The organism is Streptomyces marokkonensis (assembly GCF_039539045.1).
In the GTDB taxonomy this organism is placed as follows: domain Bacteria; phylum Actinomycetota; class Actinomycetes; order Streptomycetales; family Streptomycetaceae; genus Streptomyces; species Streptomyces marokkonensis.
In genome coordinates this window covers 1-41674 of sequence record NZ_BAABCQ010000056.1, presented here as the reverse complement: position 1 = coordinate 41674, position 41674 = coordinate 1, and the positions used below count along the sequence as shown (strand labels likewise).

Annotated in this window: 34 protein-coding genes and 2 pseudogenes; 22 read left to right on the top strand and 14 right to left on the bottom strand. The window is 73.1% G+C overall.

The genetic code is table 11. The features are described 5' to 3' along the window. Window positions 1-156 precede the first annotated feature (156 nt). A pseudogene (locus tag ABEA26_RS16280) lies at window positions 157-393 on the top strand (hypothetical protein); the annotation flags it as partial. A 93-nt stretch (window positions 394-486) separates the two neighbouring features. On the opposite strand, the pseudogene ABEA26_RS16275 reads toward ABEA26_RS16280, so the two are convergent. Both ABEA26_RS16275 and ABEA26_RS16270 read right to left on the bottom strand, forming a co-directional pair. Next, a pseudogene (locus tag ABEA26_RS16275) lies at window positions 487-741 on the bottom strand (ATP-grasp domain-containing protein); the annotation flags it as partial. 25 nt (window positions 742-766) lie between these two features. Continuing rightward, window positions 767-1480 (bottom strand): FadR/GntR family transcriptional regulator, encoded by a 714-nt coding sequence (locus ABEA26_RS16270; protein WP_345593041.1) that lies wholly within the window; start codon window positions 1478-1480, stop codon window positions 767-769. 176 nt (window positions 1481-1656) lie between these two features. Between ABEA26_RS16270 and ABEA26_RS16265 the strand changes: the two genes are divergently transcribed. The 3 genes from ABEA26_RS16265 to ABEA26_RS16255 are packed head-to-tail and all read left to right on the top strand — an operon-like array spanning window position 1657 to window position 5923. Beyond that, complete coding sequence (locus ABEA26_RS16265) at window positions 1657-3048, top strand: SLC13 family permease (RefSeq protein ID WP_345593040.1); 1392 nt, start codon at window positions 1657-1659, stop codon at window positions 3046-3048. A gap of 51 nt (window positions 3049-3099) precedes the next feature. Next, a complete protein-coding gene (locus tag ABEA26_RS16260; RefSeq protein ID WP_345593039.1) occupies window positions 3100-4560 on the top strand; it encodes an acyl-CoA synthetase in 1461 nt (486 codons plus the stop codon). Further along, window positions 4553-5923, top strand: coding sequence for a carboxyl transferase domain-containing protein (locus tag ABEA26_RS16255; RefSeq protein WP_345593038.1), 1371 nt, complete (start codon window positions 4553-4555; stop codon window positions 5921-5923). Before ABEA26_RS16260 ends, ABEA26_RS16255 begins: the two co-directional genes overlap by 8 nt. A 230-nt stretch (window positions 5924-6153) precedes the next feature. Here ABEA26_RS16255 and ABEA26_RS16250 read toward each other — a convergent pair whose 3' ends face one another. Further along, window positions 6154-9831 carry a S8 family serine peptidase gene (locus ABEA26_RS16250; RefSeq protein WP_345593037.1) on the bottom strand — a complete coding sequence of 1226 codons (3678 nt, stop codon included), beginning with the start codon at window positions 9829-9831 and terminating at the stop codon, window positions 6154-6156. A 226-nt stretch (window positions 9832-10057) separates the two neighbouring features. Between ABEA26_RS16250 and ABEA26_RS16245 the strand changes: the two genes are divergently transcribed. The 8 genes from ABEA26_RS16245 (at window position 10058) to ABEA26_RS16210 (ending at window position 20937) form a co-directional block, all read left to right on the top strand. Further along, window positions 10058-10507, top strand: coding sequence for a CU044_2847 family protein (locus tag ABEA26_RS16245; RefSeq protein WP_345593036.1), 450 nt, complete (start codon window positions 10058-10060; stop codon window positions 10505-10507). Then, window positions 10504-12156 (top strand): VMAP-C domain-containing protein, encoded by a 1653-nt coding sequence (locus tag ABEA26_RS16240; RefSeq protein WP_345593035.1) that lies wholly within the window; start codon window positions 10504-10506, stop codon window positions 12154-12156. Before ABEA26_RS16245 ends, ABEA26_RS16240 begins: the two co-directional genes overlap by 4 nt. Window positions 12157-12211: 55 nt before the next feature. Beyond that, window positions 12212-13237 (top strand): AAA family ATPase, encoded by a 1026-nt coding sequence (locus ABEA26_RS16235; RefSeq protein ID WP_345593034.1) that lies wholly within the window; start codon window positions 12212-12214, stop codon window positions 13235-13237. Then, a complete protein-coding gene (locus ABEA26_RS16230; RefSeq protein ID WP_345593033.1) occupies window positions 13227-17939 on the top strand; it encodes an SAV_2336 N-terminal domain-related protein in 4713 nt (1570 codons plus the stop codon). Before ABEA26_RS16235 ends, ABEA26_RS16230 begins: the two co-directional genes overlap by 11 nt. Window positions 17940-18072: 133 nt before the next feature. Next, window positions 18073-19122, top strand: coding sequence for a rod shape-determining protein (locus tag ABEA26_RS16225; protein ID WP_345593032.1), 1050 nt, complete (start codon window positions 18073-18075; stop codon window positions 19120-19122). A gap of 71 nt (window positions 19123-19193) precedes the next feature. Continuing rightward, window positions 19194-19652, top strand: a complete 459-nt coding sequence (locus tag ABEA26_RS16220; protein WP_425587849.1) for a GAF domain-containing protein — start codon at window positions 19194-19196, stop codon at window positions 19650-19652. Between the two features lie 248 nt (window positions 19653-19900). Continuing rightward, complete coding sequence (locus ABEA26_RS16215; protein WP_345593030.1) at window positions 19901-20614, top strand: ANTAR domain-containing protein; 714 nt, start codon at window positions 19901-19903, stop codon at window positions 20612-20614. A gap of 158 nt (window positions 20615-20772) precedes the next feature. Next, window positions 20773-20937, top strand: a complete 165-nt coding sequence (locus tag ABEA26_RS16210) for a hypothetical protein (RefSeq protein ID WP_345593028.1) — start codon at window positions 20773-20775, stop codon at window positions 20935-20937. A gap of 213 nt (window positions 20938-21150) precedes the next feature. Here ABEA26_RS16210 and ABEA26_RS16205 read toward each other — a convergent pair whose 3' ends face one another. Further along, window positions 21151-21678 carry an SRPBCC family protein gene (locus ABEA26_RS16205; RefSeq protein ID WP_345593027.1) on the bottom strand — a complete coding sequence of 176 codons (528 nt, stop codon included), beginning with the start codon at window positions 21676-21678 and terminating at the stop codon, window positions 21151-21153. A gap of 138 nt (window positions 21679-21816) precedes the next feature. Between ABEA26_RS16205 and ABEA26_RS16200 the strand changes: the two genes are divergently transcribed. The 3 genes from ABEA26_RS16200 (at window position 21817) to ABEA26_RS16190 (ending at window position 24434) form a co-directional block, all read left to right on the top strand. Then, window positions 21817-22722: a helix-turn-helix domain-containing protein gene (locus ABEA26_RS16200; protein ID WP_345593025.1), complete on the top strand. Its 906-nt coding sequence runs from the start codon at window positions 21817-21819 to the stop codon at window positions 22720-22722. A gap of 105 nt (window positions 22723-22827) precedes the next feature. Beyond that, on the top strand, window positions 22828-23895 hold the full coding sequence (locus ABEA26_RS16195; RefSeq protein ID WP_345593023.1) for an SMP-30/gluconolactonase/LRE family protein: 1068 nt from the start codon (window positions 22828-22830) through the stop codon (window positions 23893-23895). 302 nt (window positions 23896-24197) lie between these two features. Then, window positions 24198-24434 (top strand): hypothetical protein, encoded by a 237-nt coding sequence (locus tag ABEA26_RS16190; protein WP_345593021.1) that lies wholly within the window; start codon window positions 24198-24200, stop codon window positions 24432-24434. A gap of 4 nt (window positions 24435-24438) precedes the next feature. Here ABEA26_RS16190 and ABEA26_RS16185 read toward each other — a convergent pair whose 3' ends face one another. Beyond that, complete coding sequence (locus tag ABEA26_RS16185) at window positions 24439-24570, bottom strand: hypothetical protein (RefSeq protein ID WP_345593020.1); 132 nt, start codon at window positions 24568-24570, stop codon at window positions 24439-24441. 488 nt (window positions 24571-25058) lie between these two features. Here ABEA26_RS16185 and ABEA26_RS16180 point away from each other — a divergent pair, with 488 nt between their 5' ends. Both ABEA26_RS16180 and groL read left to right on the top strand, forming a co-directional pair. Further along, window positions 25059-25262: a cold-shock protein gene (locus tag ABEA26_RS16180; RefSeq protein WP_345593018.1), complete on the top strand. Its 204-nt coding sequence runs from the start codon at window positions 25059-25061 to the stop codon at window positions 25260-25262. 401 nt (window positions 25263-25663) lie between these two features. Then, window positions 25664-27289, top strand: coding sequence for a chaperonin GroEL (groL, locus tag ABEA26_RS16175; RefSeq protein WP_345593017.1), 1626 nt, complete (start codon window positions 25664-25666; stop codon window positions 27287-27289). A gap of 119 nt (window positions 27290-27408) precedes the next feature. Here the strand turns inward: groL and ABEA26_RS16170 are convergent, their stop codons facing one another. Beyond that, complete coding sequence (locus tag ABEA26_RS16170; protein WP_425587848.1) at window positions 27409-28848, bottom strand: serine/threonine-protein kinase; 1440 nt, start codon at window positions 28846-28848, stop codon at window positions 27409-27411. A 245-nt stretch (window positions 28849-29093) separates the two neighbouring features. Here ABEA26_RS16170 and ABEA26_RS16165 point away from each other — a divergent pair, with 245 nt between their 5' ends. Both ABEA26_RS16165 and ABEA26_RS16160 read left to right on the top strand, forming a co-directional pair. Then, on the top strand, window positions 29094-30224 hold the full coding sequence (locus ABEA26_RS16165; RefSeq protein ID WP_345593016.1) for an NADH:flavin oxidoreductase: 1131 nt from the start codon (window positions 29094-29096) through the stop codon (window positions 30222-30224). Between the two features lie 42 nt (window positions 30225-30266). Then, the gene (locus tag ABEA26_RS16160; RefSeq protein ID WP_345593015.1) at window positions 30267-31817 is read left to right on the top strand and encodes a carboxylesterase/lipase family protein; all 1551 of its coding nucleotides are present in this window, start codon (window positions 30267-30269) and stop codon (window positions 31815-31817) included. A gap of 510 nt (window positions 31818-32327) precedes the next feature. On the opposite strand, the gene ABEA26_RS16155 is transcribed toward ABEA26_RS16160, so the two are convergent. Both ABEA26_RS16155 and ABEA26_RS16150 read right to left on the bottom strand, forming a co-directional pair. Then, a complete protein-coding gene (locus ABEA26_RS16155; RefSeq protein ID WP_345593014.1) occupies window positions 32328-32537 on the bottom strand; it encodes a DUF397 domain-containing protein in 210 nt (69 codons plus the stop codon). Further along, window positions 32521-33360, bottom strand: coding sequence for a helix-turn-helix domain-containing protein (locus tag ABEA26_RS16150; protein WP_345593013.1), 840 nt, complete (start codon window positions 33358-33360; stop codon window positions 32521-32523). The genes ABEA26_RS16155 and ABEA26_RS16150 overlap by 17 nt, the downstream gene beginning before the upstream one ends. Window positions 33361-33477: 117 nt before the next feature. Here ABEA26_RS16150 and ABEA26_RS16145 point away from each other — a divergent pair, with 117 nt between their 5' ends. After that, window positions 33478-33867, top strand: a complete 390-nt coding sequence (locus ABEA26_RS16145; protein ID WP_345593012.1) for a hypothetical protein — start codon at window positions 33478-33480, stop codon at window positions 33865-33867. A gap of 334 nt (window positions 33868-34201) precedes the next feature. On the opposite strand, the gene ABEA26_RS16140 is transcribed toward ABEA26_RS16145, so the two are convergent. Then, the gene (locus ABEA26_RS16140; RefSeq protein WP_345593011.1) at window positions 34202-35200 is read right to left on the bottom strand and encodes an NADP-dependent oxidoreductase; all 999 of its coding nucleotides are present in this window, start codon (window positions 35198-35200) and stop codon (window positions 34202-34204) included. A gap of 122 nt (window positions 35201-35322) precedes the next feature. Between ABEA26_RS16140 and ABEA26_RS16135 the strand changes: the two genes are divergently transcribed. Continuing rightward, window positions 35323-36201: a LysR family transcriptional regulator gene (locus ABEA26_RS16135; RefSeq protein ID WP_345593010.1), complete on the top strand. Its 879-nt coding sequence runs from the start codon at window positions 35323-35325 to the stop codon at window positions 36199-36201. A gap of 91 nt (window positions 36202-36292) precedes the next feature. Here the strand turns inward: ABEA26_RS16135 and ABEA26_RS16130 are convergent, their stop codons facing one another. Further along, window positions 36293-36877: a TetR/AcrR family transcriptional regulator gene (locus ABEA26_RS16130; RefSeq protein WP_345593008.1), complete on the bottom strand. Its 585-nt coding sequence runs from the start codon at window positions 36875-36877 to the stop codon at window positions 36293-36295. Window positions 36878-36970: 93 nt separating this feature from the next. Here ABEA26_RS16130 and ABEA26_RS16125 point away from each other — a divergent pair, with 93 nt between their 5' ends. After that, the gene (locus ABEA26_RS16125; RefSeq protein ID WP_345593007.1) at window positions 36971-37567 is read left to right on the top strand and encodes a dihydrofolate reductase family protein; all 597 of its coding nucleotides are present in this window, start codon (window positions 36971-36973) and stop codon (window positions 37565-37567) included. 20 nt (window positions 37568-37587) lie between these two features. Here the strand turns inward: ABEA26_RS16125 and ABEA26_RS16120 are convergent, their stop codons facing one another. Genes ABEA26_RS16120 through ABEA26_RS16105 form a run of 4 tightly spaced genes read right to left on the bottom strand, consistent with a single transcriptional unit; the run spans window position 37588 to window position 41662 of the window. Further along, window positions 37588-38160 (bottom strand): hypothetical protein, encoded by a 573-nt coding sequence (locus ABEA26_RS16120; RefSeq protein WP_345593005.1) that lies wholly within the window; start codon window positions 38158-38160, stop codon window positions 37588-37590. Then, window positions 38157-39689, bottom strand: a complete 1533-nt coding sequence (locus tag ABEA26_RS16115; RefSeq protein WP_345593003.1) for a PTS transporter subunit EIIC — start codon at window positions 39687-39689, stop codon at window positions 38157-38159. Before ABEA26_RS16115 ends, ABEA26_RS16120 begins: the two co-directional genes overlap by 4 nt. Window positions 39690-39704: 15 nt before the next feature. After that, complete coding sequence (gene murQ, locus ABEA26_RS16110) at window positions 39705-40640, bottom strand: N-acetylmuramic acid 6-phosphate etherase (RefSeq protein WP_345593002.1); 936 nt, start codon at window positions 40638-40640, stop codon at window positions 39705-39707. Between the two features lie 53 nt (window positions 40641-40693). Further along, the gene (locus ABEA26_RS16105; RefSeq protein ID WP_425587847.1) at window positions 40694-41662 is read right to left on the bottom strand and encodes a MurR/RpiR family transcriptional regulator; all 969 of its coding nucleotides are present in this window, start codon (window positions 41660-41662) and stop codon (window positions 40694-40696) included. Window positions 41663-41674 lie beyond the last annotated feature (12 nt).

The following is a 41674-nucleotide window of genomic DNA, read 5'->3' as shown; positions in this document are numbered from 1 at the left end:
CCAAGGAGTTGCTTACGTGAATTGTCTTCCTAAGACCGCTTGGCCTCCGACTTCCTAAGTTGTTCGAGATTTCAACAGGCGATCGGAATAACGAACACAGGCTACTCACACCGCGTTTCCCGGGGCAATGGGCTTGCGCCCCGTCCATGGTCCACGATGGTGGGCACGCCCACCGGAAAGCCGCCCGCCGGCCCGTTCAACCCGCGCGACTTCCAGCTGGTGCTGCTGCGCCGCATGGCCGACCACAACCCGGGGCCGGTGGAGGACGCCCGCCGCGAGCTGGGCGCCTCGATCGCCGATATGCGGGAGGCCGACAGGTGCTGACAGGCGATGCTCCGCTCCCCGCGCTCCCGCTCGGCCGCCGCCCGGTACCGCTCCGTGGGGGGACCCCCGCGGCCGGCCCTCACCGCCCCGGACGCGCGGGGGCGACGGCACGAGGTCGTCGCCGAGTTCACGTGGGGCGCCTGCTCCGGCGGACGGCGACCGCTAGCGGGCCGCTGCGAGCACCGCCTCCACCACTCGTCGCGGTGCCCCCTCGTGCAGCCACAGGAACAGCTTCGGCTCGACCGGCTCCAGCTCCATCACCCGAGGCTCCCCGTCCTCCCCGTCCTCCCCGTCCACCGGGTCGACGCGGGCGTACAGCAGCTCGGGGGCGTCCGGTACGGCGGCCAGGGCACGTTCGGCGACTGCGAGTTCGGCCGGGGTCGGGGTCCAGGGCTCGAGGACCGGGTGCGCGACCTTCCGCTCGTGGAGGCGGGGGACATGCCTATCGTTCCTCTTCCGGTTCCGGGTCCCAGTCCAGCAGCCGGACCTTGGCGACCGTGCGGACGTGGCGGCGCATCGCGGTGGCGGCCTGCCGGGGCTGCCGGGCCACGACGGCGTCCAGGATGGCCCGATGCTGGGCCAGGGAGCGGCCGGGACGGCCCGGCTGACGCAGGGACTCGGTGCGGCTCTCGGCGATCTGGTGGGCGATGGAGCGCATGAACTCCGCGAGGAGGCTGCTGTGCGCCGCCGCCGTCACCGCCGCGTGGAACAGCCGGTCGCCCTCGGCTCCGTGCCCGCCGCGCTCGATCTCCTCGGCCATCACGGCCAGCGCGGACCGCATCGCGGCCAGGTCGTCCTCCGTGCGGCGCTCGGCGGCCAGTTCGGCGAGCTTCGTCTCCAGCGCCTCGCGGGCCTCCAGGACGTCCGGGAGCCGCCGTCGACGTTCGACCATCTCCTCCACGGGCTCGACGTCGAGGCTGTCCCGCACCAGGTACGTCCCGCCGCCGTGCCGCGCCTCCACCAGGCCCTGGACCTCCAGGACCACGATCGCCTGCTTCACCGAGGCCCGGCTGACACCGAGGCGCTGGGCGAGGTCCCGTTCGGGCGGAAGCCGGTCGCCGGCGCGCAGGCCGCCGTCGGTGACGTACTGGCGCAGCCGCTCCAGCACCTGTTCGTACAGGCGCTGCCTGGTCATGGGGCGCAGGGCGTCGGTCACGAGATCCCCCCTCTCGACGGGAGCGTAGCACCGGCGATCGGGTGGCCGAGTGGCTGAACCAATTCGTGCGCGACCCCTTGACGGCGGTCCGGGCGGGGCCCACGCTGACCGACCAGCCGCACCGTTCAAGTGGCTCAGCCACTCAGCCAGTAAGGTCAGCCGTCGGGAGCCCCCGCATGTCCCCCGAACTCATCTCGATCCTTGTCCTCGTCGTGGTGTTCGTCATCGCGACCACGCGTTCCGTCAACATGGGCGCACTCGCCTTCGCCGCCGCCTTCGGGGTGGGCACGCTCGTCGCGGACCTCGACGCGGACGGCATCTTCGCCGGCTTCCCCGGCGACCTGTTCGTCGTCCTCGTCGGCGTCACCTATCTGTTCGCCATCGCCCGCGCCAACGGCACCACCGACTGGTTGGTGCACGCGGCCGTCCGGCTCGTCCGGGGGCGGGTCGCGCTGATCCCGTGGGTGATGTTCGCGCTGACCGGCGCGCTCACGGCGATCGGCGCGGTGAGCCCCGCCGCCGTCGCGATCGTCGCGCCGATCGCGCTGAGCTTCGCCACCCGGTACGCGATCAGCCCGCTGCTGATGGGCACGATGGTGGTGCACGGCGCGCAGGCCGGCGGCTTCTCGCCGATCAGCATCTACGGCTCGATCGTCAACGGCATCGTCGAGCGCGAGGGGCTGCCCGGCAGCGAGGTGACGCTCTTCCTGGCCTCGCTGATCGCCAACCTGGTCATCGCGGGCGTGCTGTTCGTGCTGTTCGGCGGGCGGAAGCTGTGGGCGCGGGGGGCGGTGGCGCCGGAGGACGACGGCGCGGTGGGCACGGACACGGAGTCCACCGGCGCCGGCGCGGACACCGGAACCGGTTCCGGGGGCGGTTCCGGCACCGGTTTTGGTCCCGGAGGCACCGCACCCGCCGCCGTCGCCGTCCGTCCCGCTCAGGACGCCGACGCCACCGGTGCCGGCCTGCGCCTCACCCCGGCCCGGATCGCCACCCTGGTCGCCCTGATCGCCCTCGTCGTGGCCGTCCTCGGCTTCGACCTGGACGCGGGCCTGACCGCGGTCTCCCTCGCCGTCGTGCTGAGCACCGCCTGGCCGGACGACAGCCGCCGCGCGGTCGGCGAGATCGCCTGGTCCACGGTCCTGCTGATCTGCGGTGTCCTCACGTACGTCGGTGTGCTGGAGGAGATCGGCACCATCACCTGGGCCGGCGAGGGCGTCGGCGGCATCGGCGTCCCGCTGCTGGCCGCGGTGCTGCTCTGCTACATCGGCGCGATCGTGTCGGCCTTCGCCTCCTCCGTCGGGATCATGGGCGCTCTGATCCCGCTGGCGGTGCCCTTCCTCGCCCAGGGCGAGATCGGGGCGGTCGGCATGGTGGCGGCGCTCGCGGTCTCGGCGACGGTCGTGGACGTCAGCCCGTTCTCGACGAACGGCGCGCTGGTGCTGGCCGCGGCGCCGGAGGCCGAACGTGAGCGATTCTTCAGGCAGCTGATGGTCTACGGAGGGATCGTGGTGGCGGCCGTGCCCGCGCTGGCGTGGCTGGTGCTGGTCGTGCCCGGCTTCGGGTAGGCCGACGTCGCAGAATCGGTAACCGCGAGCAACAGCTAAGGAGTACGACGCGTGTCTTCTCTCTTCCCCGCCCTCTCCCCCACCGGGACCGGCGCCCCTGCCGACCGGCCCGCCCTGCGCTTCGGTGAGCGCTCCCTCACGTACGCCGGACTGGCCGCCGCGGCGGGCGGCACGGCCGGACGGATCCGGGGGGCCGGGCGGGTCGCCGTCTGGGCGACCCCGGCGATGGAGACGGCCGTCGCCGTGGTGGCGGCGCTGCTGGCCGGGATCCCCGCCGTACCGCTCAACCCGAAGTCCGGCGACAAGGAACTCGCGCACATCCTCGCCGACAGCGAGCCGTCGCTCGTCCTGGCGCCCCCGGGAAGCGAACTCCCACCCGCCCTGCACGCCCTGGAGCGCGTCGACGTCGACGCGTGCGCCACCGGCCCCGTCCCCGACGACGGCCACACCGACGACGGCGCCCCCGCCCTCGTCGTCTACACCTCCGGCACCACCGGCCCGCCCAAGGGCGCCGTCATCCCCCGCCGCGCGCTCGCGTCGACCCTGGACGCGCTCGCCGACGCTTGGCGGTGGACCGGAGACGACGTGCTGGTGCAGGGGCTGCCGCTCTTCCACGTGCACGGCCTCGTGCTGGGCATCCTCGGGCCGCTGCGACGCGGCGGGTCCGTACGGCACCTGGGCAGGTTCTCCGCCGAGGGCGCGGCGCGGGAGCTGACCGACGGCGCGACGATGCTGTTCGGGGTTCCGACGATGTACCACCGGATCGCCGAGGCCCTGCCCACCGACCCGGAGCTGGCCAAGGCGCTCGCCGGGGCCCGGCTGCTGGTGTCCGGGTCGGCCGCGCTGCCGGTGCACGACCACGAGCGGATCGCCGCCGCGACCGGCCGGCGGGTGATCGAGCGGTACGGCATGACGGAGACCCTGATGAACACGAGTGTGCGGGCGGACGGCGAACCGCGCGCCGGAACCGTGGGCGTGCCGCTGCCCGGGGTGGAGCTGCGGCTGGTGGAGGAGGACGGCACGCCGATCGCGGCGCTGGACGGGGAGAGCGTCGGCGAGATCCAGGTGCGCGGCCCGAACCTGTTCACCGAGTACCTCAACCGCCCCGACGCCACCGCCGCCGCCTTCACCGAGGACGGCTTCTTCCGCACCGGCGACATGGCGGTGCGCGACCCCGACGGCTACGTCCGCATCGTCGGCCGCAAGGCCACCGACCTGATCAAGAGCGGCGGGTACAAGATCGGGGCCGGTGAGATCGAGAACGCGCTCCTCGAACACCCCGGGGTGCGCGAGGCGGCCGTCACCGGGGAGCCCGACCCGGACCTGGGCGAGCGGATCGTGGCGTGGATCGTGCCGGCCGACCCCCAGTCGCCGCCGACCCTGGACGCGCTGGCCGACCACGTCGCCGGCCGGCTGGCCCCGCACAAGCGGCCCCGCGTCCTGCGCCACCTCGACTCGCTCCCCCGCAACGACATGGGGAAGATCATGAAGCGGGCCCTGGCGCATGACTGAGCGGCTGTCCGCGCGCGCGTTCCTCGCCCTCGTCACCGACGACTTCACCGAACTCCCCCACCCGGTGCGGGAATCACCACCCGACGGCCCTCTCGGCTGGCACGGCTACGACGCCTCCCGCGCCCGTGCCGCCGAGCGCACCGGCGAGGAGGAGTCCGTCGTCTGCGGGACCGGGCACGTCCAGGGCACCCGGGCCGTACTCCTCGCCTTCGAGTTCGGCTTCCTCGGCGGTTCGCTGGGCCGCGCCACCGGCGACCGGCTGGCGGCGGCGTACGCGTACGCCCGTGAACACCGGTTGCCGGTGGTGCCGTTGGTCGCCACGGGTGGCAGCCGGATGCAGGAAGGGATGCTCGCGCTGACCCAGCTCCAGCGGGTGGCACGGCAGTCGGCGCTCGTCCGGGAGGCCGGGCTGCCGCAGATCGCCGTCCTGCGCGACCCGTCCACCGGCGGCGGGTGGGCGACGCTGGGCGCGGGCGCCGACGTGGTGCTCGCGCTGCCCGGCGCCCAGGTGGGTTTCGCCGGCTCCCGGGTCCGGCCGCCGGGCGCCGACCCGGCGGCGTACACGGCCGAGGCGCAGGTGGCGGCGGGCAGCGCGGACGCCGTCGTACCGCCCGGGGAGCTGCGCGCGGCACTGGGCGGGTGGCTGCGGCTGCTGACGGCGTCGTCGCACGACCCGGCGCCCGTGCCGGAGCCGCTGGGCGCCACCCGCCTGCCGGACACCGGCTGGGACGCGGTCCGGCGGGCCCGCGCTCCGGGACGGCCGCGCGCACGGGCGTACCTGGACGCCTACTTCACCCGTCGCGCGGCCCTGTCGGGGGACCGCTGCGGCGGCACCGACCCGGAGGGCGTGCTCTGCGGCTTCGGCGAGCACGCGGGGCGGACGATCGCGTACGCCGCCCAGACCGGGACGGCGACCAGGCCCGCCGGGTACCGCACCGCCGCCCGGCTGATCCGGCTCGCGGACCGGCTCGGTGTTCCGGTGCTGACCCTGGTGGACACGCCGGGTGCGGCGGGCGACGCGGAGGCGGAGCGGCAGGGCGTGGGCGCGGCGATCGCCGACCTGTTCGTCGCGGTGGCGTCGGCGCGTACGCCGGTCACCACGCTGGTGATCGGCGAGGGCGGCTCGGGCGGGGCGCTGGCGCTGGCCGCGCCGGGGAACACCTGGGCCACGCCGGACAGCTACTTCTCCGTCATCGCGCCGGAGCTCGCGGCGGCGATCCTGAAGCGGCCGCCCCAGGAGGTGGAGGCGACGGCCGGTCAACTCCGGCTGCGGCCGCAGGACCTCGCCGAGCTTGGCGTGACCCGAACAAACGATCAGTTGTTCCCTGGAACAGGTGATCGTCGCTCTGAAGAGCGTATGTGACTACCGGGACCAACGACACTTACGGGGTGCGAGCGACGGGCTGCAGACCGTAGTCGACGCACAGTCCCAAGTAGGTCCCACACATGCACAGCACAAGGAGCTGCACGATCATGAACCTTCTCACCGACATCCTCGCCGGCATCGTCCACTTCGTCGGCTGGCTGGTCTGACGGTCCGAGAAACCAGACGGCGCCGCCTCCCCGTCCCAGGGAGGCGGCGCCGTCCGCGTGTCACCGCACGGCCACCGCCCGCACGATCTCCTGCGTGACCGAGCCGCCCCGGTCGTCGCGCGCCGAGGCGCGGAGCGAGACGTGCCCGGCGTCACGGGGCACGCTCAGCGTCCCGTTCCAGGACGCCTCCCCGTCCCCCTTCCCGTGGCCGCCGCGCAGCCGGACCTGCTGCCAGGTCTCGCCCTCGTCGTACGACACCTCCAGCTTGCCGCCGCCGATCTTCCCGGTGTCGGGGGCGCCCGCCACGTACTCGGCGTCGATCCCGACCCGCAGCTTCTTCCCGCCGCGCACCTCGCCCGCGAGGTCGGTGCCGACGTCGAAGGAGAGGTTGAGCAGGGGCAGGTAGGTCCAGCGGTCGTCGGGGGTGGCGGCCGAGCGGAAGGTCCACTCGGCGTGCCCCTCGGTCCCGAGCTTCCAGCGTCCGGGGTCGAGCGCGGTGTCGGTGACGAGCTTGTACGTGCGCTCGTCGGCCGGCGCGTCCGATACGTAGGCGGTGGAACTCGGTCCCTGGTCGACCAGTTCGCCGTCCAGGTACACCGACGTGGTCTGCGACATCCCGCTCGTCTCGCTCCACACGTCGCCGAAGCCGGTGTGGTCGGGGCCGGAGTCGCCCCAGCCGGGGGCGTTGAACTGGAGCCGGTTGCCCACGCGCTGCTGTCCCCAGCCCAGCCCGGTGCCGAGGTAGGGGTGCCACACGGGCTTGAACCAGTCCAGCTTCTTGCGCTTCCCTCCCTCGTACCGGACCGTCCCGGAGCGCTGCTCCAGCGCGCCGTCGGCGGTCGTCACGGACTCGTGCCACAGCTGACCGGGCCCCGTCGACACGTACTCGGTGCGCTCGGCCGGGAAGTCGATCCGCTCCCGGAAGCCGAGGCCGATCGGGAAGGTGTCGGTGATCGAGTACCGGAACTCGCCGCCGGCGGTGGGCTCGGCCGCGTGGTACTTGGCCGACAGCACGGCGAGGTCGCGGTGCCCGGGCTCGTAGGTGAGGTCCCGGTCGGGCACGGCACCGCGGTGCCCCTCGGACAGGTCGTACGTGTAGGGCGTGTCGCGGGTCCCGGTCATGTGGACGCGCCCCGCGTCGCGCAGCCGCTTGGCGTCGGCGGCACTCACCGTGGCGATCTGCAGCGGCCGGTCGGCGTTGTCGGCCGTGCCCCACCAAGACATCAGCCGTCCGGGCGCGTCGTCCGTCACGAACAGGGCCTTCACGCCCGCGTCCTGGGCGGCCTGGGCGAGGGCGGCCGGTTCGGTGCCCCCGGTGAGCTCGGCGAGGACCGCCTTGCCCCGGACACCGTCCGGGAAGGGCCCGTCCCCGACGTCGACCAGCGGCAGCCGGCCGCGCCCCTCGATCAGGGTGCCGCCCGACTGGACGACGGCCTCACCGATGCCCCTGACCTCCAGCAGCGGCTTGCCGAGCCGCCACACGGTCCGGTACTCGAAGTCGCCCTCGGTGACCTTCTCGCCGGTGGGCGCGGCGAAGACACTGTCGTACGTCGGGGGCACCTGAACGGCGCCGAACAGGTCCGAGCCGTTCGCGCTGCGGTCGTACTCCATGAGCAGCTGCCGCGTCTCGGTGCGCTTGTCGACGTCGGCGCTGATCTCACGCAGTTCGCGACCGTCGAGGGTGATCTCGCGGTTCCGGTCGACGACGACCTCGGGCGCCGCGAGGAAGCCGAGCCCGAGCGAGTCGGCGCCGTTGCTGCCGCGCACGTCCAGGAAGGAGGTCAGACTGTACGTCCCCGGCACGAGGCGCAGCTGAAGGGTGCCGGACTCGCCGACGTGCGCGGGAACGGGGTCGGTGCCCTCGGCGAGGCGCTGGACCACCAGGTCGGCCGGGGTGGCGTCGCCCGCCCGGTCCTTGACGCGCACGGTGAGGGTGTACCGCTCCTCTTCCTTGACCAGGCCGAACGCGGTGTGCGTGACCGGCGTGCCGTCCGCGCCGGACGCCACGATCACACCGCTCGTCGCTCCCACCGGGGCCTTGGACCCGTCCCCGGTGACGGTGGTGGAGGCGGTGCCGTGCGCGGGCACGGTGAGGGCGGTGTCGGCGAGGGTGGCGACGCCCTCGGGCGCTCCCCGCACGGCGAGCTGCAACTCGACGGCCGCGTCGGAGGCGTTGGTGTAGGTGACGGTGCGGGTGACCGGCTCGTTGGCCTCGTAGGGCCAGGAGTGGAAGCCGAGGTCCGCGCTGCCGGTGGCGGTGACATCGGCGCCGATCGCGTCCGGCACGCTGACCCGGCCCGCGCCCAGCTGGTAGGCGGAGGCGTCGAGTCGCTTCGAGGTGGACATCAGCGCGTCCTTGAGCCGCGCGCCACTCCAGTCGGGGTGTTGCTCGGCGAGCAGGGCGGCCACTCCGGCGACGTGCGGCGTCGCCATCGACGTACCGTCCATGGAGGTGTAGTCGCCGCTGCCCTCGCTGAGCCTGGAACGGGCGGCGAGGATGCCCACGCCCGGGGCCGACAGGTCGGGCTTGAGGGCGTTGTCCCCGTACCGGGGCCCGGCGCTGGTGAACCAGGCCGCCTCGTCGGCCGGGTCGACGGCGCCGATCGTCAGGGCGGCGTCGGCGGCGCCGGGCGAGCCGATGGAGGACGGGCTGCCGGTGTTGCCGGCGGCGATGACGAACAGGGCGCCGGTCTCGCGGGACAGGGTGTTGACGGCCTGGGCCATCGGGTCGGTGCCGTCGCTGGGCTCGGTGGAGCCGAGGCTCATGGACACGATGTCGGCGTCCACGTCCCGGGCGGCCCACTCCATGCCGGCGATGATCTCGGACTCGCTGCCGGTGCCCTGGTCGCTCAGGACCTTGCCCACCGCGAGGTCGGCGCCGGGCGCGACGCCCTTCTCCCTGCCGTCGGAGGCCGCGCCGCTGCCGCCCACGGTGGAGGCGACGTGGGTGCCGTGGCCGTGGCGGTCGGCGACCTCCTCCCCGGCTATGAAGCTCCGGCTCTGCGCGACCCGTCCGGCGAGGTCGGGATGGCCGGCGTCCACGCCGCTGTCCAGCACGGCCACGGTGACGCCCTTGCCGGTCAGCCCGGCCTCCCATGCCTCGGGCGTACCGATCTGCGCGTTGGACTCGGCCATGGCGGCGGTGACCCGTCCGTCGAGCCACACACCGTCGATGCCGGCGCCCCGGCGGGTGAATTCCCGCCAGAATGCACGCCCCTTGTCGGCCTCGACGGCGGCCCCGCGCACACTGGGCAGCGCCCGGGTGCGCTCGGTCCCCCTCGGGGTGGCGGCCCGGGTGCCCTTCTCGTAGGTCACGATCAGCGGCAGTTCGCCGGTCTCGGTGTCGGCGAGCCCCTGATCCAGCAACTCACCTACGTCGAAGAGCCGTTCGTCGAGGCTGCCGTCGCGCAGGTACGGCAGGGCCTCGTCCGGTACGACCGTGGTCCGGCCGTCGGCGCTCCGCGTGTGCACGGCGCCGGTGGCGCCCTCGGGCCGCTCGACCGCGACGGCCTTCCTGCCGCCGCCGAGGTCGGTGACGGTCACCCGGTCGCCGGTGACGAGGGTGACGGTACGGGCGGCGGCCGCGGCGGCCGTACCGCCGGTGGTGGTGGCTGCGGCCGGGGTGCGTGCCGTGTCCGGGGGCGGCTCCTGCGCTGCCGCCGTGCCGGCCGGCAGCAGCGCGATCACGAGCCCCGCCGACAGGAGGGTCGCTCCGCGTCTGACTGGTCCTCTGCTCATCCACGCCTCTCTTCGTATCGTCGTAGAGTGCTGCGACGAGTGCTGTGAGCAGTCTCAGGGGACCTGTGGGACAAGGGAGTTGACCGGCCGTGGCGGATTGACGCCTTGGCGGTTTTCCGCCAGGGGCGCAAGGGACCGGCATCGCGACACGGGACACGGCCGAGTGCCGTCCGACACAATGGTGTGTCACAGAGGTACGTAGGGCTTACGGGGAGCGAGCGGCGCCATGGACGGGTTGACCGAGTTCAAGACCGAGGACGGCGTGCGTGTGGTCGTCGAGGGCGTCGAGGACGAGGACGGGGCACGGCTGGTCTCACGCGGCGACGGTCCGGCCCAGGCGGCACGCACCTTCGAGGGCTCCCTGGAGGGCGTGCGGGCAGCGGCCCAGTCCGCGCTGCGGATCTTCAGGGACGGCTCGCTCAGACCGGACTCGGTGGAGCTGGAGTTCGGGGTCAAGCTGAGCGCGGAGGCCGGCGCGATCATCGCCAAGGGGTCGGCGGAGGGCCATCTGGTCGTGCGGCTGAGCTGGTCGCCGGAGCCGGGCCCGGCACGCCCGGAGGATCCGGCGAGGCGGGACGATCCGGCGGGGCGGGACGATCCGGCGGGGCGGGACGGTGCAGTGCGTCCGGAGGATTCGGTGCGCGCTCAGGGCCCGGAAGCCGCCGGTCGGTCATGAGCGGCGTCGCGTGGCATGCTCGCGTCGAGTGCGGCAAGGAGGTCGGCGCCGGATTCCTCGTCTCCGCCCGCCGGCTCCTCACCTGCGCCCATGTCGTGCGGTGGTGCGAGAGCGCGAGCGTCACGGTGACCTTCCCCGGCCGCCGCGATCTGGGCGAACTGCCCGCCACGGTCGCCGTGCACGGCGGTTGGCGGGGCGGCGCCGCCGACGTCGGCGACCTGGCCGTACTGGAACTGGACCGCGACGTGCCGCTCACCCCGGCCTCCTTCGCCCGGCCCGGCGCGGAGCGGACCGCACCCGCCCCCGAGCTGGTCGCCTACGGTTTCCCGAAGGGGTACGACGAGGGCATGCTCGCCTCCTACCGCGCGCTGCCCGGCCCGCTCATCTCTGACGAGTGGGTCCAGCTGGAGGCGCTCACAGGGCACGGGCAGCCGCTGGCGGCCGGGTTCAGCGGGGCGGCGGCGACCCTGGCCGACGGCACGGTCGTCGGCATGGTCTCGGCGGTCGCGGGCGCCAGGGACGTACGCGTCGGCAGGATGCTCCCGGTCGAGGTCATGGCACGCTACTGGCCGGACCTCGGCGAACTCGTCCCCACTCCCGGCCACCGGGCGGACGCGCGCAGGCGGCTGTACTCACTGGTGCGCCGGGCCGAGAAGACCGGCCTGGCGTGCGACCCGAACCGGCTGTACGTCTCCGCCATGGACGCCTTCGACCCGCCGCCGCCGGACGGGGGTTTCGCGTCCCTGTGGGAAGCCGCCGCCTACGTGCAGTGGGAGGTGCCGGAGCCGGCCGCCGTGGCCCGGCTCGCCGACCGGCTGGCGGAACTGCTGGACGCCCCGCTGCCGCGCCCCGCGACCTGGTCGCCCATCGTCGTGGAGATCGATCACAGCGGTGCCGGTGCCGACCAGGTCACCGTCGAGGTGTCCGCCTACCGGGACGGGCAGCGCCGCCCGGTGGGCACGCGCCGGCTGGCCCGCGGCGCGGTGCGGCCGTTCGTGCAGGAGCGCATCGACGAGGCGTTCGCCCAGCTCGATCCCGGCGCCGAGGAGCTGCTCACGTTCGTACTGCCGCGCGAGTGGCTGAACGCACCGGTGGCGCACTGGGAGTGCAGCGAGCACGACCCCACCCCGCTCGGCTGCGCCTACCCGCTCGTGGTGACCGACCGCCACCGCCACCGCAGCGGACGGCTCCGCCACCAACTCCGCAAGAAGTGGCGCAAGCTCGGGGTCAGCCCGGGCGGCACGCTGCACCGCGTCGACTGCGGCGCCCGGGAGCGGCCGGCCGGCCTGCGCAGAAGGTGGCGGGACGACGTGGAGCTGGTCGGGTTCGCCACCGCGCCCGCAGCTGCGCGGGAGTACTTCGAGGTCGGTCTCCACGTCCCCGTCCCCGTGCTGCTGTGGCCGCGCGAGGGGTGCCCCCGCGACGGCCACGACGGCCCCTGCCCCGGCACGGTGTTCCTCGACGAACTCACGGTGTCCGTGGCCGGTGTGCCGCCGTCCGAACTTCCCCGCCTGGTAAGAGAGCTGCGCGAGGCGGCGGACGCGGCCGACGTCCCCGGCGAGCACTGGGCGAGGGACGTCCAGCTGCTGTGGGACGACCCCCGCTGCTTCGCCGAGCCCACCGCCCTGCTGCACTCGCCCGTCAGTTGAACAGCCCACCGCCGCACCGAACCACCGCCGCACCGATCGCTCGGAGAGAAGAACCATGCCCCTGTGGCCCGTCTACACCGGCGCGCCGGCCCCGCACGACGGCATCACCAAGCTGCCCCCACCACCGCCCTGGCGTGCCTTCGGCGGCCATCCCGTGCTCGACCCGCCGGACGAGGACGGCGAGGCCGCCACCGCCTCGCCCGACCGCGCCCACCGTGCCGCGACCTACCAGGCCACCGAGCACACGGTGCAACTGGTGAACGCGGCCCTGTACCTGCGGCGCCCGCTGCTGGTCACCGGCCCGCCCGGGACCGGGAAGTCGTCCCTCGCCTACGCGGTCGCCCGTGAGTTGCGGCTCGGTCCGGTCCTGAGGTGGAACATCACCAGCCGCAGCACCCTCCACGACGGCCTCTACACGTACGACCCGCTCTCCCGCCTGTACGCGGCCCGGCACACCACGGAACGGTCCGGCGCCCCGGCCGCCGGGACGGGCATCGAGGACCATCTGCGCCTCGGCCCGCTCGGCACCGCCCTCCTCCCCTACGCCCGCCCGCGCGCCCTGCTCATCGACGAGATCGACAAGAGCGACCTCGACCTGCCCAACGACCTGCTGCACGTCCTGGAGGAGGGCCAGTACGAGATCCCCGAACTCGTGCGGGCCTCCCGGGACGCCCCCGACGGGCGTGCGGAGGTCCTGGTCGACGGCACCGACCAGCGGGTGCCGGTGGAGCGCGGCCGGGTCCGCTGCAAGTCCTTCCCCTTCGTCGTCCTCACCAGCAACGGCGAACGCGAGTTCCCGCCGGCCTTCCTGCGCCGCTGCGTCTCGCTGCGCCTGCGGCAGCCGGACGACGACCACCTCGCCGAGATCGTCCGCGCCCACCTGGGCGAGCCCGACGGGTACGCGCAGCGGCTGATCGACCGGTTCCTGTCCCGGGTGGGCAGCGGCGAGCTGGCCACGGACCAGCTGCTCAACGCGATCTACCTGGCCCGTTCCTCCGGTCTGGGCACCGACTCCCTCGACGAGCTGGCGGAGCAGCTGATGCCCTACCTGGGTCGGTCGCCGCAGCCCGATGTCTTCTGACCGCCCGGGCTCGCCCGAACCCCTCCCCCACCTGGCCGACATCCTCGGCCGGGCGGCCTCGGGCGTCCGCCCGACCCCGCTGGAGCTGGCGGAACTCCTGTGGCTGGCGGGTCACATGGAGCACCCGACGCGGAACGCGCCGGGCCCGGCGGCCGACGCGGAACCCGCAAAGCCGGCACCGCCCGCGCCTCGGGCGACGCCTGAACGGGACCCACGGAACCCCCAGCACCGGCAGGACGGACAGGACGGGCCGTCCCGAACCGACCGGCCCGCGGCGGAGCCGCTTCCCGCACCGGAGGCCCCCCGCACCCCCCTGCGCCTGCCGTCCCAGGCCTCCGTTCCCGGAGCGTCGGCCGCCGAACCGCACAGCGCCCTGCTCGCCCCCGCCCCGCCGATGCTGCGGCACCCCCTCGCGCTCCAGCGCTCCCTGCGCCCGCTGAAGCGCCGTACCGACGCCCCGGTGGGCCAGGAGGTGGACGAGTCCGCGACCGCCGACCGCATCGCCCGCCTCGGGGCGGGTCCCGAGTGGTGGCTGCCGGTGCTTCGTCCCGTGCGGGAGCGCTGGCTGCGGCTGAACCTGGTGCACGACACGGGCCCCACCATGCCCGTCTGGCAGCCCCTGGTGCGCGAACTGCACACCGCCCTCGCCCAGTCGGGCGTCTTCCGCACGGTCACCCTGCACCGCGCGGAACCCGACGGCACCGTCCGCGGCGACGGAGCCCAGGCGCCCGCCGACGGCCGTACCGTCACCCTGCTGATCAGCGACTGCATGGGCCCGCAGTGGCGCGAGGGCCCGGCCGGCACCGCGTGGTTCGCCACCCTGCGCCGCTGGGCGCGCCGGACGCCCCTGGCCGTCCTCCAGCCGCTGCCCGAACAGCTGTGGCGGGACACCGCCCTGCCGCCGGTGCCCGGCCGGCTGTCGGCCCCGCACCGGGCCGCGCCCAGCGCGTCGCTCACCTTCACGCCGTACGACAGCACCGCGCCCCGCGCACCCGAGGGAGCCGTACCCGTCCCCGTACTGGAACCGGGACCCGAGTGGCTGGCGAACTGGGCCGCGCTGGTCGCGAGTCCGGGCGGCACCCGGTACCCGGGCGCGGCCGCGGCCCTGCACCGCCCCCTGCCGACCGACGCCGACGACCGCACCGACGTGTCGCGGCTGTCCCCCGGGGAACTGGTCCTGCGCTTTCGCGCCGGCGCGTCCCCCCAGGCCTTCCGGCTGGCCGGCCACCTCGCGCTCGGGCGCCCGGACCTGCCGGTGATGCGCCTGGTGCAGGCCGCCGTCGAACCGCATCCGCTCCCCCAGCACCTGGCCGAGGTCATCCTCAGCGGTCTGCTCACCACGGTCCCCGGGCCGCCAGGCTCGTACGCGTTCCGGCCCGGCGTACGCGACCTCCTCCTGCGCGGTCTGCCCCGAACCGCCCGCAACCGCACCCACGAGCTGCTGCTGCGGACCGGCGGCCTGATCGACGAGCGGGCGGGGCGGGCGCCCGGCGAGTTCCGCGCGCTGATCCCCGCGCGGGACGGCACCGAGCGGGCCGACGGGAACGAGTCGTTCGCGTCGATCAGCCAGGAGAGCGCGCGGCAGCTGGCCGCGCGGGAACGGCCCCTGACCCTGACGCCCTTCCCTCCCGAACTGGGAGCGCGCTACCGCCCGGTGCGACGGCTCGCGCCCACCGGGAGGATGTGGCTGGCCGAGGACACCGTGGCGAACCGGACCGTGGCGGTCCGGCTGCACGACACGAACACCGACCCCGCGTCGCGCCAGGCGTTCCTGCGGCACGCGCACCGCCTGACGGAGATCGCCCATCCGAACCTGGTCAGCGTCCTCGACCGCGGCATCGCGGACGACATCCCGTACGTCGTCATGGAGCACCTCGACGGCATCGCCCTGAACGCGCTCACCCGGTCGGGCGGCCGGCGGCTGCCGATGCCGCTGACGGTGTCGGTGGGGGCGCAGCTGTCGCGGGCGCTCACCGCCCTGCACGAGGCGGGCGTCACGCACGGCGGTCCGGAAACCTCCCGGGTGGTCCTCCTGCCGGACGGCACGGTCCGGCTCAGCCTCTTCGAACCGGGGCGTACCTCGGGCCCGGCCGGTCGCTCCGAGGACCTGCGGGCCCTGTGCGACGTCATGCTGCTGCTGACGTCGGGGACCTCGCACCTGACCGTCCCGATCGACTCCCGCCGCCTCGACCGGCTGCCCGGGGCCCTGCGCATCCACTACGCGCACGCCTTCGACCTGATGATGTCCGCCTCCCCCGCGGCACAGGCCCGGGGTCTGCGGCTGCTCGCGGACCCGCGGCTGACGGACCAGGCGGGCGAAGCGTACGAGCGGCGCCGGTACCGCGTCCTGGGACCCGTGCGGGTCGACCTCCCGGACGGTTCCCCCGACCTGCCGCCGGACGTCCGGGCGCTGCTCGCCATGCTGCTGCTCAAGCACGGCCGCACGGTGACGCACGAGGAGCTGCGGTGGGGGCTGTGGGACCCGGGTGACGAGCCGCGCAACCCGCGGGCCGAGCTGACCCGGCTGGCCACCCGGCTGGCGGACGTCCTGGGCCCCGGCGTACTGGCGACGTCCGCCCATGGCTGCGCCCTGCACACCAGCGCCGACGAAGTGGACGTGGTGCACTGCGACGCCCTGGTCCGAGACGCCGACGCGGCTCGGCTGACGGGCGCGCACATCGAGGCCCGCGATCTCGTCACCGGGGCGCTTGCACTCTGGCGCGGCGACGAGCCGCTCGCGGACGTGCCCGGTCCCGCCGCCCGCACCGCCCGCACCCGCCTGGCCCGGCTGCGCCTCGCCCTGCACACCAAGCTCGCCGAGCTCGACCTGATCCTCGGCGAGTACGACCGGGCCGCCACCGACCTGGCCGGCCTGCTGCACACCCACCCGCACCGGGAGGACTTCCTCCGCCTGTACCTGATCGCGCTGCGCCGCCAGGGCCGCGGCGAGGACGCCCTGGCGGTGTACGAGGAGTACGAACTGTCCGGGGGGCGGAGCCCGGCTCTGCTCGTCCTGGGCCGGGAACTGCGCGAGGAGCACGACGAGCCGGCGGACGACGCTCCGTGGCAGGCGTACGAGGAGCCCCCGCACGAGGACGGACCGAACGGCACCGTGTCCGCGCCGGACGAGCTGGCGGAGGGCCCCTTCCCCACGGAGGACGGCCTCTGGACGCCGCTGCTGGACTCGGCGGAGGGGCCGGCGAAGGGACCGACCGAGGAGGAGGCCGAAGCGGCCGAGGCGATCGCCGCGAGCGCCGCGTGGGGGGACGGTCCCCACTACGACCCGGACCTCGACCCGGAAGAGGCCCGGGAGCAGGCCGAGTACCTGACAGAGCTCGGAAAGGAGCTCGCGGAGGAGCTCGCGCAGGCCGACACCGACACCGACGCCTATACCGACTTCCGCGACTGCGCCCGCTACTCGTACGCCGACGGTCCGCACGGGGGCGGGGCCCGCGCGGCCCTGCACCGGGTGGTCACCGACCTGCTGGCGGACAGCGGGCTCGTCGGTGACACGTACGAACTCCTGGACGATCAGGAGGGCTTCCTCGTACTGCTGGCGCCGGGGTCGGATGCCTCCGCCCTGCTCCGGGCGACCGTGGAGGAACTGTCCGGGCTGCTGGTTCACGTGGGCGGCCTGCGGCTGCGGGCCGAGTTCTGGCAGACGGAGTTCCGGCTGGACGGCGGCGAGGAGCAGTCCTACCGCGCGGACGCCGAGTCGGTCGGCGCGGCACTGGACGCCTCCGGCGCGCAGGCGGTCGTCGCCCTCTCGGACTCCCTGTACCACGACGAGCCGCACAGGGAGGGACGGGACGGCCCCACCTTCGCCCCGGGCGTGTTCCGGCCGCTGGGCGACGACACGGGCTGGTACCACCCGGTCGGGTGGGCCGGTGCCGCGACCGAGTCCCCGACGCCTTTGCCGGCACCGGACGCCACCCGGCCGGTCACCTCGCGGCCGGACGATACCGTCACACCCGGGCGGCCCCGGCCCCTCCACACCGCGGCTTCTCCCGCGTTCCTGATCGCCCGCGCCCGTTGCGTGCTGCTCGGCTTCGACGACGTGGTGGCCCGGCTGTACCGACCCGCCGCGGAGCGGGAGGTGCTCCTGGACATCGCGGCACTCCTCGTCGAGGAGCGTGATCCCGAGGACTCACTGGCCGGGGCGCCGCTGCCCCGGGTCGCGTCGGACGGGTACGCCGGCACCCTCGACTTCATCCGGGCGCTCGCCGGGCACCGGCTCGCCCACGACGCGCGGCTCCGCCTCGACCGTCACGAGGCACGGGCGGCCCGGACCGCGCGGCCCACCCCCCTGGCCGACCGGCTGATCCGAGCGCTGCACATCCGCGAGGTGCCCGTCGCCGTGGTGACCGACCGGGCGCCCGCCCCGGTCACCGCCTACCTGAGACGACGCGGCCTGCTGGACGCCCTGCCGGGCGGCGTCCACGGCCGGGACTCGGACCTCTCCCGCCTCATGCCCGACCCCGACGTCCTGCACCGGGCCCTGGAGCGGCTCGACGCCGCCCCCGGCGACTGTGTGCTGATCGGCTCCAGTGCCGCCGAACAGTCCGCCGCCCGCGCGGCCGGTGTGCCGTTCATCGGCTACTGGCGCGGCGAAGAGGCCCGGCGCTACCTGCGTAGGGCGGACGGCGACGCGCTCCTCGTACCGGACCTGCGCCCGCTGCTCACGGCGGCCGAGCACCGCTGACCGCACGACCCCCGTTCAGCGGCCCCCCGCCCGGCCCTGTCCAGGGGGCGCCCGCCCCGGCCCCCGCGCACGATGCCTAGGAGGCCGGCCACCGGGCGGCCCCGCACGGTCCGCGCTCTCGGGAGGATCTGCCATGACCGCCAGTACCGCCAGTCTGGAGCAGTTGCGCCGCTGCCACTTCGCCGTCGATCTGGGCGCGGCGCGGACCCGCGTGTACGTCAAGGGGGTCGGGCTGGTGGTCGACCAGCCCTCCGCCGCCGCGGTCAACACCCGGACCGGCGCGCTCATCGCGGTCGGTGAGCTCGCGGAGAAGATGACCGGCCGCACCCCCGCCTTCATCCGCGTCGTCCGGCCCATCTCGGGTGGCACGGTCGTCGACATCGAGATGGCCCAGCGCATGCTGCGGCATCTGCTCGGCGACAAGATCCGCCGCGCCCTGCGCCGCAAACCCCGGCTGCGCGCCGCCGTCTGCACCCCGCACGGCGCCGATCCGCTGGCCCAGCGGGCGGCGATCGAGACGCTGGTCGGGCTCGGCGCGCGCCGCGTGGAACTCGTCGACACGCTGATCGCCGCGGCGGTCGGCTGCGAACTGCCGGTGGAACAGCCCGAGGCCACCATGATCATGGTGTGCGGCGCGCACGCCACCCAGGTGGCGGTGCTCTCCCTCGGCTCGATCGTGACCGCCGAACGCATCCCGGTCGGCGGGGAGGCCGTCGACCACGCGATCGTGCAGCTCCTGCGCCACCAGCACGAGCTGATGCTGCCCAGCCAGTCCGTCCGCCCCCTGCAACTCGCCCTGTCCGGCAACGGGCTGACCGCCCAGGGGCCGACGTCCACCGAGATCCACGGCCGGGACGTGGCGACCGGCCTCGCCCGCTCCGTGCGGGTCGACACCGCCGCCGTCCGCGACGCCATCCAGACGCCGCTGACGGCCGTCCTCGACGGCATCGGCAAGGTGTTGCGGGACTGCCCGCCGGACCTGGTCGCGGACCTCGCGGACCGCGGGATCATGATGGTCGGCGGGAGCGCGCTGCTGCCCGGCTTCGACCAGATGCTGCGTCAGGCCACCGGCATGCCGGTACACATCGCCGAACGGCCCGGCGAGTGCGCGGTCCAGGGCCTCGGCACCATGCTCGAGGGCCGGATCGAGCCGATGTCCCTGCACTCGACGTCATCCGACTGACCCGCCTGCTCGAAGCGGTCCTGGACGACGTCGGCACCGGCCTCGGTCCGCGCGGCACCCCGCAGCGCGTCGTGGACCACGCCGCCGAACTGACCGGCGCCGCCTCCGCGGCCCTGATCGCGACCGGCCCCGGCCGGGACTGCCTCGCCGGGATCCGCACCACGGGCCCGCACCACGTGCCGGAGACCGCGCCCCGGCTGCGGGTACCGATCCACGTGGGGGACGAGGCGTTCGGCGAGCTGCGGCTGGCCGGGCGGCCCGGCGGCGTCCCGTTCACGGCCGAGGACGAGCAGCTGGTGCGGGTCCTGGCCACGCACGCCGGTATCGCGGTGGGCACCGCCCGGCTGTACGAGACGGCCCGGCAGCGCGAGCGCTGGATCGAGGGCGCCGCGGCCGTCACCATCGCGCTGCTCACCGCCCTGCGCCACGCCCTCACCGACGCGGCCGGCCGCCCGGGAGTGACCCGCGTCGAGGTCACCGCGGACGCGATCGCCGCCCTGCCGGACGGCCGGGACGGAGTGTGCGGCTGACGGTCCTCGACGACGGCGTGACGGGCCCGGTCGAGGGCCGGGGGACGACGGTCACGTGGCAATCGGCGCTCTGAGCGCGGGAGAAGGGGACTGGCCGGAGGAGGCAGGCAGCACCTTTACCCACCCGTAGACCGGTCATTCCCCCGCGCCGGGTGTAGTCCGCTGCCCGACGGGCAGGTGCACCCCACACGGGGGGCGTGACGTTGCGACGTCTGTCAGGCATCGAAAGAGACGGACAAGGCGGTGACATGACCCCAGCGGCACCACCACGTCCGGCGGGGACGCCGGCCACCCTGGTCATAGACAGCGGGGTGGACGCCGGCCGGGCGGTGCTCGTCCCGCGGGGACAGCTCGTCCACGGGTGCGCGGACATCCTGGCCGAGGCCCTGGCGGCCCTGCCGGCCGACATCGAGCGGGTCGACCTGGACATGGGCGACGTGGTGTTCATGGACACGGCCGGACTGCGGTTCCTGGACCTGCTGGGCGGCTTCAGCCACCGGCAGGCGGTGCCGGTGACGGCGACGAACTGGCACGGCGGGCCGCTGCGGGTCCTCGAACTGGCGGGCCTGGACACCACCGACCCGCTGCACGCCACAGCCCACCGGCCGGAAACCGCGCCCATGCCCCCGGCGGCTCCGGCGGCTCCGGCGGCTCCGGCGGCTCCGGCGGCTCCGGCGGCTCCGGCCGAGCGGCTGCACGTCCTTCAGGAGGAGGTGGAGCAGCTGCGCCGGGCGATCGCCTCACGCCCGGTGATCGACCAGGCGCGGGGCGTGCTCATGGCCCTGCACGCCTGCACGTCGGACGAGGCGTGGCACATCCTGCGGGAGGCCTCCCAGTTGTCCAACACCAAGCTGCGCGCCGTCGCCGCGGCGGTCACCGCCAGTGCCGGGAGCGACGGCCCGCCCCCGCCGGCCGAGGTGCGTACGGCCTTGCGGACGGCACTGGGCCGGATCGGCCGCTGAGGCGCCGAGGCCGTGGAGGCGGTGGGGCCGTGGAGGCGGTGGGGCCGGGCCCGGCGGTGTGGCCGTGGAGGCGGTGGGGCCGGGCCCGGCGGTGTGGTGCCGACGCCCCGGGCGGGGTACCCGGCCCGAAACGCCGTCCGTCAGGAGGAGGCACGACGATGAGCGAGCAGACCACGTCCCAGGCAGAGGGCGAACGCGACGACGAGCCGGACCTCCCAGACCCGGGGCACACCACGCCCTCCCAGGCGGAGGGCGAACGCGACGAGGACGCGAACACGGCGGACACGGACACGGACACGGCGGACGACACGGCCGGTCTCTAGTGGGCCGTGCGCCGACCGCGTCGGTGACGTTTCACCGGTGACCGCCTCGCCCGTCCGCGACGTCACCGGGGGGAACGAACAAGCATGACGGCGGTCAGGCCTCCGCCGAACCCGGGGCGGTGCGGACGCCGGCCGTCACCGCCATGCCTGCGGGACGGCCACGTGGGACGAGCACTCCGTCCCGGTCGTGCGTCACCCGGGCCGGGGCGGCCACTACCGGGCGCGGTGGCCCGCGATCCACTCCGCCAGGGAGAGCAGGGTGGCCTCCGCGCTGTTCGCCATGTGGTCCCGCAGGGCGTGGAGGTCTTCGGGTGTGTCGCCCAGGACCGGGTCGGTCCGCAGCAGTCGCCAGGTCTGCTGGACGACGCTCCCGGCGCCCTGCCTGGAGAGGTGCCAGTCCCAGCGGACGATGCCTTGCTCGGCTCCGCCGACGACGAAGGCGAACGCGGAACCCGGATCTGCCCGGACCACTTCGGAGTGGGTGACCCATTCACGTCCGTCGCGGCGATTGCGTCCGCTGAACCGTGCGCCGACCCATGGGCCCTCCCCCGGCTCGTAGCTCACGGCGCTGGCGCTCGGGCTCCACGTCTCGATCAGAGACACGTCGCTGATCAGGTGATACACGGAGTCCGGCGTCAGATCGACCCAGCACCGCCTGGTGAAGACGAAGGGTGCCAGATCGAGGCCGGCCGGCGAATCGAGCGGGGTGGCGTCGGTGTTCTCGGACGTAGTGGTGCTCACCGGGTCTCCCAGAGGTGAAGGCGACAGAGGGGATGTGCGGCTCATCCTGGGGGCCGGAGCGGGGAGCAGCCAGACTCTGCGGATCCGCACCCCGGCAGGGTGCGGCGCGGTTCGGCGCTGCCGCACATACTCCCTCTCATGAACAAGCACGGGCAGCTCGCCGACTTCCTCCAGGCACGCCGGGGCCTTCTGCGTCCCGAGGATGTCGGGTTGCGGACCTACGGCGAGCGGCGCCGGGTGCCGGGGCTGCGAAGGGAGGAGCTGGCGATGCTCGCCGGCATCAGCGCGCCGTACTACGCCAGGCTCGAGCAGGGCCAGTCGCGCAACGCCTCGCGCGAGGTACTCGACGCCATCGCGACCGCCCTGCGTCTGGACGAGTCCGAGCGGGCCCATCTGCACGAGCTCGCCCGTGCACCGAAGCAGGGCAAAGCCGCACCACGCCCCCGTCCCGAGCGCATCACCCCGGCCACCAGCGCGTTGCTGGCGGCTCTCGAAGGCACCCCGGCCCTCGTCATGGGCCGCCGTAGCGACGTTCTGGCCTGGAACACGCAGGGTCACGCGTTGTTCGCCGGTCATCTCGACCGGCACGGCCCCGACGAACCCGGGCAACGGCCGAACATGGCCAAGCTGGTGTTCCTCGACGCCCACGCCCGCGACCTCTATACCGACTGGACCACCAAGGCCAAGGCCGTGGTCGGCAACCTGCGCATCACCGCCGGCCGGTACCCGCAGGATCCCCTGCTGGCCGGGCTCGTCGGCGAACTGATCATGCGCAGCCCGGAGTTCGCCACCATGTGGGCCGATCACCGGATCCTGGCCTGCGATGTCGCCGATTACGAGATGCACCACCCCACGGTCGGAACCCTGACCGTCACCCAGCAGACACTCCAGAGCCCGCAAGGAAGCGGACCGGCCGTGGTGATCGCCACGGCCGCCCCGGGGTCCCCCTCCGCGGCATCCCTGAAGCTCCTCGCCCACGGCGCCGCGTCCCGGGAAGCGGTCTTCCCGCGCGAGAACGCCGACGCGGGGACCCCCACCACCTGAACCTCCCTCGAACGCCTCCCTCGGTCACCCCTCTCGACCACCATCACCACGGCCTCGCCGCATCGCGGCTTCAGCCTGCCCAAAACCAGCGAAGTGAAGGAACCCATGTCCCACCGAATCACCCGCCGAAGCAGTAGGACCATCACTACCGTCGCCCTGCTGGCCGCCACCGCTTCGACCACGCTCCTGTCCGCCCAGCCGGCACTGGCGACGACCCACGCCGCACCGCCCGCCCACAGCACCGCGGCGGGGGCCTGTGCGGCACCGCCCGTCCACAGCACCGCGGCTGCTTCGAGGTTCCTGAGCAACGTTCGAATCGCCAAGCACTTCGACCTGGCGGCGGGCCAGATGCCGGAGAACATCGCCCTGCTGCCCGACGGCACGGCCCACGTCACCTTCGCCGGCAGCCGCCAGGTCGCCCGGATCACCCCCCGGGGCAACGTCCGAATCCTGGCGACGCTGCCCGCGCCCGCCGACGGCGGAGTCAATACACCCGTCCTCCGCTTCCCCCTGACCACCGGCATCGTCCACGCCGACGGCGCCACGTACGTGCTGTACGCGACCGGTACCGCCGACCTGACGGGCCTGTGGCGGCTGGTCCCGGGCAAGGCCCCCCGGCGCATCACCGCGCTGCCCGCGAACGGCCTGCCCAACGGTCTGGCGCTGGACCGGCATTCCAAGCGGCTCTACATCACCGACTCGGTGCTCGGCACCGTGTCGACCGTCCCCCTCTCCGGGGGCCGGCCCACCGTCTGGTCGACAGCGTCCGAGCTCGCCTCGACCGGCTACCTCGGAGCCAACGGCGCGAAGGTGCACAACGGCGCCCTGTGGGTGACCAACCTCGACAAGGGCACCCTCCTGCGCATCCCGATCCGCCGCGGAGACCGGGCGGGAGCACCGCAGTTGAAGGCTACGGGCCTGCCCGGCATCGACGACTTCGCCTTCACCGGCCGGGGCGACAAGGTGCTCGCCACCCTCAACGGCCCCAACAAGGTCGTGAGCATTCGTCCCGACGGCACCAGCACCACCGTTCTGCACGCCGGCGACGGACTCCAGAACCCCACCTCCGTCGCCCTGCGCGGCAAGGAGGTGTACGTCCTCAGCGCCGCCTACACCACGCGGAAGGACCCCAACCTCCTGCGCGCCCACCTGCACGGCCACCACCACCGCTGACCCGCGCCCGGCACGGCACGGCACGGCACGAACGCACGGTGTACGCGCTCGCCACACCCACCGCCGGCACCGGCGACGAGGTGAACACCCGGCGCCCCCGACGTGGTGCCCGCCGAGCCGGTCGCCCGGCTCGCCACCGCGGAGTCACGCGTGGAGCGTCCAGCATCACGGGGAAGGGGCAGGTGCAGTAGCTCCCGCCCGTGGGCGCGCGGCACTCACCCCGCTCAGCAGTCGGCCGCAGGCCGAGGTGCCCATCGTGGTCTCGGGGCCGGCTGCCATCGACCTGGCACGCGCAAGGCTCAATGCGCGACGAGGTCGAGGGCGCCAAGGAGGTCCTGACGCCCGTCTTCCAGGTGCCGCCGGGCTGGCGCGGCTCGGGCATGATGGAGCGGCTTACTGCCGCCCGGCTCGAGCTGACACGCCCTCAGTTCCGGTGCTCTCCAGCGGCCCTCTTCCTAGCCGAGCAGATCGAGGACTTGGGCGCCCTCTCCCCGGCACGCAGGCTCGGCGCTCAAAGCCCGTTGGCGATCGGCGCCTGACCCTCTACCGACCGAGCGCGGCCGGGATCACGGCCTCCTTCTCCGGCGTGATCCCGTGCTCGGCCCAGCGCGGGTGCGGCACCGGCATCCCGCCGTCGCGAAGCCACGTCCAGGCGTCCGTCACCGTCTCCGACAACGGGCGGCACACCAATCCCGCGGGTCTGCGCCCGCGCCGACTCGACCTTCCACACGCCCGCGTGGGTTCGCCACAGCGGTAGCTCAGTCCACTGCCTCACGTCGTTGTCCAGGAGCAGCCGGGGGTCGTCGAACGTCTTTGGCGTGGCGACGGCCCGGATCGCAGAAGCGCGGGTGTTCCAAATATGACGTCGTGGGGATGTGTCAATATCTGCGCCCGCGGGCTGAGACTTCAACGGAACAGGCAGACAGATTATATGCCGCAATGAGCAGGGGTGAATTCTTCACCGCACACTGGCCGCTGCGGCGTGCTACTGTCGATCTCAGTTGCAGTTGTGGTTCCCGAAACTTCAAGCGCTCTCCGGTCGGACATTGTGCCACTGGAAGCACTTTTGTATGTCCGGTCTTTTTCCGGGCGGGGTGATCATCGCGGCGACACGGCGTCCGTACAGTGCGGGCTCCGGCGCACTGCCCCAAAGGAGAAATGACATGGCTACCGGAACCGTGAAGTGGTTCAACGCGGAAAAGGGGTACGGCTTCATCGCGGTCGACGGTGGTGCGGATGTTTTCGTCCACTACAGCGCGATTCAGATGGACGGCTACCGCACCCTCGAAGAAGGCCAGCGGGTCGAGTTCGAGATCTCGCAGGGTCAGAAGGGCCCGCAGGCCGACATGGTTCGCCTCAGCGCCTGAGACGCGCGGCCACCGCAGCGCGGTCTTCGACCGAAGGGTCCGTACCTCCCGGGGTACGGGCCCTTCGGCCTGCCCGGACGTGCCCGGGATGTGCCTCGGGACGTGCCCCGAACGCGCCCCGGACCGGCCCGAAGACCTCCTGCGGACCGCCCCGGACCGCCGCCGGCCCGTGTTCGCGGGTGGCTGAGCGCCGGTGTCGATCCCTGAGAGACGCTTGCACTCGGCAGGGGCGAGTGCTAATCATTGCGTTAGCACTCTGAAGGTGAGAGTGACAACGAAGGACCGGGTCGGTGAGGCCCGCAGGCCGGGTGGGGAAGGAACCGCACGGCAGGCGAGCCGTCCGTCGCGGGCGCGGGCGCGGTCCGAAGGAATCACCCCCAGTCCTGGAGGGACCACTTCACATGGCCAAGATCATCGCGTTCGACGAGGAGGCACGGCGCGGCCTCGAGCGCGGCATGAACCAGCTCGCGGACGCCGTCAAGGTGACGCTCGGCCCCAAGGGCCGCAACGTCGTCCTCGAGAAGAAGTGGGGCGCCCCCACGATCACCAACGATGGTGTCTCCATCGCCAAGGAGATCGAGCTCGAGGACCCGTACGAGAAGATCGGCGCCGAGCTGGTCAAGGAAGTCGCCAAGAAGACGGACGACGTCGCCGGTGACGGTACGACCACCGCGACCGTTCTCGCCCAGGCCCTGGTCAAGGAAGGCCTGCGCAACGTCGCGGCCGGCGCCAACCCCATGGCCCTGAAGCGCGGCATCGAGAAGGCCGTCGAGGCCGTCTCCGCCGCCCTGCTGGAGCAGGCGAAGGACGTCGAGACCAAGGAGCAGATCGCCTCCACGGCCTCCATCTCCGCCGCCGACACCCAGATCGGCGAGCTCATCGCCGAGGCCATGGACAAGGTCGGCAAGGAAGGCGTCATCACCGTCGAGGAGTCCCAGACCTTCGGTCTGGAGCTCGAGCTCACCGAGGGTATGCGCTTCGACAAGGGCTACATCTCGGCGTACTTCGCCACCGACATGGAGCGTATGGAGGCGTCGCTCGACGACCCGTACATCCTGATCGCCAACTCCAAGATCGGCAACGTCAAGGACCTGCTGCCGCTCCTGGAGAAGGTCATGCAGTCGGGCAAGCCGCTGCTGATCATCGCCGAGGACGTCGAGGGCGAGGCCCTGTCGACCCTGGTGGTCAACAAGATCCGCGGCACCTTCAAGTCCGTCGCCGTCAAGGCCCCGGGCTTCGGCGACCGCCGCAAGGCCATGCTCGGCGACATCGCCATCCTCACGGGCGGCGAGGTCATCTCCGAGGAGGTCGGCCTCAAGCTGGAGAACGCGTCCCTGGACCTCCTGGGCAGCGCCCGCAAGGTCGTCATCACCAAGGACGAGACCACGATCGTGGACGGCGCCGGCTCCGCCGACCAGGTCCAGGGCCGGGTCAACCAGATCCGCGCCGAGATCGAGAACAGCGACTCGGACTACGACCGCGAGAAGCTTCAGGAGCGCCTGGCGAAGCTGGCCGGCGGCGTGGCCGTCATCAAGGCCGGTGCCGCCACCGAGGTCGAGCTCAAGGAGCGCAAGCACCGCATCGAGGACGCCGTTCGCAACGCGAAGGCGGCCGTCGAGGAGGGCATCGTCGCCGGTGGTGGCGTGGCCCTGCTCCAGGCCTCCCAGGTCTTCGAGAAGCTGGAGCTGTCGGGTGACGAGGCGACCGGCGCCAACGCCGTGAAGCTCGCCCTGGAGGCCCCGCTGAAGCAGATCGCCGTCAACGGTGGTCTCGAGGGCGGCGTCGTCGTGGAGAAGGTCCGCAACCTGACCGTCGGCCACGGCCTGAACGCCGCGTCCGGTGAGTACGTCGACATGATCGCCGAAGGCATCATCGACCCGGCGAAGGTGACCCGCTCTGCCCTGCAGAACGCCGCCTCCATCGCCGCGCTGTTCCTCACCACCGAGGCCGTCATCGCCGACAAGCCGGAGAAGGCCGCCCCGGGCGGCGCCCCGGGCGGCATGCCGGGCGGTGACATGGACTTCTGATCGACCGGTTCCGGTTGATCGACCGTCCTTCACGTACCGAGGGCGGCACCCCCTGTTCCGGCAGGGGGTGCCGCCCTCGGGCGTTTTCCGCGTCACGTCCGGCGCGTCCGTCGCGTCTGTCAGGAAGAGCGGGTCTCCGACACGGGGATGGCATGGTGCGCGGCGAAGGTGCGGACCGCCTGTGGCAGCGCCGGCGCGGCACCCTGCGGGGTGAGCCACCTCGTACGCATGAGGATGGTGCCGTCGAACCGGCCGCGGACCCACAGCAGAGGCTGGACGGCCGGTGGCGGACGGTGCTTCCGGGTCCCGCCGGTCCACACGGTCAGCCGGCTCTCCCTGGGACTGGTGTTCAGCTCCACGGACCGGATGTCGGCCCAGGGCAGCACGACCTGCTTTCTGAGGGAGTCCACCCGGATGCCCAGCTCGTTGAACGAGATCCCGTCGCCGGAGCCGCGGAGCAGGCCTGCCAGCCGAAGGAGCGTGATGAGCGCGGCGAGCGCGAGCAGCACGCCCGGGCCGCCGGACATGACCGCCGCGAGCACCAGGAGCACGCTGGTGAGGACGGCGTTGCGCAGGATCATGAGCGACCAGGTCCGGCGGTGACGCCGGTAGTGGGCGAGCGGTGGCCAGGGGACGATCGTGGACCGGTCGTCGGTCTGCCGCTGTCGCGAGTCGACCGGACTCGAGGCGACGGAGGAAGAGGCGGCGACGGAGGCGTGGAGGTGTGCGTCGTCGAGCGGGTCCACCGGGGTGCCGGCCGCGTGGTCCGCCGTCACCCAGAGGCGGTCCGCGCACATGTCCAGCAACTGGCCGGGCGTGGGACGCTCCTCGGGGTCCTTGCTCAGGCAGTCGAGGACGAGGGGTCGCAGCTCTTCCGGTACGGCGGACACGTCCGCCTCCGTGTGCACCGCGCGGTACATCAGCCCGTACGGTGTGCCGTTGCCGAAGGCACTGCCGCCCGCCGCGGCGATCAGCACGGCACCGAGGGAGAAGACGTCGCACGCCCCGGTGATGTCGAGGCCCTGTACCTGTTCCGGTGCGATGAACCCGGAGCTCCCGATCACCGAGCCGTCGTGGGTGAGCTGCGTGCCCTCCAGCACGCGGGCGATGCCGAAGTCGAGGACGCGAGGGCCGTCCTCGGCCAGGATGATGTTGCCCGGTTTGAGATCGCGGTGCACCAGTCCGCAGGAGTGGATCGCCTCCAGGGCCTCGGCCAGCGAGGCCGCGAGAGACCAGAGCCGGTCCTCGTCCAGTGGGCCGTTCCGGGCGACCTCGTTGGCCAGTGTCGGCCCCTTGATGTAGGCGCTGGCCATCCACGGCCGGGGTGCGTCGGGATCCGCGTCCACCACGGCCGCGGTGTGGAAGCCACCGACCTTGCGGGCCGCTTCCACCTCTTTGCGGAATCGCTGCCGGAACCGGGGATCGGCCGCGTACTCGGTTTTGATCACCTTGATCGCGACGGCCCGGCCGGAACGCGAGCGGCCCAGAAAGACCGAGCCCATGCCTCCGGTCCCCAGCCGGCGCTCGATCACGTAATCACCGACACGTGCCCCGTTCACGGCTTCCTCTCAGGTGATTGGTGCGACCGACGTCCGCGCGTCAACATACGCGATAGCGGGGGCGGTTGGTTTCGCGGGCACGGGCACCGACGTCCGGGCCCGCCCGGCGGTGCGCCCGGTGTGCCCGGGATCACGTCGGGCCCGAGGCGAGTGGCAGGAATGGGCGCGGGAGCGCGCGGGTTGTTGTTGGCGCACGTTGCATGCATATGCATATGTCAACTGGTGTCATTCCAGGGAGCCCCCACATGAGCGTCACCCTCGCCGAGACCGCCTCGCGCGCCGCCCACATCCTCGCCCGCCCGGCCACCATCAACGGCCTGACCGTGCCCAACCGCATCGCGATGGCCCCGATGACCCGGATGTTCTCGCCCGGCGGCGTCCCCGGCGAGGACGTGGTCTCGTACTACGCCCGCCGCGCCGCCGCCGGCGTCGGCCTGATCGTCACCGAGGGTACCTACGTCGGCCACGACTCCGCCGGGCTGAGCGACCGCGTGCCGCGCTTCCACGGCACCGAGCAGCTGGCCGGCTGGGCGAAGGTCGCCGACGCGGTGCACGCGGCGGGCGGCACGATCGTGCCGCAGCTGTGGCACATCGGCATGGTCCGCAACCAGGGCGACCAGCCCTTCCCGGAGGCCCCCGCCGTCGGCCCCTCCGGTCTGCGCATCGGCGAGGACGAGGCCACCGGCAAGGCGATGACCCAGCGCGATCTGGACGACGTCATCGGCGCCTTCGCCGAGGCCGCCGCGGCCGCGGAACGCATCGGCTTCGACGGCGTGGAGCTGCACGGCGCCCACGGCTACCTCATCGACCAGTTCCTCTGGGCCGGCACCAACCACCGCACCGACGCCTACGGCGGCGACCCGGTGGCCCGCACCCGGTTCGCCGCCGAGATCGTGGCCGCCGTGCGTGAGAGGGTCTCGCCCGACTTCCCGGTGATCTTCCGCTACTCGCAGTGGAAGATGGACGCCTACGACGCCCGCCTCGCCGAGACCCCGGAGGAGTTGGAGGCCATTCTCGCCCCGCTGGCATCGGCCGGCGTCGACGCCTTCCACGCCTCCACCCGCCGCTACTGGCGCCCCGAGTTCGACGACTCCGACCTCAACCTCGCCGGCTGGACCAGGAAGCTCACCGGCAAGACCGCCATCACGGTCGGCTCGGTCGGCCTCGAGGGCGAGTTCGGGAAGGCGTTCCAGGGCGAGGGCGCCGCGCTCGGCAGCCTCGACGACCTCCTGGACCGGATGGAGCGCGACGAGTTCGACATGGTCGCCGTCGGCCGCGCGCTGCTCCAGGACCCGGACTGGGCCCGGAAGGTCCTCGCCGGCCGCTTCGACGAGCTGACGCCGTTCGACGCGGCGGCGCTGCAGACCCTGAGCTGACCCGGCCGCTTCGGATGTGCGCCGCGGCGTAGGGTCCGTGGGATGACGAACCCCGGACCCGTGGAATCAGTGGGATCAGCAGGCCCTGTGGTGCACACCGTCACCGGTGCGGTGCGCGGGCGGCGGGAGGAGGGTCTGACCGTCTTCCGCGGCATACCGTTCGCCGAACCGCCGGTGGGCGAGGCCAGGTTCGCCGCCCCGCGCCCGGCCCGCGCCTGGGACGGCATACGCGAGGCCTACGCCTTCGGTCCGCCGCCCCCGCAGGACCTCGGCGCAGCGGGCCCGGCCGGCGGTGCGAACGCCGCCGTGGGCGACGACTGGCTGACCGTCAACGTCTGGACTCCCGCCCCCGACCCGGCCGCCCACCGCCCGGTGATGGTGTGGATCTACGGCGGGGCCTACAAGCTCGGCCACGCCGGCAGCCCCGGCTACGACGCCCGCCGCATCGCCGAGGACGGTGACCTCGTCGTCGTCACCTTCAACTACCGCCTCGGCATGGAGGGCTTCGCCCGCATCGAGGGTGCCCCCGCCAACCGGGGCCTGCTCGACCAGGTGGCCGCGCTGGAGTGGGTACGGGAGAACATCGCGGCGTTCGGCGGCGACCCGGGCCAGGTCACCGTCTTCGGCGAGTCGGCGGGCGCCGGGTCCGTCGCCTCGCTGCTGGCCATGACGAGCGCGGCCGGGCTGTTCCGGCGGGCCATCGCCCAGAGCGTGCCGGGCACGTTCTTCTCCGACGAGCTCGCCCGGGACGTCGCCGCCGCCCTCGCCGCCGAGATCGGCCTGCGCCCGACCGTCGCCGACCTGGCGGCCGTGGACCCGGCCCGGCTGGTCGAGGCGGGGCAGGCGCTCGCCCCGAAGATGCCCGGGTACGTGGACCGCTGGGGGCAGGCCGCGCCCACGGTCACCCCGTACTCGCCGGTCGTCGACGGAGACGTACTGCCGGTCATGCCGTGGCAGGCACTCGCGTCCGGCGCGTCCCGGGACGTCGACCTGATCGTCGGTCACAACCGCGACGAGAACCGGCTCTTCACCGTCATGGCGGGCAAGCTCGGCCGGATCACCGACGAACGCGCGAGCGCGGCCCTCGGCCTGTACGCGCCGGGCGGCGAGGCGGTCTACCGCGCCGCGTACCCGGCCGCGTCCGCGAACGACCTCTACGAACGCGTCCAGACCGACTGGCTCTTCGCCATGCCGTCCCTGCACCTGGCCGAGGCCCACCTCGCGGGCGGCGGCCGGTCCCACGTCTACGAGCTGACCTGGCCCGCCCCGGGCGACGGCGGTGCCCTCGGCGCCTGCCACGCCCTGGACGTCCCGCTCCTCTTCGGCACGTTCCAGGCCGACCTGGGGGCGCTCGTCTTCGGCGGTGCGGAGCCGTCCCCGGAGGCGCTGGCCCTGTCGTCCCGGTTCCGTGCCTCGTGGACGGCGTTCGCACGCACCGGCGACCCCGGCTGGCCCGCGTACGACACGGAACGGCGCCTGGTGCAGGTCCTGGACGCGGAGCCGGTCGTCGCGCCGTACCCGGGGGAGGCGTCACGGCGGCTGTGGGAGGGCTACGAGTTCGCGCCCCTGCCGCTGGTGGGAGCGGGGGAGTGACCGGACGGGGCCTGATGCTGGGCCTGTTCGTCGTGCCGGTGGTCGTCGGCGTGTACCTGCTCAGCGCGCCGGCCATCGCGGGCAGCACCCCGCAGTGCGGCGGGGCGTCAGGGTGTCGCCGACTTCCACGTGGCCGTGGGGCCGCCCGCTTCTGCGCCAGTGTCGTGCTTCCACGACCCGCGTCAAGGGCGCTGCGCGTCGCCTTCGGCGATCGGCCTGCGGCCGCCCCTTGACCAGGATCGCTCCAGCACGGGGGAGAAGCGTGCGGGCGGCCGGGGAGGGTGGGTGTCCCAGGTACGCCTGTCCCCTGGGCGGGTCGCGCGGTCGCGCGGTCGCCCGGCGCGAAGGGCGCGTCGGCGCCTCGCCGGCACGCCGGGAGTGTTTGGCGTCTGCCGCCCGGTGGGTGGGGGGACCCCTGCCGAAAACCGAGGACGAAACAGCGATTTCGTCCTCGGTTTTCGAGAGAGGTCCGGCCCGGGGACCATGGCAAGGAAGCGAGTGGCCCCACGGTCACCTGGAAGCCGGGGCCCCCTTGATGCCGTCGACGAAGACCGACCAGGCATCGGCCTGGAACCGCAGCCTGGGCCCATGCGGATCCTTGGAATCGCGGACCGGGATGGCGGTGGGGTTTCCGACGGCGACCTCCAGGCAGTTGCCGCCGCTGCCCCCGCTGTAGCTGGACTTGTACCAGTCCAGGTGGTGCTCAGGAATGCTCCTCATGGGCGTAATCCTGCGCCATCGCCTCAACTAGGGCCAGGGAGTTCTTCGGGGACAGCGAGCAGGCAGAGAGAAGGCTGTAGGTGTGCCGTTGGTAGCGGACGACGGTGGGTTCGTCCTCCAGCCGCCCGGTGCCGACGCCCTCGAAGTACACCAGCGGAGGAGCGTCCTCGAAGTCCATCAACTTGATGGCGCCCTCCAGCGAGGCATGCGCTCCCGCGTCGAACGGCAGCACCTGCACAATGATCCGGTTCCGGCGAATCAGGCTGACGATATGGCCGAGCGCCTCGGCCATCACCTCACGCCCGCCGGTGACCCGCCGCAGCGCGGCTTCGTCCAATACCACCCACAACTGTGGCTTTGTTGGATCGTCGAGGAGACGGGCCCGGTCCATCCGCGCCGCCACCAGTTCCTCGATCGCCTCGTTCGGTGCCGTTGGTCGGTATGCCCGGCACACCGCCCGTGTGTACGCAGCGGTTTGCAGCAGTCCAGGGATCAGTAGGGGCGCGTACTCCCTGATCTCCGTGGCGGTCGCCTCCGCCTCCGCCGCCTCCGCGAAGTGCTCCGGATACCTCGACTTGGCCGACGCCGCGCAGTTCCGCCGGAAGAAGTCCTCCGTGCTCAGGGCGTCGTCCAGCAACCGCGCGTACTCCGGCTGCATCCTGCGCGTACCGGACTCCAACTGCCCGATGAACGAGCCGCTGACGAACAGCCGTCCGCCCAGCTCCTCCTGGCTCAGCCCCGCCTTCTCGCGGGCGTGGCGCAACTCGGCGCCGAGGAGGGCGCGGGGGGACGACGAGGGATCGAGGTCTTTCGGTCCAGGCATGGCAAGGAACTCCCGGTCGCACATCAGGCGTTGTTGGGCCGCCCTGTATGGCCAGGTTAGAGGCGGGGCAGACACGCTGTGTGGTGAATCGAAAACTCAGCGTGGAGGTGAGGAAGGGTGCGGTCGACCGAAGAAGTCGTCGAGTCCTTGCGGCAGGCCCTCGTGGGCGCCGGAGTCGTGCTGCCGTCCCTGCGTGTCGATCCGGTGACCGGCGCGAGCGACGAGCCGTTCGCCCTGGTCGACCTGGGGCGGTGCAACGTCCGGGTCGCCGAGCGGCTGGCGTCGGTGGTGCGGGGTGAGCGCCCGGCGGTCGGCACGCATGCCGTGGACGCGCGGGACGGGCGGGTGGGGGAGGTCATGGGGCACGTCGGAGGCGACGTACGGTTGCGGCCGGTCGCCGGGGGCAGGGCGTGGGACTGCCCCCGGGCGTCGGTCGCGGTGGCGCAGCCGGAGGAGGTGCTGAGAGCGCGGCTGAGCAGGACGAACCGTGAGAGCGCACGCCCTTAGAGCCTGCCTGACGAGGAAGCGGCGGCAAGAGGCCGGGAGGCGGCGGCCGGCTGCTCGCACCGCGCCGGACGCGGGACGTCGGCAGGCGTCCGGTGATCCGCGGACGCACCGCCCGGCCTCTCCCTGGAAGGCATTGCCCAGCGTCAGGGCGGCCCCGGCGGTCCGCCACCCACCGTCGGACCGTCGCGGGCTGAACGTGCAGACCCCGGTGTTCCCCGTCTGCGGCAGGTGGGCCTGTACCGCTGCGGTGGCGGCGTCCGTCGTGGTGACCACGACGTGTTCGGCTCGCCCAAGGCATGGGCCCGGTGTGCCACCGCCTGCTGGAGTTCGGCGATCACGGGACCACCGTCAGTACGATCTTGCCCTGGATGTGGCCCTGCGCGGCTCGCGTGTGTGCGCTGACCGCTTCGGGCAGCGGGTAGGTGCTGTCCACCCCGACCTGGAGCCTGCCCTCGTCGAACAGGCGCCCGATCCGGGCGAGTTGGGGGCCGTTGGAACGCACCTGAATGTTCGAGACCGTGATGCCCAGCCGCGCCGTCTCTTCCGGGTCGTACTCGGCGAAGAACACCGGAAGCATGGTGCCGCCGCGCTTGAGCACGGTCAGGAAGCGTGAGCTGTCCGGGCCACCGACGGCGTCGATCACCAGGTCGACGCCGCTGACCGCGTCCGAGGCCCGCGTCGTGGTGTAGTCGATGAACTCGTCGGCGCCGAGCTTGCGCAGGAACTGCTCGTGCCGGCCCGAGGCCACCGCGATGACGTGTGCCCCCTGCCACTTGGCCAGCTGTACCGCGAAGTGGCCCACTCCACCGGCGGCCCCGTTGACCAGCACGGTCATCCCTGGCGTGATCGGCACCGGCCGGTGCACCTGGCCGGTGAAAGGAGACGGCACGTCGTGGCCGAGATCGACCAGGTACTGCCAGGCCGTCAGTACGGCCATCGGCGCCGCAGCCGCCTGCACGTGGTCGATACCGGCCGGCTTGTGAGCCAGGTCGGAAACCGGCGCGGCCACGTACTCGGCGTACGTCCGGCCGTCGAATCCGGGGAACCGCAGCATGCCGAAGACCTCGTCACCGACGGCGAACCCACGCACGTCCGGAGCGACCGCCTGGACCACGCCCGACATGTCCGTTCCGGGGGTCAGGGGGAACTCCAGCGCCGGCCTCGTCTCGGCCGGCATGATCTTCATCCCCTCACGCAGGTACCAGTCCGGCGGGTTGATGCCCGTCGCGTGCACCCGGACGAGCACCTCGCCCGGGCCGATCTCGGGAACCGGTACCTCGTCGTACCGCAGAACTTCCGGCCCGCCCGCTTCGTGGAACTGGATCGCCTTCATCGCGCCTGTCGCTTTCTCGGGGAAACGTTGCTCCTTCAGTGAAAGCCCAGGACGGCATGGCCGTCCAAGACCGGTTCGGCAACCTCGTCATTCCGAAACGGCATGACGCGTACGCTGGAAGGGTGAACGATCTTGGGCAGGACCTGGAACTGCGGCTGGTGCGCTACTTCACCGTGGTGGCGGCGCACCAGCACTTCGGCCGGGCCGCCGCCGAGTTGCACGTGGCCCAGCCGGCGCTGAGCCGCCAGATCCGACGGCTCGAGGAATACCTCGGCACACGACTGCTGGACCGCACACCCCGGGGCGCCCGGCTCACTCCGGCCGGCCAGACGTTCCTGCCCCGGGGCCAAGCCCTGCTGCGGTCCGCCCGCCAGGCCGAGCTGGCCGTGCGTGAACAGGCCGAGACCGAACGAATCGTCATCGGTTACGTCGAAGACCTGGTGATCACTGCCGCCGTACGGGAACTGCGCCGCCGCTACCCGGATGCCGAGATCGCCACCCGGCATCTGAGCTGCCACGATGTCGGGGCGCTGTCCGACAAGCGCGTCGACGCCCTGATCGCGCGGGCTCCGCTGCCGCTCGCCGCCGTCGACGACGTGTTCACCACCCCGCTGTACGAGGAGCCCCGGATCCTCGTGGTCCCGCGCGGTCATCCCTTGGCCGACCGCGCGTCGGTGGCCGCGGAAGAACTGGCCGGCGAGGAGGCTGCGCCATGCGCGTTCGAGAGCGCGGACTGGACTTCCTACCGGATCCTCGGGGCCGACGTACCGCCGGTCGAGAGCTACGAGGACAAGCTCGAACTCGTCGCGAGGGGTGAGGCGATCGCCGTGCTGCCGGCCGGCGACCGGCGTAGCTCACTGCGTCCCGACCTCGTCACCGTCCCGCTCGAGGGCGCTCCCCCCAGCCAGGTCGTCCTGGTCAGCCGCACGGACGACCCGAATCCGATGATCAGAAACCTTCGGCTGGCGGCCGAGGCCGTCCTGACCGCCCCGGCAACCTGACCGGGACCGGCCGACCCGCTCGGCGCTGAACCGCTTCGTGGCCAACTGGTACGTCGACGGCGGCGAGAACCGGATCCGCCCCGGCGGGCCGTCAGCCCTGGTACGGTGCCACGATGCGTTCGACCGCCGCCGTCACCAGCTCGTCGCGCTCGGCCGGGGTGAAGACGTCCGGCAGGGTGAGCTGCTCGACGATCAGCCAGTTCAGGGAGAGGTAGAGCAGCTTGACGGCCATCGCGTCGCCGGGCAGGCCGGACGCCTCGTGGTACGAGACGTTGGCGGCGACGTCGGCGCGGATGCGTTCGGTCAGGACCGCGCGCAGCTCGGGGCGGCGGGTGGCCTCCAGGCGGAGTTCCAGCAGCGCGAGGTAGCCGGTGCGGAACGAGGCGATGCGGTCGACGAGCTCGCGCATCAGGGCGACGTAGGTGTCCCGGTCGCGGCCGGCCGTCCGCTGACGGGTGATGGTGGCCTCGTCGGGGTGGAGCCGTTCGTAGACGCGGGCGCCGGCCTGGGTGAGCAGGTCGTCGCGGTTGGCGAAGTAGTTGGACGCGGTGCCGTTGGGCACGGCGGCCTCCGTGTCCACCGCCCGGAAGGTCAGGCCTCGGGCGCCCTGCGCGGCCAGTACCTCGATCGAGGCGTCGACGAGGGCGGCGCGGCGCTGGTCGTTCCTTCTCACCATGGGCACGGCTCCATCGGGAATCGCATTGACATCACTCCGTTTGTAGTACTACGTTCGAACCACTTCAAACAGAGTACTGCGTGGGGGTTCATTTTGCGAAGGCTCGTGTACTACGTCGCCGTCACCCTCGACGGCCGTATCGCCGGCCCCGGCGGTGAGTTCGACTTCTTCCCGCGAGGCGACGAACGGCAGGCCGCCGCCTACGAGGCCTGGACCACCCCGCTCTACCCCGAGACCGTGCCGACCGCCTACCGCGCCGCCGTCGGTGTCACCGACGTGCCCAACCGGAACTTCGACACCGTCCTGATGGGACTCGGCAGCTACCGTCCCGGCCTCGACGAGGGGTACCGCAGCCCGTACGCGCACCTGCGCCAGTACGTGGTGTCGAGCACCCTGAAGCCCGACGACGCCGACCCCGCCGTCACCGTCGTGCCGGGCGACCCGCTCGGTCTCGTCCGTGAACTCAAGGCGGAGGAGGGCAGCGACCTGGACATCTGGCTCTGCGGAGGGGGCAAGCTCGCCGGTGCCCTGCTGTCCGAGATCGACGAGCTGCTGATCAAGAGCTATCCGGTGATCGCCGGTGCCGGTGTCCCGCTGGTCGACGGTGTCTTCGACCCCACGCTGTTCGACGCCGCCGAGCGCACCGCCTTCACCAACGGCGTCACGCTCACCCGCTTCACCCGCCGGTAGGAGGAGAGGGGCCGGCAGGCTCAGACGCCGCCCATCGGCTCGATGTCCACCCGTACCGGCGTCCCCCACACCCGCAGCACCTCGTAGTCCGTGAACTCGTGGACGAGGCGGTACGCCATCGCCGCCCGGGGCGCGCGCAGTTGGGCCGCGATGTACAGCTCGGCCTCGCGGCGGTCGCGGCGCGGGGTGCCGCACAGCTGCCACGCCTGACCGTTCCACAGCTCGGGCAGCCAGCGCTGCTGGGGCTGCGGACGGTCGCCCCGGACGCCGTAGCGGGACTGGACCGGCTCGGTGGCGGGCCGGGCGGGGAGCGGGCCGCCGTTGTACTCGCTGCGGCGCGCGGTGCGGCGGCGGGTCTCGCACAGGAGGCAGAGGTCGGGGGCGGCCTTGTCGACCGGGCCGTTCGGGTGCTCGTGGCAGCGGGTGGTCGGGGCCGCCGCCGTGACGCTCTCCTCCAGCTGGTCCAGCGCGCGCTTCAGGTCCGCGCGGACCTCGTGCAGCTTGGCGTCCGGCGTGTCGGTGCTCAGGGCCTCGCCGTGCTCACCGAGGAGACGCAGGGCGCGGCCGAGGGCGGTCAGCTGGGCGTGGTTCATGCTCCCCAGAGTCGCATGCGGGCCGTGCCGTCGCCCAAACCGAAGAAGTACGTCGCCGCGAAGCCGACCACGTACCCGGTGAGCAGCCCGCCGCCGTACACCCCGGCCGTCACCGCCCAGCCTCCGCCGCCCGCGAGGAGCGGGAACAGGGCCCAGCCGGACGGGCCGATCGCCGTCGCTCCCACGTCCGTGGCGAGCATCGCGAACAGGCCGACGAAGGCGCCGCCCGCCGCGCCGCCCACGCAGGCGGTGAGGAAGGGGCGGCCGAGGGGGAGGGAGACGCCGTAGATCAGGGGCTCGCCGACGCCGAGCAGGCCGGCCGGGAGCGCCGATCTGATCGTCGTGCGCAGGGTGGTGTCGTGGCGCAGGCGGACGTACACCGCCGCTGCCGCGCCGACCTGGCCCGCGCCCGCCATGGCCAGGACGGGGAGCAGGACGGTGTGGCCCTGCTGCTCGATGAGCGTGGTGTGAATGGGGATGAGGGCCTGGTGCAGGCCCAGCATCACCAGGGGGAGGAAGAGGCCGCCGAGGATCAGGCCGGCCAGGGCGCCGGTCGTCGTCAGGAGCCAGTCGGCCGCCGTGCCGATGGCGGTGGCGACCTCGCCGGCCGCGTACATGAGGACGTAGAGGGTCACCAGACCGGAGACGAGCACCGTCAGGGTCGGGGTGAGCAGGACGTCCAGGGTGCCGGGGAGGCGGGCGCGGCACCGCTTCTCGACGTAGGTGCCGAGCAGGGCGGCCGCCAGCGCGCCCAGGACGCCGCCCTGACCGGGGGCGAGGGCCGCGCCGAACGCGGTCACCTCTGTCACGCCCGGGTGGACGACGACGGCGGCGACCGCGCCGCCCAGCACGGGCGTCCCCCCGAACTCCTTCGCCGTGTTGTGGCCGACGAACACCGCGATCAGCGCCATGAAGGCGGAGGAGAGGGCGGCCAGGGCGGGCGTGATGCCGGGGAGCCATTCCAGGTTCGTCAGCAGACCCGCGACGCCCGCGACGATCCCGCAGCCGATCAGGGCGGGGATGAGGGGGACGAAGATGTTCGCGACGCGGCGCAGGGCCGACTTGAGCGGGGTCGCGTCGCGCCGCTTCTGTCGGGCCTTCAGCTCGGCACCGCGCCGGGCGAGGGCGTCCGCCGTGCCCGCGGGTGCGTCCGCCGTGTCCACGGGAGTGTCCGCCGTGCCGGCGGGGTCGATCACCGTGCCGGCGGGAGTGGCCGCCGGGGCGATGGAAGCGTCCGCCGTCGGCGTGTCGCTGCCCCCGTCGGCCGCCAGCAACGCCTCGAACGCCTCCGTCACCCGCCCGACGACCCCCGGCCCCAGCACCACCTGGTACGACGCGCCGTCCTCCACCACCCCCAGCACACCGGGCAACGCCCGCAGCGCCGCGTCGTCCACCCGGGAGCGGTCGGCCAGGCCCAGGCGCAGGCGGGTCATGCAGTGGGCGACTGAGGTGACGTTGGCCGGGCCGCCGACCAGGGGGAGGAGGGCGGCGGCCGTGGATCGGGGGGTGTGGGAGGTGTCCTTGTGCACCCCCCGAGCGTGCGGTCAGCCCTGGGCCGTTGCCAGCGCGGCGCGCAGGTGGCCGCCGGAGTCCTCCAGAAGGCGGGCGGCCGTCGGGCCGTCCACGTCGGCCAGCAGGGTCAGGATCGCGTGCTTGACCTCCCCGTCGGTGGCGGTCAGGGCGCGCTCGACCTCGTCGTCGGCGGCGCCGGTGGCGAGCGCGACGATGCGGCGCGAGCGGGCGCGCAGCTTCTCGTTGGAGGCGCGGACGTCCACCATCAGGTTCCCGTACGTCTTGCCGAGGCGGATCATCGTGATCGTCGACAGCATGTTCAGGACCAGCTTCTGCGCCGTACCGGCCTTCAGCCGGGTGGAGCCGGTGATCAGCTCGGGACCGGTGACGACCTCGATGCCGTACTCGGCGGCCGCTGCCAGGGCGCTGCCGCTGTTGCAGGCCAGCCCGACGGTCAGGGCGCCCCGGGCGCGGGCGTGCTCGACGGCGCCGATGGCGTATGGCGTGCGGCCGGAGGCGGAGACGCCGACCACCGTGTCGTCGGGGGTGAGGGCGAGGGCGTCCAGGTCGGCGCGGGCCAGTTCGGCCGAGTCCTCGGCGCCCTCGATGGAGGTGACCATGGCGTCCGGGCCGCCCGCGATGAGGCCGACGACCTGTCCGGGGGCGGAGTTGAAGGTGGGCGGGCACTCCGAGGCGTCCAGTACGCCGAGCCGGCCGGCCGTACCGGCGCCCGCGTAAACCAGCCGTCCGCCGCGTGCCATCCGGGCCGCGACGGCGTCGACGGCGGCGGCGATCTCGGGCAGCCGTTCGGCGACGGCGGCGGGCACGGCGGTGTCCTCGCCGTTCATCACCCGCGCGATGTCGAGGGTGGGCATCCGGTCGATCTCGGCCAGCTCGGGCCGGAACGCCTCGGTGGCCAGCGTCTCCAGCTGGGAACGGAGGTCGGGGTGGTGGGGGGTCGCAGTCATGAGGAAGCCGCTCTTTCCACTTCGGTGCCTGTACTTACCCGGGAGCGCGGGGCCTACGGTCTCCCGCGGCTCCCGTGCCGGTGGGCCAACGCCTCGTAGGACGCCGCCAGGGCCGGCGCGGCCGACTCGTACGTCCGCTGCGCCACCCCCACGAACAGACAGTCGACCACCAGCAGCTGGCTGGTCCGCGACGACATCGCCGCCGGTCGCAGCTCGCTCTCCCTGGACGTGGACGTGGTCAGCACGTGGTCGGCGTACTGCGTGACGGGACTGTCGGGGCGGCCGGTGATGGCGACGGTCGTCGCCCCGCGTTCGAAGGCGGCCCGCAGCGGTTCGATGACGTCCCCGGTCGACCCGGAGTGCGTGATGGCGAGGGCGACGTCCCCGGCGCGCAGCTGCACCGCGTTGGTGACGGCGAGGTGCGGGTCGCTGGGGGCGTGCGCTATGAGTCCTATGCGCAGGAGCTTCTGGGTGAGGTCCTGCGCGACCAGTCCGGAGGCGCCGATGCCGTACACGTCGGTGCGGCGGGCGGCGGCGAGTGCGGCGACGGCCGCGCCGAGCTGGAGGGTGTCCAGTGAGGCGGCGGTGTCGGCGAGGGTCTGCTGCTCGTCGTAGGCCAGCTTGGCGACGACGTCGGCGATCGGGTCGTCGACCGCGATGTCGGTCGTGATGGCGGGCGCCCGGCCGGACTGCTGCTGGGCGGCGAGCCCGGCGAGCGCGAGGCGCAGGTCGCGATAGCCGGGGTAGCCGAGCAGCCGGGCCGTGCGTACGACGGTCGCCTCGCTGGTGCCGGTGAGCTCGGCGAGGCCGGTGACCGTGAGGGCCGCGCAGCCGGCCGGGTCTCCCGCGACGGCCTCGGCGACCCGCTGCATGGAACGGGTCATCGACGGCGCCAGCGTGCGGACCTTGGCGGCGAGGGCGGCGGGCGCGGGTGGCGTGCCCCCGCTTCCGGCGCCGCGGCGGCCACCGGTCGTGTTGCCGCTCCGCGCGCTGCCGAAAGTTTCCTTCACTTCATCGGTCACTCATGAAAGATA

Bases quoted from the DNA above. Each gene is read 5' to 3' on its own strand.
- ABEA26_RS16265 (WP_345593040.1), top strand. From the start codon at position 1,657: ATGTCCCCCGAACTCATCTCGATCCTTGTCCTCGTCGTGGTGTTCGTC.
- ABEA26_RS16255 (WP_345593038.1), top strand. From the start codon at position 4,553: ATGACTGAGCGGCTGTCCGCGCGCGCGTTCCTCGCCCTCGTCACCGAC.
- ABEA26_RS16250 (WP_345593037.1), bottom strand. From the start codon at position 9,831: ATGAGCAGAGGACCAGTCAGACGCGGAGCGACCCTCCTGTCGGCGGGG.
- ABEA26_RS16245 (WP_345593036.1), top strand. From the start codon at position 10,058: ATGGACGGGTTGACCGAGTTCAAGACCGAGGACGGCGTGCGTGTGGTC.
- ABEA26_RS16240 (WP_345593035.1), top strand. From the start codon at position 10,504: ATGAGCGGCGTCGCGTGGCATGCTCGCGTCGAGTGCGGCAAGGAGGTC.
- ABEA26_RS16235 (WP_345593034.1), top strand. From the start codon at position 12,212: ATGCCCCTGTGGCCCGTCTACACCGGCGCGCCGGCCCCGCACGACGGC.
- ABEA26_RS16230 (WP_345593033.1), top strand. From the start codon at position 13,227: ATGTCTTCTGACCGCCCGGGCTCGCCCGAACCCCTCCCCCACCTGGCC.
- ABEA26_RS16225 (WP_345593032.1), top strand. From the start codon at position 18,073: ATGACCGCCAGTACCGCCAGTCTGGAGCAGTTGCGCCGCTGCCACTTC.
- ABEA26_RS16215 (WP_345593030.1), top strand. From the start codon at position 19,901: ATGACCCCAGCGGCACCACCACGTCCGGCGGGGACGCCGGCCACCCTG.
- ABEA26_RS16210 (WP_345593028.1), top strand. From the start codon at position 20,773: ATGAGCGAGCAGACCACGTCCCAGGCAGAGGGCGAACGCGACGACGAG.
- ABEA26_RS16200 (WP_345593025.1), top strand. From the start codon at position 21,817: ATGAACAAGCACGGGCAGCTCGCCGACTTCCTCCAGGCACGCCGGGGC.
- ABEA26_RS16195 (WP_345593023.1), top strand. From the start codon at position 22,828: ATGTCCCACCGAATCACCCGCCGAAGCAGTAGGACCATCACTACCGTC.
- ABEA26_RS16190 (WP_345593021.1), top strand. From the start codon at position 24,198: ATGCGCGACGAGGTCGAGGGCGCCAAGGAGGTCCTGACGCCCGTCTTC.
- ABEA26_RS16180 (WP_345593018.1), top strand. From the start codon at position 25,059: ATGGCTACCGGAACCGTGAAGTGGTTCAACGCGGAAAAGGGGTACGGC.
- groL (WP_345593017.1), top strand. From the start codon at position 25,664: ATGGCCAAGATCATCGCGTTCGACGAGGAGGCACGGCGCGGCCTCGAG.
- ABEA26_RS16165 (WP_345593016.1), top strand. From the start codon at position 29,094: ATGAGCGTCACCCTCGCCGAGACCGCCTCGCGCGCCGCCCACATCCTC.
- ABEA26_RS16160 (WP_345593015.1), top strand. From the start codon at position 30,267: ATGACGAACCCCGGACCCGTGGAATCAGTGGGATCAGCAGGCCCTGTG.
- ABEA26_RS16155 (WP_345593014.1), bottom strand. From the start codon at position 32,537: ATGAGGAGCATTCCTGAGCACCACCTGGACTGGTACAAGTCCAGCTAC.
- ABEA26_RS16150 (WP_345593013.1), bottom strand. From the start codon at position 33,360: ATGCCTGGACCGAAAGACCTCGATCCCTCGTCGTCCCCCCGCGCCCTC.
- ABEA26_RS16140 (WP_345593011.1), bottom strand. From the start codon at position 35,200: ATGAAGGCGATCCAGTTCCACGAAGCGGGCGGGCCGGAAGTTCTGCGG.
- ABEA26_RS16130 (WP_345593008.1), bottom strand. From the start codon at position 36,877: ATGGTGAGAAGGAACGACCAGCGCCGCGCCGCCCTCGTCGACGCCTCG.
- ABEA26_RS16120 (WP_345593005.1), bottom strand. From the start codon at position 38,160: ATGAACCACGCCCAGCTGACCGCCCTCGGCCGCGCCCTGCGTCTCCTC.
- murQ (WP_345593002.1), bottom strand. From the start codon at position 40,640: ATGACTGCGACCCCCCACCACCCCGACCTCCGTTCCCAGCTGGAGACG.